Origin of the sequence: Paenibacillus aurantius (assembly GCF_032268605.1) — a bacterium.
Taxonomy (GTDB): domain Bacteria; phylum Bacillota; class Bacilli; order Paenibacillales; family NBRC-103111; genus Paenibacillus_AO; species Paenibacillus_AO aurantius.
The window spans coordinates 1,770,001-1,827,671 of record NZ_CP130318.1 but is presented as its reverse complement, the minus strand read 5'-3'; the positions used below and the strand labels follow the sequence as shown (position 1 = coordinate 1,827,671).

The 57,671-nt window shown below is 54.2% G+C and carries 37 protein-coding genes, 1 tRNA gene, 1 rRNA gene and 1 pseudogene (2 of these 40 only partly in view); 7 read left to right on the top strand and 33 right to left on the bottom strand.

From position 1 onward, the window contains the following. From MJA45_RS08655 to MJA45_RS08575, 17 genes and pseudogenes are all read right to left on the bottom strand, one after another. A pseudogene (locus tag MJA45_RS08655) lies at positions 1-94 on the bottom strand (sigma-70 family RNA polymerase sigma factor); its annotated part reaches 211 nt to the left of the window's first position; the annotation flags it as partial. 88 nt (positions 95-182) lie between these two features. Next, the gene (locus MJA45_RS08650; protein WP_315606860.1) at positions 183-1,295 is read right to left on the bottom strand and encodes a glycoside hydrolase family 31 protein; all 1,113 of its coding nucleotides are present in this window, start codon (positions 1,293-1,295) and stop codon (positions 183-185) included. Beyond that, entirely contained in the window at positions 1,295-1,678 is a 384-nt protein-coding gene (locus tag MJA45_RS08645) for a hypothetical protein (RefSeq protein ID WP_315606859.1), read from the bottom strand. The genes MJA45_RS08650 and MJA45_RS08645 overlap by 1 nt, the downstream gene beginning before the upstream one ends. A 14-nt stretch (positions 1,679-1,692) precedes the next feature. After that, positions 1,693-3,120 (bottom strand): sulfatase family protein, encoded by a 1,428-nt coding sequence (locus MJA45_RS08640; RefSeq protein ID WP_315606858.1) that lies wholly within the window; start codon positions 3,118-3,120, stop codon positions 1,693-1,695. Positions 3,121-3,144: 24 nt separating this feature from the next. Further along, positions 3,145-4,425, bottom strand: a complete 1,281-nt coding sequence (locus MJA45_RS08635) for a sialidase family protein (RefSeq protein ID WP_315606857.1) — start codon at positions 4,423-4,425, stop codon at positions 3,145-3,147. A gap of 248 nt (positions 4,426-4,673) precedes the next feature. Then, positions 4,674-7,241: a transglutaminase-like domain-containing protein gene (locus MJA45_RS08630; RefSeq protein ID WP_315606856.1), complete on the bottom strand. Its 2,568-nt coding sequence runs from the start codon at positions 7,239-7,241 to the stop codon at positions 4,674-4,676. 2 nt (positions 7,242-7,243) lie between these two features. After that, positions 7,244-8,278, bottom strand: coding sequence for a carbohydrate-binding family 9-like protein (locus tag MJA45_RS08625; protein ID WP_315606855.1), 1,035 nt, complete (start codon positions 8,276-8,278; stop codon positions 7,244-7,246). Then, positions 8,275-11,031 (bottom strand): alpha-mannosidase, encoded by a 2,757-nt coding sequence (locus tag MJA45_RS08620; protein WP_315606854.1) that lies wholly within the window; start codon positions 11,029-11,031, stop codon positions 8,275-8,277. Before MJA45_RS08620 ends, MJA45_RS08625 begins: the two co-directional genes overlap by 4 nt. Positions 11,032-11,145: 114 nt before the next feature. Further along, positions 11,146-12,099: a carbohydrate ABC transporter permease gene (locus tag MJA45_RS08615; RefSeq protein WP_315606853.1), complete on the bottom strand. Its 954-nt coding sequence runs from the start codon at positions 12,097-12,099 to the stop codon at positions 11,146-11,148. A 32-nt stretch (positions 12,100-12,131) separates the two neighbouring features. Next, positions 12,132-13,037 carry a carbohydrate ABC transporter permease gene (locus MJA45_RS08610; RefSeq protein WP_315606852.1) on the bottom strand — a complete coding sequence of 302 codons (906 nt, stop codon included), beginning with the start codon at positions 13,035-13,037 and terminating at the stop codon, positions 12,132-12,134. A 2-nt stretch (positions 13,038-13,039) separates the two neighbouring features. Next, on the bottom strand, positions 13,040-15,619 hold the full coding sequence (locus tag MJA45_RS08605) for a DUF5696 domain-containing protein (RefSeq protein WP_315606851.1): 2,580 nt from the start codon (positions 15,617-15,619) through the stop codon (positions 13,040-13,042). Positions 15,620-15,651: 32 nt separating this feature from the next. Further along, positions 15,652-17,691 (bottom strand): YIP1 family protein, encoded by a 2,040-nt coding sequence (locus MJA45_RS08600; RefSeq protein ID WP_315607969.1) that lies wholly within the window; start codon positions 17,689-17,691, stop codon positions 15,652-15,654. A gap of 23 nt (positions 17,692-17,714) precedes the next feature. Further along, positions 17,715-18,584, bottom strand: a complete 870-nt coding sequence (locus MJA45_RS08595) for a carbohydrate ABC transporter permease (protein WP_315606850.1) — start codon at positions 18,582-18,584, stop codon at positions 17,715-17,717. Between the two features lie 4 nt (positions 18,585-18,588). After that, complete coding sequence (locus tag MJA45_RS08590) at positions 18,589-19,509, bottom strand: carbohydrate ABC transporter permease (protein ID WP_315607968.1); 921 nt, start codon at positions 19,507-19,509, stop codon at positions 18,589-18,591. A 65-nt stretch (positions 19,510-19,574) separates the two neighbouring features. Further along, positions 19,575-22,517, bottom strand: a complete 2,943-nt coding sequence (locus tag MJA45_RS08585) for an extracellular solute-binding protein (RefSeq protein WP_315606849.1) — start codon at positions 22,515-22,517, stop codon at positions 19,575-19,577. Positions 22,518-22,620: 103 nt separating this feature from the next. After that, positions 22,621-24,018, bottom strand: a complete 1,398-nt coding sequence (locus MJA45_RS08580) for an ABC transporter substrate-binding protein (protein WP_315606848.1) — start codon at positions 24,016-24,018, stop codon at positions 22,621-22,623. A gap of 351 nt (positions 24,019-24,369) precedes the next feature. Continuing rightward, complete coding sequence (locus tag MJA45_RS08575) at positions 24,370-25,506, bottom strand: GntR family transcriptional regulator (protein ID WP_315606847.1); 1,137 nt, start codon at positions 25,504-25,506, stop codon at positions 24,370-24,372. A gap of 248 nt (positions 25,507-25,754) precedes the next feature. Between MJA45_RS08575 and MJA45_RS08570 the strand changes: the two genes are divergently transcribed. Then, positions 25,755-27,041 carry an alpha-L-fucosidase gene (locus MJA45_RS08570; protein WP_315606846.1) on the top strand — a complete coding sequence of 429 codons (1,287 nt, stop codon included), beginning with the start codon at positions 25,755-25,757 and terminating at the stop codon, positions 27,039-27,041. A gap of 413 nt (positions 27,042-27,454) precedes the next feature. Here MJA45_RS08570 and sigK read toward each other — a convergent pair whose 3' ends face one another. The 8 genes from sigK to MJA45_RS08530 form a co-directional block, all read right to left on the bottom strand. Continuing rightward, positions 27,455-28,156: an RNA polymerase sporulation sigma factor SigK gene (gene sigK / locus MJA45_RS08565; protein WP_315606845.1), complete on the bottom strand. Its 702-nt coding sequence runs from the start codon at positions 28,154-28,156 to the stop codon at positions 27,455-27,457. Between the two features lie 377 nt (positions 28,157-28,533). Continuing rightward, a complete protein-coding gene (locus MJA45_RS08560; RefSeq protein WP_315606844.1) occupies positions 28,534-30,444 on the bottom strand; it encodes a PAS domain S-box protein in 1,911 nt (636 codons plus the stop codon). Positions 30,445-30,676: 232 nt separating this feature from the next. Beyond that, positions 30,677-31,054 (bottom strand): RidA family protein, encoded by a 378-nt coding sequence (locus MJA45_RS08555; RefSeq protein ID WP_315606843.1) that lies wholly within the window; start codon positions 31,052-31,054, stop codon positions 30,677-30,679. Continuing rightward, a complete protein-coding gene (locus tag MJA45_RS08550; RefSeq protein WP_315606842.1) occupies positions 31,044-32,213 on the bottom strand; it encodes a hypothetical protein in 1,170 nt (389 codons plus the stop codon). The genes MJA45_RS08555 and MJA45_RS08550 overlap by 11 nt, the downstream gene beginning before the upstream one ends. Further along, a complete protein-coding gene (locus MJA45_RS08545) occupies positions 32,210-32,992 on the bottom strand; it encodes a creatininase family protein (protein ID WP_315606841.1) in 783 nt (260 codons plus the stop codon). Before MJA45_RS08545 ends, MJA45_RS08550 begins: the two co-directional genes overlap by 4 nt. Then, a complete protein-coding gene (locus tag MJA45_RS08540) occupies positions 32,989-33,741 on the bottom strand; it encodes an SDR family NAD(P)-dependent oxidoreductase (protein ID WP_315606840.1) in 753 nt (250 codons plus the stop codon). Before MJA45_RS08540 ends, MJA45_RS08545 begins: the two co-directional genes overlap by 4 nt. A gap of 170 nt (positions 33,742-33,911) precedes the next feature. After that, positions 33,912-35,132, bottom strand: a complete 1,221-nt coding sequence (locus MJA45_RS08535; protein WP_315606839.1) for a Gfo/Idh/MocA family protein — start codon at positions 35,130-35,132, stop codon at positions 33,912-33,914. A gap of 721 nt (positions 35,133-35,853) precedes the next feature. Continuing rightward, entirely contained in the window at positions 35,854-37,965 is a 2,112-nt protein-coding gene (locus MJA45_RS08530) for a beta-galactosidase trimerization domain-containing protein (protein WP_315606838.1), read from the bottom strand. A 193-nt stretch (positions 37,966-38,158) separates the two neighbouring features. Between MJA45_RS08530 and MJA45_RS08525 the strand changes: the two genes are divergently transcribed. Then, positions 38,159-39,115, top strand: coding sequence for an acetylxylan esterase (locus MJA45_RS08525; protein ID WP_315606837.1), 957 nt, complete (start codon positions 38,159-38,161; stop codon positions 39,113-39,115). A 135-nt stretch (positions 39,116-39,250) separates the two neighbouring features. Here the strand turns inward: MJA45_RS08525 and MJA45_RS08520 are convergent, their stop codons facing one another. From MJA45_RS08520 to MJA45_RS08495, 6 genes are all read right to left on the bottom strand, one after another. After that, positions 39,251-39,694, bottom strand: coding sequence for a PaaI family thioesterase (locus tag MJA45_RS08520; RefSeq protein ID WP_315606836.1), 444 nt, complete (start codon positions 39,692-39,694; stop codon positions 39,251-39,253). A 34-nt stretch (positions 39,695-39,728) separates the two neighbouring features. After that, positions 39,729-41,450 carry a long-chain-fatty-acid--CoA ligase gene (locus MJA45_RS08515; protein ID WP_315606835.1) on the bottom strand — a complete coding sequence of 574 codons (1,722 nt, stop codon included), beginning with the start codon at positions 41,448-41,450 and terminating at the stop codon, positions 39,729-39,731. A 37-nt stretch (positions 41,451-41,487) separates the two neighbouring features. Continuing rightward, complete coding sequence (locus MJA45_RS08510; RefSeq protein ID WP_315606834.1) at positions 41,488-43,257, bottom strand: acyl-CoA dehydrogenase family protein; 1,770 nt, start codon at positions 43,255-43,257, stop codon at positions 41,488-41,490. 30 nt (positions 43,258-43,287) lie between these two features. Next, complete coding sequence (locus tag MJA45_RS08505; RefSeq protein WP_315606833.1) at positions 43,288-44,472, bottom strand: acetyl-CoA C-acyltransferase; 1,185 nt, start codon at positions 44,470-44,472, stop codon at positions 43,288-43,290. Positions 44,473-44,602: 130 nt separating this feature from the next. Then, on the bottom strand, positions 44,603-46,999 hold the full coding sequence (locus tag MJA45_RS08500; RefSeq protein ID WP_315606832.1) for a 3-hydroxyacyl-CoA dehydrogenase/enoyl-CoA hydratase family protein: 2,397 nt from the start codon (positions 46,997-46,999) through the stop codon (positions 44,603-44,605). A gap of 81 nt (positions 47,000-47,080) precedes the next feature. Next, a complete protein-coding gene (locus MJA45_RS08495; RefSeq protein ID WP_315606831.1) occupies positions 47,081-49,234 on the bottom strand; it encodes a heterodisulfide reductase-related iron-sulfur binding cluster in 2,154 nt (717 codons plus the stop codon). A 248-nt stretch (positions 49,235-49,482) separates the two neighbouring features. Between MJA45_RS08495 and MJA45_RS08490 the strand changes: the two genes are divergently transcribed. The 5 genes from MJA45_RS08490 (at position 49,483) to MJA45_RS08470 (ending at position 55,255) form a co-directional block, all read left to right on the top strand. Then, positions 49,483-50,070, top strand: a complete 588-nt coding sequence (locus tag MJA45_RS08490; protein ID WP_315606830.1) for a fatty acid metabolism transcriptional regulator FadR — start codon at positions 49,483-49,485, stop codon at positions 50,068-50,070. A 16-nt stretch (positions 50,071-50,086) separates the two neighbouring features. Then, positions 50,087-50,854: an electron transfer flavoprotein subunit beta/FixA family protein gene (locus tag MJA45_RS08485; RefSeq protein ID WP_315606829.1), complete on the top strand. Its 768-nt coding sequence runs from the start codon at positions 50,087-50,089 to the stop codon at positions 50,852-50,854. Positions 50,855-50,872: 18 nt separating this feature from the next. Continuing rightward, a complete protein-coding gene (locus MJA45_RS08480; RefSeq protein ID WP_315606828.1) occupies positions 50,873-51,847 on the top strand; it encodes an electron transfer flavoprotein subunit alpha/FixB family protein in 975 nt (324 codons plus the stop codon). 473 nt (positions 51,848-52,320) lie between these two features. Next, complete coding sequence (locus MJA45_RS08475) at positions 52,321-53,529, top strand: quaternary amine ABC transporter ATP-binding protein (RefSeq protein ID WP_315606827.1); 1,209 nt, start codon at positions 52,321-52,323, stop codon at positions 53,527-53,529. Continuing rightward, positions 53,522-55,255, top strand: coding sequence for a glycine betaine ABC transporter substrate-binding protein (locus MJA45_RS08470; protein ID WP_315606826.1), 1,734 nt, complete (start codon positions 53,522-53,524; stop codon positions 55,253-55,255). Before MJA45_RS08475 ends, MJA45_RS08470 begins: the two co-directional genes overlap by 8 nt. A 412-nt stretch (positions 55,256-55,667) precedes the next feature. Here the strand turns inward: MJA45_RS08470 and MJA45_RS08465 are convergent. Both MJA45_RS08465 and MJA45_RS08460 read right to left on the bottom strand, forming a co-directional pair. Then, positions 55,668-55,744, bottom strand: a tRNA-Met gene (locus tag MJA45_RS08465). A gap of 149 nt (positions 55,745-55,893) precedes the next feature. Further along, positions 55,894-57,671 (bottom strand): 23S ribosomal RNA (locus MJA45_RS08460); it runs 1,155 nt beyond the window's last position.

Genomic DNA, 57,671 nt, shown 5'->3' with positions numbered 1-57,671 from the left:
ATCTTCAGCTGCACCTTTTCCGCCACATCGTCGTTCTCGGTTCCCAGGATGTCAATCAGTTGAGCTCGTTGCCTTCTTTATCCGTTCCAATCGGGTACGCAAGTACGAAAAGCCAAGCTCCGGATTCGGCAGCTTTCGTTTCTGAAGCAAGGATTCCATCGTCGCGTTGATCAATCCCGTCGTTAACAGGATTTTCTCAACAAGCAGATAAACTCCGGCTCGGGTTGCATCGCTTTGTACCATGGGAGACGCTCCAGCGGGGCATCAACTTCAAGCTCGCACGGTCCCATGACGGCCGAGCCGTCGTCACCAAGCCATTTTCCCGATGGAAAGACAACCTTCCGGCGGGTCGCTCCCTTCTGCACAACGGGAGCAACGAGAACATGATCTCCCAGAAGGAACTGGTCCTTTACCGCCTCATATCCCATGCCGGGATACCTATAGGCCAAGTGACGTATGGTGGGTTCGCCCGTAAGCCCTGCTTGAACGGCAAGCTCCTCGATATGTTCCCCCATTTCTGCATGCAGCAGCGCCGCCTGGATGCATATCGCGGCATGCTTCTGATCCAGCACGCGCCAGGGTGCCGTTGAAAACTGCAGCATAGGAAACAGGGCGGCACATTGGGCGTACCGCACGAACAGCTCCTGGTCCACCTCAAAGTCCGGTCTGATCAAATCCTCATACTGGCCGCCGCCCACCATGTCCGGGCAGCTAAAGGCGAAACCGAGAAGCCCTTGAGCCAGCCCGTTGGGAATCAGGCTTCCGAGGCCGTCCGGTCCCCAGCTGTGATTTTTGTCGCTCAGGCGCTGTACAAGCGGTTGACCACCCATCTTCCAGCAGGCGCGATATTCGTTATAACGGTAATGCACACCCAGGCGGGCCCAGAGTTCACACTGTTCATTCGGTGTGGCCGGTTTATACGTGACGTCATCCGGTGCGTAATAGTCGGGGTCTCCGGCGTCGAACTTAAAGCCGTCTATTCCATACGCCTGCATCAGCTTCTCCAGTTTTCCCTTTATCCACTGTTCCGCCTCCGGATGGGTAAGGTCGAGTATCGCACTGAATCCGTTCCACCATTCACGGATAGCAGGACGGCCCTTGGCATCGCGAATCAGATATCCCATTCGCCTTAGTGCACGAAAGACAGGGCTGTCGGGAGTTATAAAAGGGCATACCCACAGCATTACGGTAAAGCCAAGTCCATGTAAATGCTCTACCATGCTCCGGGGATCCGGGAATCTCCTGCTGTCAAAATCCAGGGTCCCGTAATTCTCGTGCCAGTTGTCGTCGATCATTACATCCAGGTGTTATATTGCGGAACGTTAAAGAATTTTCTGTCCGGCGCGTTTCCGCTTGATGGGAAGAACGTCTGCGATGCATGCAGATACCCTTCTCTCAAACTATCCCCGCAGCGGCCGGACCGGATCAACTCCGCCGTTCCGGTTATCCTCAGCTGCCCGTCCATCAGCACAAAGCGGAACGGCTCTTCCGACCACACATAACCGCCTTTATTGGATAGGAGAAGCGGAGCTCCTTGATTGTACGCCAAATGACCGTTCAAATCCCTTTTCATTTCGCATCCGGGCGGGAAGGGCATCCGGATCCCGTCATTGACGACGCCGCCCCACCATGCTTCTTCAGGCAACAGATCGATTACGATTTCCTGCTGTGGTCTCATGTCCCTTCTTCCTCTCACTCCTGTGTCGCAGGACGGTAGATGAACGGCTGGTCCCCTGCTTCTTGCTGAAGCCGGTCAAGTTCTTTGGTCAATACCTCAGCTACCCGCTCGTAATCCGGGTCGTCATACGCATTAATCATCTCGTACGGATCTTTCTGCAAGTCGAACAACTCCCATTCCGGCGTCCTTGGGTCGTCCTCCGAACCAAGCGTTCCGAGTGCATCCGCATAGTAATAAATAAGCTTATACTGATGGGTCCGGATTCCATAGTGGGCATACACTTTGTGCTCCGACAAGTGCATCCAATAGCGGTAGTACATGGAGGAACGCCAGCCGTCCGGATTTTTACCCCGGGCAATTGGCCTGAAACTCAATCCTTGCATCGAATCCGGAACGGAAACTCCCGCATAGTCCAGAAACAGAGGAGCGAAATCGACATTGAGCACCATCTTCCCGCTCGTACTCCCGGCGGGAATTTCCCTTGGATAACGCATAACGAAAGGCATACGCAGCGATTCCTCGTACATAAACCTTTTGTCGTACCAGCCGTGGTCGCCAAGGAAGAAGCCTTGGTCCGAGGTATAGATGACAATGGTATCCTCCGTTAGGCCTTCCTGATCCAAATGATTCAGCAGCCGGCCGACATTGTCATCAACCGACGCAATACAGCGGAGATAATCTTTAATGTAACGCTGGTATTTCCATTTTTTGAGAGCGACACCCTCCAAATGTTCCGGGTGATCCATCTTTAGATCATTTCGGGTAAGATCACGGTCAATCCGCATTTCGGCTGCGGCTGCCGCGCTTGCGCGATTTGAATAGTCGTCGTTGAACGTCTCGGGTTCCGGGATATCGATGTCTTCGTAAAGATGGGCATGCTTCTCGTCTGGAATCCAGGGCCGGTGCGGCGCTTTGTGATGGCACATGAGGAAGAAGGGCTTCTCCTTGTCGCGGTTATCGATCCATTCGATCGATTTATCCGTTATAATGTCCGTTGCGTAACCCTGGACCTTCACGGACTGCCCCATTTCGATAAAGGAGGGATTGTGATAATCGCCTTGGCCGGGGAGCACGCTCCAATAATCAAAGCCGGTCGGGTCGCTGTTCCCTCCGTGGCCGAGGTGCCATTTGCCGATGATCGCCGTCTGGTATCCCGCCTGCTGCAGAAGCTTGGACACGGTTTGCTGGCGTCCGTCCAGCCGGTCGGAAAGGGTCTTCACTCCATTCACATGATTGTAGGTACCCGTCAGGATCGTGGCTCGGCTCGGCGTGCAAATGGCGTTTGTACAGAAGCAGTTGTCAAAACGTATCCCTTCATTGGCGATACGGTCTATGTTGGGGGTTTCATTGATTTTGCTGCCGTAGCAGCTCATCGCATGGGCGGCATGGTCATCGCTCATGATAAAGACGATACTGGGGCGCTTTGCTTGAGAATTGGTCATCGGCTCTCTCTTCCCTTCCCTTAGTCAGCTCTTGATCCACTCCAGATTAAACGCAGTGAACAGGATATTTCCGCCTTCTCCTTCATACAGCAAGCCGATCCTTTTGTCAGGAAGAACCGTTAAAGACGAATACCAGTAACTTCCCGGAGCAATCGTTCTGGAGTAGCTCCAAGTCTTCCCTCCATCTTCGCTTAAACGCACGGTACCGTTTACCCGGCTGTCGGCGTTTGACGGATTAGCAAACAGGACCCGTTCTTTGCCATCACCGGGATCCGGATAGGTGATGGCAGTCAGTTGGCAGTACGGCTCAAGCAAGGCATCTGCAAAGGCAACGTCATTTTCCCACGTCGTTCCGCCATCAAAGCTCGTTGCAACCGCCACTCTTTTCCGGTCCGACGTATTTCTCATGTAGAGCTGTAAAACTCCGTTTCTCAGCTGAACGACCGCCGCTTCGGTTAACTGGGCCGGCCACACATCCATCGTCATGGAATCAAGCGTCTTGCCTCCCCAATTCCTTCCGTCGTTGGGTGATTCTCCTCTATGCCAGGTCACGCCATGATCATCGCTGTAAATGACCGCCGAAGACTGCATCCCGCACGAATTGGTGAAGTAAACGGGAAAGACCAGCCTGCCGATATACGGTCCTTCGTTGATCACGATTCCGTTGCCCGGGCCCGTTCCCATAAACTTCATCCAGTCGGCTTTGACTTGGAAGTTAAGATCCCTGGGCTCCGACCAAGTCAAACCGTCATCCTGGCTTTCAATGATCTGCAGATAGGAAGTTCCAAGCACATGTAAACTTTCGGGCAGCGTGCCGGCTTTGAAATAGATGTTTCCTGAATACGTCTCTCCGTTGTATACGTCCCCGTTGGGCAACACCTTGTAGGAGGCAAGGGCTCCGGAACTGTCAAATACCTCTCCGTTCGGTCCAAGCATAAACCGATGATTGTCCGCATCGAACAACAACTTATGGCCGTCGGGGGCAAAGCCGGTGCCTTGTTGGGCTTGAGGGTAGCCGTATCCGCCCGGAAAGTGATCGAAAATCAGGAATAGGGTGCCGGTCGCAGGATCCTGCAGCAATGCGGAGTCTATGACGGAGGGGGCATCAGGCCCGGTTCCCGGATAACTTGCCGCCACTTGTATCGGCTCCCATGTTTCACCCCCGTCCAGGCTGCGCCGGATTGCAATTTTGATTTCATTCGGGCTGTCTTCGCTGCCCGGGATGCGTTGGTCGATTCCTGCAAGGATCGTTCCGTTTAAGGCAGTTAACAAGGAAGGAATGCGGTAGCTTTTGGATCCGAACATATGGGGCCCAAAGAGAACCACCGACTTAGTCTTGTAAGGCGTTGTAGTTGGAAGCATGAGGTCCCCCATCCTGTACTCGTTTTGGTTACTCAACTTCTCGGAACTTAGCACGAGGAACTGTTCCGGTAATAGATAGAGGTCACGGATCTGGATTTGCATGGCCGACGTAGCCCCTAATGGCTGGTTCGCCTTAACCGGCAGACCGTTCAAGCCCAAAAAGCGGCGTACGTTCCATACGCCGCTTTTTATTAGAATTGCGAGATGACACGCAGCAGATCTTCGCCCCGGCCGAGTTTGTAGCCGGCAGAGGCATACCGAACGGTGCCGGAAGGATCCACGAGCAGCACAAGGGGAAATTGCATCGGCAGCTGATCTTTGAGCCCGGCGCTGACAGCGTTCCACCCCTCATACACAGCATCGCTGGAGAAAACGGCTAGTTCAGGCATATCCGGCCATGGGTGCTCGCCTAATGGAACATTTACTTTGTCGTCACCGGCGAACAGAGCAATTCGACCGCCCCAACCATCGAAATCGTTTTTGCGTTCGCGTAGTTCCCGGATCAAATGCTTTGACGGTTCGCGGTCCGGCTCAATCCAAGCGAGTACGGCGCCTTTCCCGTTGAGCCATTCTTTTAATGTCTCGTTTCCCGCCAGCCAACGGGTCGCCTCATTCCCGAGATCGCCATACGCGGTGTCCGGTTGTTGCATTTCCTTACGAAGAACGACCTCGACGTTCACGCTTTCTCCTGGACCCACCTTAAACGTGTGCAGCCAGATCAGTACGCTGCCATCCGTCAATCTGCGTCCGGTCGTGAGCCGATAAGTTCCAGGCAGGATATCAAGAGGTTCGCCGATCAGACCATCGTTTCCAGAGCGATAGTGGAGGGTCCGGAACATCCCTTCTTCATGCCGTGCCAAAGTATAATGAAGAAAATATTCGGCCTTTTCCCCTTCCGGAACCGGGCCGGTTAATGTAATGCGGCCGTACGGGGGCTTCGCTCCACAATCGTCGGACTTCATCTCTGGGAAAGCGTCTTGCCAGCGGCCGTCTTCCCGGTATTGCGGCCTTCGGTCACCCGGTTCGAGACGGGAAGGCATGCCCAGGCTGCGAGCGGCGGCTACAAACAGGATATCCCGGGAGACCCGATCAGCCGCTCCCAACTCCAGTGACCCGCGCGGTGTCGCCGAACCTTGATAGTAGGTATATCCTTGCATGATTTTGATGTCATTCCGGATTCTGTCCGCCAATTCGTAAGGGCTTGTAACGTCGTAGAAGGCGTTACGGAAGAAAGTCCGGTAAGGGCGAAGCATTTCAAACAGGACACGCGGGTTCAGCACATAGGACGCAAAAATGGAATCCTCCGTATCCCCTTTGACTTCCATCGCCCCATGAAGATGTTCATTAAGGGTCGGCCGGAAGGTATCCGTAAGATCCTTCTCATTGAGGACTTCAAGCAGACGGAGCGCCCATCCCCCAAATGCCGGTGTTTCCTCGCGCAAAAAGGCTGCGATCTCTTTGCTGTTTCCACGCGCTTTGCGAAGCACATTCCATACGCGGTCACCCGGCAAACCGAGCTCCTCCGCAAGCTGCGAGGCTTCCGGCTCCTGTACGAACGTGGCCTCATAGGCTGCACGCAGCTGATCTTCCTCCTTCAGCCTGCGGTTGTTCTGTTCTCGCTCTGCGGGCGTTGTTTCGACGTCTTCTCCTAAAGCCGCCGCCGGGGGGTGAAAATCAAAATCGGCCGTCCCGGCCGTTGGGCCGTCACCCAGCTTAAGGATAACGGCTGCAGCATCCGAAGCCTGAATAAAACCGAATGCCCAGCGTCCATCCCGTGCGGCTTCAACAAAGAGATCCCCGAATCCTGTCGTAAGCATGGCGATCCCGTCCTCGCCGGTTCTCAGCTTGGCAAGTGGAGACAATTCCGCATAATTATAGACCTGCAGGTGGACGCCCGCACCCGCGACAGGACGGCCTTCCGCATCTTCAACCCGCACGGACACGCTGCGAGTGGGGGCATAATTCGCGAGCAAGTTAATCTCTGTATGCCAGGTATCGGCGAAGGTGATTTCCTCCGGTCCTGAATAATTGGCCGGAATCCGTGTGTTCATCAGCATGCCTCGCCGGGCCGGATCCACAAACCATCCTTGGTTCATGCGAGGTTCAGGCTCGCACGCCCCAAAGAACCCCCATTCCCCATCCACCCATGCCTCGACCCAAGCATGGTTGCTGTCACAATGAGCCCACCGTGGGGTATAGACCTGGCGCGCCGGAATGCACAGGCTGCGGAGCGCAGCTACAGCCAGCGTCGACTGTTCCCCGCAGCGCCCAAGCGCCGTGCGGATTAATGTCCGCGGTGATACCGTACGCAGATCGTTGCCGGTATAGGTTGCTTTTTCGTGGCACCAATGGTTCACTTCAAGTACGGTCTCTTCCATCGAAAGCGAGCGGACGCGCTCATAAATTTCTTTGAAGAACCAATCACGGTGATCTTCCACATTCTCATTGTTTACACGATACGGAAGAACGAAGTAAAGAAAATGTTCATCCGGAATCTTGCTGCCCCACGGAACCGTGCGGCGGATGCGCAGCGTATCCCGCACATGCTTCAAAAACAGCTCTCCGTCATAATCAGCCAGGTCGTTCAAAGGCATGTAAGCATAAAGAAACATCATGGCAAAGCGTTCTTCTTCTGTAAGCGGGCCGTCAAAGACACGGAACAAATTACGATGACGTTTCCATGCGATGGCGCGCTTTTCTTCAAACTTGCCTGCGACCGATTGCGACAGGTTGCCGTCCGCCGATACAAGTCCAGTCATGTTTAGCTTCCTCCCTCTCTCCATAGCTTGCCGTCTTCCCGGATATGCAGTCGGCTTAGGCCGTCCGAAGCGGTTGCCGAAATATCGAAAAACCAGGTCCCCGCTTCGATCCGGGGCTCCATCGACCAGCTCGTTTCTCCTTTTAGGATCTCCCAATCGCTGCAGAAGGCTCCCTTCTCCGCATGATACTTGCGTTCCAAATAATACAGCTGCCGAAGCTCCCACTTGGTTTGGGCATCCGGATCCCTACCGGGATCAAAGGGCCCCTCCTCCCCGGCGAACCACAGATATCCCCAGAGCTCGGGATAATGCATATTGATGAGCCCCATTGGCGACCATACCCAGTTTTCTTCAGGCAAGGTGCGGCCTGTTTCGGGGTTGGCCCTCTTCACGTACTTGCCGTCTTTCACCTCTACATGCCACTCTACACGGGAGAAATTGATTCTCCAGGAATCGCCCGGCACGGGAGCTCTTCCTCCGGCAGCGCACTCCTTAAGCGATTTCCAGGGAAGAGCGATCTCCACGCTCCACCCCCGGTTTACGGCCGAGGGATTGTTCAGCTCCCCGTCGATATGTACGGCCGTCTTCAGTCCCTGGATGTCCCAACCGTTTACCGGAGGGCCGCCGTCGCGGTAAGGCTTCGGCAAAAGCAAATCCCAGACCGTTCCAAGGGCGTTGATTTCAAGTTCATAATACAGATGGGTATCGCCGTCGGGATCCAGAAATATTTCAAAATCGTTATCATGAAAAATAACGGCATCGCGCTCGCGAACGTTCCCCCAGATTTCATCTTCTTCCATGAGCGCCCCGACGTAGAGGTACTCGTCGTCCCACAGCATCTTGACCCGCGTCCGCTTCCAGGGCTTCGGCTTGAGGTCGCCTTCAATATCAACAAAGTCGGATGTCCACGGCGCCTTCTCCCAGAAAGGGGAATCCAGCTTGCCGTTCATAGCTGGCTTTCCTTGCGCTCTCCGGCATACATAATGAAGCGGCGCATAAGGATCGAACCGGGGAATCGGTACAGGGCCCAAATTCACTCGGAACCCTCCTTCCGACGGAAGCCGTAGGTTACGATTTTCGCCTTCCCAACGGATTCCTTCAGGGTGCCTTTAGCATCCGCCGCAAATGCCTCACCGACGGTCTCAAGCAAGTCGCTTCGATAGAACGTGCAGTTGTCAAGATCGGGGCGAACTGACAGCTCTGTAATCCGCTCTGCCAAATTCACCCATCGCGCTACAAAATCGCCGGTTTCGGCCGACGCCTTCAATGATGAAAACGCCAGGTGAGGCCCCTCCCATTCGAGGAAAGAATGTCGCGGTCCCACTGTGCCCGGATGCACATCCGTCTGAACCGATAGCAAGGGAATTCCAAATTGATACGCATCCCGATAAGACGCCTCCCAAGGGGTCTCCCCGACCTCGTGGGGCATAATGCTGAATTCAACTGTATGCTTACCGATGCACTGTGCACCCGGAGTAGGGAAATACCCCCAATCTCCAAGCTCGCCTACCGCACGAAGCAGCGTTACGGCAATGGTATTTTCCTGATCCGGCAGGATCTCGTATTCTTGAAGCCCGCGATTCGCGACGGTTATGCCGGCATCCGCGGAAGCCACGGTAACGAACGCGTTCTGATGCTGGCAGTTGCTTGGATTTGTCCACCCGGAAGCCGGCCTGTTGTCCCGTTCCACAACCTCAAAGATGGAATCCGCATAATGTTTGCCGGTTTGGAGCCCCGTTGGAATGAAGACGCGGAGTCGGTGCTGCTTCGCCTGATTGTCGAATTCGGTTTTTATCCCTACCGCTCTCCCGCTCTTCTCTAAGGAGACCAGCGTGCGAATCATCAACGGTACCGTTTTGCGGGAACGACCGGACTTCCTGGAGGTGAACCACACCATCTCCGTCATTTCTCTCTGGAGCTGTTCATCCGCATCTTCAGGAATGTCCAGTTGATGGATAATCTCGAAAGCAGCCCGGTACGGAGTGTTTTCTACGAGACGGATATCGGCGGTGAGCTCACGCGTCGTTATGGGAACATCCGTGTCCGGCTGCCGATACATATATTCGTTCCCGATGTCACCGGTGTCCTCGTAAACCCCAATCCCCCGATAGATACGTCCTGTAGCCTTGTGGGAGATTGTAAGCGACCCATTGTCCGCTATGGCCACGACAAGGTACTCGTTCTCCATCACGTGATCTGCGGTAATCAGACTGGTTGGCGAAGCCGGCATCGAATCCTTCTTCCGCACCAATGCGTAGGAAGCCAGACCCAGGGCAGGAACCTCCGTTGCTTCAAAGGTTACACGTACACGTCGCGTAAGGTAAGGCTGACGGAAGCGGTCGTCGGGCAGATCATAACCAAAACCCGTTCCCTGGTCCTCAAGGGTAAACGGAACGTCGGCTCCCGACTCAGCGACCAACGTTAAGCCGCCAAGAGAAACATTTTTGACAAGGCGCCGCATTTCCTCGATTTCGATGCCTTCTCGGAAATAAACCCGTTTCACGTCAAGCTCGATCGAAACCGTTCCACTCCGAGCCCAGCCCGAACTGTTGATGACAATGAACGATGTCGCCCCCTCACCCATTCCTTCAAATAGGGACGTATCCACTTGTTCGGCAATGGTTTTCAGGCTGTCTTCGAGTATCGCTTCCGCCACGTGACGGCTCTTGCGAAACCGCGTCACCATCTCATCGTGCACCTCATCGATACTGCAGCCGCAGATGCTGTCGTGCGGATGATTCTGCATGAGTGTTTTCCAGGCGTAGGTGAATAGATGGTGGGGGTAAGGTGTCCCGAGCATCGCAGCAAATGCTGCTGTGGGCTCGGCCGCTTTTTCCAATAAGGTCTGGCCGAGATGGTTCATCTGTTTGAGATAGATGCGCGACGAAGCCGTGTTAACCAAAGTTCCCCATCCATCGGTACGCTGGCTGCGCAGTTCGCCCCGGATTACGGACAGGCTGTCGGGCAATGCGCGTTTAACCTCGTCGATGTAATCATCAAAGTTCGAATGGACATAGTCGACAGCGGGATAGAGCTCCCGAGCCGTTTGAAGTGCGGAAGATAGGTCCGTTTGGATCGGCTGATGATCGCATCCATTCATAAATAATAGATGAGGTGTCGAGGCGAATCGCTTTGCATCCGCAAGCTTGCGGTCCCAATATTCCATCGCCTGTTGGCGGTCGGTCGGGATTTCATTTCCGTTGCTGTACCAGTTGGCGAAAAGAATGCCGAGCACCTGCGAGCCGTCCTTGGACTCCCAGAGCATTTCCGAGTAAGGTGACTTAAACTCCTCCTCGTGCTGCACAGTGTTATTGAAACCGGTCGGCGTTACGCCTCGTCCGAATACGGCCGTGTCTATTCCCGCCTGCTTCAGCATCTGCGGTGCTTGGCCCATGTTCCCGAAGGAGTCGGGAAAGTATCCCAGCTTGGAAACGGCCCCGAATGCCAACGCATCCTGGTGTCCAATCTGCAGGTTCCGCACGTTGGCTTCACTGCTCGTCAGGAACTCATCCTGAAGGACATACCAAGGTCCAATCTGGATACGCCCGGAGCGGATAAGGGATGCCAGCTGCTCCTTGCGTTCAGGGTGCACTTGGAGAAAATCCTCCAGAATGATCGTCTGGCCGTCCAGATGAAAATAGCGGTAATCGGGGTCGGATTCCATGACGTTCAGGAGTGTATTCATCAGCTTCACCAAGCGAACATGGTGTTTCTCATACGGTAAATACCACTCACGATCCCAATGGGTATGCGAGATGATATGGGCAGTCGTGCGTTTATGATCGGTCATTCTTCCTACCCTCTCTTTACGGTGCCGCGAGCTGAAACACCGGGCGGTTCTCACCAACCACTTTATTGTTGTCATTTCGAATTAAGGCTGACATAAGCCGGCACAATCGATTTATTATCCTATAATCCCCGTCCGCTCTACACTCTCCACAAAATAACGCTGGGCAAACAAATACATAATGACTAACGGTCCGGTCACAAGCAGCACACCGGTACTCAGTAACATCGACTGGTAGACGGGGTCGGGTTCCTTGCCGACCGCAGCACCCATATCCATAATCGAGGTGGATAAAACCTTCAGTTGGCTTAAGTACAAACTGACCGTGTAGCTGTCATTCCACTGCCAGACGAAGGAAAACAGCAGGACTGTCACGATTGCCGGAATCGTGTTGGGGATAATAATGCGCCGGAATGTCATGAAGATGCCTGCGCCATCGACATAAGCGGCTTCCTCCAATTCCTTGGGGATCCCTCGGAAGAATTGACGGAAGATAAAGATGTACAATCCGTTTTTCAATCCCATACCGGTAAAGGAGGAAATAAGAAACGGCCAGAAAGTATCGATCAAATTCAGGCTGTGCTTGCCGGTCAAGAGCGGAATCAAGCCGAACAAATCGAAGTACCGAAAAGTCATATACACCGGGATCATGATCGTCTGCGGCGGCACGATGATCGTGAAGATCACCAGCATGAACAAGACGTTACTGCCCCAGAATCGCAGTCGGGCAAAAGCGTAAGCAACCAGTGAGCAGGTGAAGAGTTGAATAATCGTCGTTCCTGATGAGATCCACAAGGTATTCCATAATGCTGAGACATAATGCGTTGCCTCTATGGCGAATTTGATATTGTCCAGAGTAAAGTGGCGAGGGACCCAAAGCACGGTAGGATCATAGATGTCCAGTTTGCTTCGGAAAGCGACGGAGATGCGCTGAAACAGCGGGAACAGAATAATGAAACAAAACCCCGTGATCAGTATGCCGCGAATGAGCTTCCAGCTCCATGTTTTAAGCTTTTTGCCGGGATTATGGCGTTCAATCAACCGTTCTTTGAGCAATGCGGTGCCGCGCACGGGCACTCGCCTCCTTTCTATTGGGCCATGCCTCAAACGTAATAGAACACCTTTCGGGAAATCAATCCCACTGATATCCCAAGCACGATCGCGACGACGGCGAAGTAGATCCATGCCATGGCCGCACTCGCCCCAAAGTTGAACGTTTGGAAGGCGGTTTGTGAAATCAACTGGTTCAATTTGTTGGTATTGAATGAATCAATAATCGAGTACACGGTGTTCGTCAGGATGAGAGGCGTTACCATCGGAAAAGTCACTTTCCAGAAAATTTCGTAACCGGTAGCCCCCTCCAGCTTCGACGCCTCGTACAATGACGGCGAAATGGATTGAAGGCCTGCGAGAAAGATGAGAATTTGCACGCCAGATGAGCTTATAATCTCATAGATCCGGTCGACTGCTCCCGTGATGTATTGAACGAGGAAGGGGGCCAGACCTGAATCGATCATCATTTTTTTTAGCTCGAAGCTTTGCAGCAAGGATGAGCTTCCGTCTGTGCCGCCATCACTGGTTCCGAGCACAGAGGAGCCGACAAAGCTGCTGATGTCTAGATTGGCTACCGCGCTTGCCGCCAGAATGACGGGAAGGAAGAAGATCGCCCGCGCCAGCGCACGTCCAGCAAACTTCTGGTTGAGCAGAACGGCGGCGAATAGACTGAAAATAATAATGATCGGCACATTAACCACCATATCGATGACCGAATCGGCAAGTTTCCGGTTGAACTCCGGATTCTTCACAAACAGATCCGTGTAGTGCCCGAATCCTCTGTAATCAATCTGGAAGCCTTCCGGAACCAGATTGATGTCGCTTAGGCTGTAACGAAAGGATTGAATAAGAGGCAGAATAAACAACAAGATCATGCCGAAGAGGAGTGGCGAAGCAAAAAGCACGCCGTACCAAGCTTTTCTTTGTTCCAACGACCATCCGAATTTCTTTTTCATATTCAACGCTCCTTGGCTGCGTAACTCCGTGCTTCGATCCGGCTGCCGTTTACGAGGACCGGGTACGGGTTCGTATTGACGGTAATTTGCATGCCATTTGAGAAAGTTGTTTCCGTTACCCCGTTTGCTAACCGGCGGTGTCCGGTGATCGTTTCGCCGCGGACTTTCTTTAACACAGGATTTGCTTGCTGGTACATCGCAACCGCGCTATCGATCCAGTCCGCCGCATGCAATGCGTACAGATCATCAAAATCTGTGTTTTTCACGAGCGAGGAGTCCCGGTAAAACCATTGATAATAAAAGCTCGCGCCCGTCTCCAAAGCCTGAAGCATGCGAAGCTCCGGATCCTGCCCGCCGCTCATGTTGAATGGTTGGCCGGCAATGTCAAAATAACCATGGAGCGCGATTTGGTAAACAGGTACATCTTGATCCGTTAGATTAAAGCCGCTGCTTCGGGTCGGAGCTTCTACAATAATATTCGCATAAGGCAACAGATAAGCATTGCCGCCAGTCACCATTAGACTTTCATTCTTTTCGGTGAGCTGCTCCACTGCTTTCTTAGCGAGGTCCACGGCCGCCTGTCGGTTTATCGAAGCCTCAGGGGTGAAATCTGAATTCGCTTCATCACCTAAATCTCTGAGCGACAAGCCCGGTACTCCGAGTTTCCGATAGTGTTCGGAAAACTTCGACACGACGGTTTGCAGCGCAGCGGGGGAGAGCAGATAATGCGTGCGCCCCCTCTCGTTCTGATAGCCGGTGACTCGATCGTACTCGTAAACCTTCGCTTTCGTGCCATCGAGAAACAGGGAGGTCTGCTTCCTTTTTTTATACATTTCCAGTAATGCGACATCCGGGTAAAATCCCACACCGTTAGTCTTTGCGTAGCTAACCAGACTGTCGAACGCTTGGCGGCCGCCAAGTTCGCCTTCCAGCTTGATGTCCGTAGGGCTCGTGTGGCGAATGCCGTCGTTAAACCAGCCGACATATCGCAGAGCCAGGCTGTTGACCCCCTGTGTCTTCAATTGCTTCAACAGTTCCTCTGCTTCCTTGTAAGTCGTTAAGGCTTCCGTGGAGGTGTACGGAAGGCCGATGAATGACTTCTGTTTGCGGAAGGCACCTTGCAGTTCAACGATGAACGGCGAGTCACCCGTATTGGTCAGTTTCTTCAGCTCCGCCTTGCGAACAAGCTCATCGCGGTATATCGCCGCCATACCAATGTAATCGGCTTGAGCGTCGTTCAGGAACCGGTAGCTGATCGTGTAATCGCCTTTATAAGGTTTCTTCTCGAACCTCGACACCGAGCTTTGCTTTGTTCCCGACGTTAACGTGTAAAAGTCCATGGACACGATGCGAAAGCTGGTCCCGATATAATTGTACGAGTGGTTCCGGCCGGCGATATCAGCCGTTACAGAGGCCATCGCTTCTCCATCCTCAATCAAGCCGATGAAGGCCCGGTTGCCTCTCTTCATACCGAAAAGGGGGAGGCGGCTGGTTTCATTCACCTGCAGCTGTTCTTTCGTATCGAAGGCGCCGTCTGGACCGTAGATCGGCTGGTTGAAGGGCTCTGCAGTCAACTTGCCGCTATTAAGGTTAATCAAGGCACCGGAGCCATCTGGAACCAGCATATAACCTTGATCGGAAGGACCGGCAGCGCCAAAATAACCGAGCAGCCGAATCGATGCGATAGGATAGGAAGCGGGGTATACCAACTCACTCCCCGGCATCTTGACGGTTAATCCCTCTTGATTCAGTGTGTAATGAAGGACGACGGTAAAGTGGATCGTATCCTCTGCCTTCTGCATGCTCACCCCGTTCGCTTCGTTATCTTTTTCCGCTTCCTCTTGGGTATAGCCGATTTCCTCCAGCGTTTTCGATAAGTCGGCGGCAACATAATCCTGAAGTTTGTACGGTGTGTAGATACCCTTCGCTTGATCCAGCTTGAACTTGAAGGCGATGTCGTCGCGTTTTGCCTGCTCTGTGATTTTGTTAAGAATTTGTTCTTCGAATCTTTTTTTGCTGATCGCCTGCGGGATGTTGTTGAACGATTTGGTGATCTTGCCAAGTTGGTAGGTTACTTTAATCCCGTTCTCTTCCTTCTCGATTTGAAACTGTTTTTTGCTGACACTGTCGTCAAAGCTGTTGAAATTGTTAGTCTGGCCTTTGTCGTTGTAATACGTCAATACAAACTGAGAGGCCATGTCAGCTTTATACTGAGGAGATGCTTTCGGATCCCGCTCCCGACCCGGTGGGTTGGAAAACCAGACAAAACCACTCCGCTTGTCTTTGAGTGCGATATCCCCTTTTGTCTTGTTCACGTATAGCGCAAACGTTTCGTTCTCTGCAGCCAACTCCATCCCCGTTAACGCTTGAAGCTCTTCCGCCGTATTCCCTATAGGCTCAGATACGGTCGCCTTGTCCTCAATCACGCGAACGGACCCCGGTTCACTTGCCGGCGCAGCTTGAACGGTCTTCGTCCGACTCACAGAAGTGTCCTTTCCCGTATCCCCGAACGCTGTTGCACTGGTAAGTGCCAGCATGCCGGCCAGAATACCTAGCGCCATTGTTTTTTTCCTTGCCGCCACGTTCTTTCCTCCTTAGACCCCGGATCCATCCGTCAGTATCGGAATGACAATTCCCGAAAGATGGAAATGGCGAAGCTGATCATTTGCTGCAGCATGCTGAAGAACAGAACACCAAGGAACAGCATGATGCCGATGACAACAAGGGTTAGCAGCATCGTTGCGACGGTTTTGCTCGGTGTATACTGATGAACCGTCATGGTTCCGACAAATAGCAGCCAGATAAACCATACCAAAGCCAACCCGTCCAACAGGTAATAGAACGATGCTTCGTTCTGGGTAATCACGTTGCTGTACAAGGTCTGCGGCAGATAGATCACGAGGAACGGCATGAGCGCATAAGCGGTGGCCATGACGATCTCGCGGAACTTGCCTTCCCCATCCATCAGCGTAGTGAGCGACCAGTTGGCGACGCACCAAAGAACGAAGGGAAGGACGACAAACTTCAGCGTATCCATGCTGTTCCATTCGGCCGGATTGCTGAAATTAACGACAAATCCGCTGTACTGCTGCTTGATGATCAGGAAAACCACCAGGGCGAACAAGATGGCGAGCGCTATCTTGATACGGCCTTTGTGTTCGTACTTCATCTCCCAAAACCCGTTGAACGGATGAATCATCGTATAAAACGGGTTTCGCAGCATGCCGACTTCCTCGTAATATTGTCCGGCGAGACGGCGTCCGCCCCATTTCACCGCAAAGGCAATGAAGGCGATGACGATGGCTGCGATGAGAACGATCGTCCCGAAATGACTTTGGACCACTTCCTTGCGGTAACGCTTAAACGCCTCCGAATACCACTCCCGGTTGTTGCCGAGCTTGAAGTAGGTGATCGCTTCCCGGTTCTCGCCTTTCTTTAAGAGCGACTTCCCGATGCCGCTATAGGCAATATCGTAGTTGGCGTTTAACTGAAGCACTTTGCTCCATGCGGCCGTCGAAGCTTCGACCTTCCCGTTGCTGAGATTAACGACGGCTTCGCGAATGAGCGAACCATATCGGGTCGGCGCTAAGGTCGTAATGCGCCCGATGTCCCGATCCAGCACAAGAACCTGTTCTCCCTGCATGGCGATGGCGACGGGCGTTCGGAAATTGGATTGCTGGGAACCCAGTCCGCCGAATTCGTACAGCATATTCCCGTCCTTGTCATAGGTAAAAATACGGCCGCGCTTGGAATCCAAACCGCTGTACATGCCGCTTACGTCTCCGGTGACATCGACAAAAATGGAGCTGCCCCGCCGGCTTCCAAGCATCAGGTTGCCGGTATCCCCCTTGGGAGGAAAGTAACCCTTGCTCCGTAGGATATCGGCCCCGGAAGGATTCAGCTTTTTGATGGGCTGATCCGAATCTTCCTCCGAAGTGGTTGTAAAGATAAAGCCGTCCTGCCCGATATCCAGATTGTTGAACTCCAGCGGAATGAACTGCTCCATCTGGCTGCGCTGCGTCTTGGTTGAAATCCGCTTCCAAAGCAGGTCGATGGGGTTGAATTTCACCTTGTTGGTTCCAACGAACCCGTCGAACCTGCCGTCCGATTCAAATTCAAGAATGCCCTCGTACGATCCCTTGCTGACGACATAGATTCGGTCGGCCCGATCGACGGCTAGCTTCACCGGAGTGTATTGGAACGTATTGCGCAGGAGGGGTGATTTCGGCTCCCCGATCGTTCGGACAAAAGTGCCGTCCTCTTTCACGACGACAATTCGCCTGTTCCCCGTGTCGGCGACATAGATCTGCCCCTTGCCGTCGTGAAAGACGCCTTCCGGTCCGTTAAAGGTATCGTTGGTATGAAAGCGATCGATCACGCGAGTCACTTTCATCTCTTTATTCATAACGAGAACCCGGTTGTTTCCCGTATCCGCCAGGACTATCGTTCCATTCGCCGCCACATGCAGATCATTCGGCGTCTTCAGTGCTCCGACACCCAAGTCGATTCCGTTCGCCACACCGGCGACGGCATACGGTTCAGGTGCGGGAACGGGTTTTCCCCAGAATGAATACGTATAGGTTTCGGCTGGCGAAGCGAAAGCGGGGATGGACCAACCGATCAACAGGAAGGCCGTGAACATGGCCGTTAACATTCGTCTCAAGCGAATCCCCCCGTCTATTCCTTCAACCCCGATGTTGACATCGTCTGGATGATGTTGCTTTGCGAAACGATAAATACGGTAATCGGCACGATCATCATGAGCAGCGTAATCGCGGCGACAGGCCCCGTCCGCACAAGACCGCCGCTCGCAACCTGGCCAAACACATAGTCGACCGTCTTTAACTGCTCGCTGTAAATAAATTTGTGGCTTACGGCACCCGACGTCCACAGCCCCTGGATGGAGAAAATAATCAGCGTCAGCCAGGCCGGCCTGACGATCGGCATGACGGTCTGCCAGAAGGTGCGATACTCGCTGGCTCCATCGATTCGGGCCGCTTCCAGAAGCGAATCCGGAATCTGTTCCATAAATTGCTTCATGAGGTATAAGCCGAGCGTCATGCCGAAGGCCGGCAGGATCACGGCCCAATAGGTATTGATCAACCCGAGCCAGGTGATCGTCATATAGTTCGGCACCTGCGTGACGTAAGCCGTAAACATCAGGGAGAGCACGACGATATGGAACAGGATTTTATGTCCCGGAAATTTGATTTTGGCCAACGGGTATGCCGCCGCCGAAGCGATGATCACATGCCCGACGGTCCCGATGATGGCAATAAAGAATGTATTGAACACATACCGGGAGAACGGAACCCATGAATCGGCAAAAATATCCTTCAATGCAAAGAAATTATTCCATGTCGGATGATGAACCAACAGTCTCGGCGGGAACAGAAAAATCTCGTCAATCGGCTTGAATGCGTTGCTGATGGTGAACACGAGCGGCAATCCCATAAAGCATGCCACTCCGCATAACAAGAAGAACAGCAGCATATCGACCAACCAAGAACGATTGATCCGTTTGCGAATATGGAAAATGGCTTTCATCCCCTTACTCCCCCACCTTCCGTAGCAGCCGCTGCGTGATCAGGTTCGTCAGTAGCATGATGGCGAACAGAACGGTAGCAATGGCAGAGGAGTAACCCATCTCAAAACGGATGGTGCCGTAATCGATCAAATGGGTAACAATGGTATTCGCCGCGTAATCCACACTCGGGAATCCGACCAGGTTCATCGATATTTCCGCTACGGCGAACGAACTGGCGATCTGGATGACGGCTCCGAACAATAACTGCGGGCGCATGGCCGGAAGCGTAATAAACCATAACTCCTGCCAACGGTTTCGTACTCCATCGATGGCGCCTGCTTCATAAAGCGTCGGATCAACGTTTTGCAAACCGGCGATGAACGCAAGAAATGCCGTTCCCAAACTGAGCCACAGCTGCACAATCATCAAGATGACAAGCATGTACTTCGTATCCTGCAGCCACTGAATCGGCTCCAGGCTAAACCCCCAGTTCATCAGGAAGGAATTGGCGAACCCATAGGAGTCTCCTGAAAAAATAAGCTGCCAGATCAAGTAGGTGTTTCCGGATATCGAGGGTGCGTACAAGATCAAAGTCATAATGGCACGAATCTTTGGAGGCAGTTCATTCACCAGCCATGCAAAAAGGAAGCAAGCCATGTAGCTGATCGGTCCGGTGATGGCGGCAAACAACAGCGTATTCTTCAGTGATATGAGGAATATGTCGTCATTCACGAATAATTTCGCATAATTGCTCCAGCCGACCCATTCGGGGGATTGGAGCATATTGAAATTGGTGAAGCTGAGTGCCACCGACATTAAAACCGGGAATGCGGTAAAAGTCAAAAAGATTATGAAATAAGGGGCTAGCAGTACGTAAGCGTGCTTATACTTTTTCATATCACGCCATACCAGGCGAACACGTTCTTTAAGATGAGAGGCGGACATCGAGAGCATCCTGCCCCCCCACAGTACGGCTGATTTACTGGCTTGCGGTTTCATCTCGGGTCCCCTCATTTCCGGTAGGGAAGTTTGAATTCCTTGCGTTTCGCCGTAATTTCGTCATTGATGTACTGCACGTAGTAATCCAGAGATTCACGGGGATCTTCGCCCTGATTAACAACGCGCCGGAAGGCGTTGTCGATATGCCGTCCCGTCAGGTATCCGCCCGGCACTTCGGGAATTCCGCGGACCCATTTCGACTGAACATCCAATTCCTTCAACTCCCGGACCGGCCATGGCAACAGGTGAAACGCTTCGATATTGGCGGTCGGGTATCGGGCCGATTGGCCGAGTCGAATTTCCATTTGCCGTCCAAAATCCAACTGTGTCTGTTTGCTGGTCCACCATTTCAAAAACTCCCATGCCGATTCTTTATCCTTGGCTGCTTCGAACATGACGGACGAGGTGCCGCCGCTGCCGGTTTCTCGATGAATGGTGCCGTCAGGGCCCGTCGTGCCGGGTACAGGACCAAATTCCCACAGTCCCTTCAATTCCGGAGCGAATACACTTAGTTTGTTGTACATCGTATAGTCCATAATGCCGATTGGCATTTCCCCTGTACGGAAGCGGTTGGCAAAATCAACGGTGAGAGGCAGTTTATAATTGACATACAAATCGGTAAGTTGTTTGAATGCCAACATGGATTTTTCGGTGTCAAGCGCACTCGCCTGTTGATCCTCGGTGTAGAATTCACCGTTTTGCTGGGAAAGCATCATCGCAAAAGCAGGATTCGGGGGGAGCGCATTGCTGGTGACGACTTCGTTGCCCATCATATCCAACGGCTTTTGCTCCAGCCCGAATTCGAGATGGTGCTTTTGCAGCTCCGGTATCAAGGTATAAACTTCCTCCCAGGTTTGAGGAACCTTCAAATGCAGTTCATCCAGGATATCTTTACGGTAGAATAGCATCGGGAAGGTCTGTTGCTCGGGCATTCCATAGACTCCACCGCCATATTCGTAAGGCACAATCGCGCTTGGCAGGAACCGTTGCTTCACCTGACCAAAATCGGCGAACTTGGACAAATCGACCAGGGCGCCGCGGCTTGCGAAGTTGACCGGCGTATCGTTACCCATCTGCAGGGCGATATCCGGGCCTTTTCCCGCCAGCGTTGCGGGAAGGACAACATCGGCCCCAATCAGCCTCAATTTAACGTTGATTCCCGTCTTTGGCGTGAATTCGTTTTCGATCAACCGTTTCATGACCTGTACCTGATCCCGGGCAGATGTCATCCATACGGTAATGCTTTTGCCCCCGTCATCTTCTCCGGAAAATTGATCATATTTTTCATAAAAAGAAGCAAAGAACGATTGGGTGCTGCTCCGGAAGTGTCCCCAGCCCGAAGCTGTTGGTGAGGGGAGCTTCGCTCCGGGAGTACTTACGATCAGATAGTCAATCGCCAGAGGCTGTTCGGGTAACGTCAACAGCCAGCTGCCCAGCGCTCCGACATTTCCCTTGAACGATTCAAGCCGTAAAGGAACCGTCTCAGGCTTGGCGGCCATATCTTTCAATTGATAGGCGAGCGTATGAAGCAATGCTGAGTTTTCATTGCTCTTGCCGGACGAGCCTTCAATAATACTTGCGATCTTATCCAACAAGCTGCTTTGTTCGCGAAACAAAGGCACCATATGGGGAATGCGCTCTTCCAGTTGATAATCCCGGAACTGATCCGGAGTTGTACTGGTGTAACTGATAATTTGCCGGTACATATTGTTCAGCTGAAGAATACTGGCTTGTGTTGCCCTCAGAATAGGTGCCAAGTCATCCAACGTCACTTCGAGGCGAATCTTGTGTTTGCCCTTTGCCAGATACACGGAATAAGGGTTATCTGATCCCTCGCCAATAATCTTGAACTGCCAGTCACTGGAATACGGAAAACCGATCCGGTTGGCCTCGGCGAACGGAAGCCTGCCGTCAATGTACAACCGCCGGAGTGACGACATCCCCCGCAAATAATTTTGATGATTTTTGAATGCTATTTGATAGAGGCCGTCCTTGGGGACGTCCACTTCCCATTCGATCCATTGTCCGGGCATTCTCCACGAATACCCGCCGCCCGCATTGTTGCGGAGCTTGGATACGCTGAATGGTTCATTGGCCGGATCCGACCTGTCGTTATAGGCCACGAGCGTCTGGGAAGACTTGTATGCAGCGTGCTCACCTTGTATTTTGATCAGCACCTGATCCGCGGGTTGATAGCCTTGATCTATGTACGTTTTCATCAAATCTTTGTAGGATGGCGGGCCAGGCGGGTTTGTTAATTTGATAGAATCAATGGCCATCGATTCTTTCGCCGATGTGAGCTTGAGCCTATGGGTACCTTTAGAGAAGTAAAACAGGTAGGGTTCCGAATAATAGCCGTTGGAGTCACGAAGCAATTGGCTTTGCCACATAGGCTCTTCCGCTTGATCGGGGATAATATCGTTTCCGTTATCATCTTGTACGATTTTTTGTGTTGCATCCTTCCACACACGGGAGAATACAAAACTTCGGGCTTCCGCGAAAGGCAGCTCACCATCGATGGCAAGTTCGCGTTCCATATCGGAATCTTTTCCCTTCACGTTGTAATAGCTGATTTCGATATTATAAAGCCCAGTTTCCGGGACCTGAAATGTCCATTCGATCGATCCGGTTTCTCCGGTCAGAGCGGCTCTTCGCGTACCGTCGCCAAGATCGTCAGTGATGGTTGGGGATATGCCCTCTGCCTTATCGAAGTCTTCGCCTTGAATTACGATGTCCTTTTCCGGCCGGGAGTCTTTTGAGTATCGAGCGATATAGGCATCGTAGCTTCCCGGATTGACGGAGCCTTTCATATTTTGGAGTCCTGATACATCGAGCGGTCGATCAACAGGTTCTGCCCTTGCGGCAGAACCTCCGCCAGCCAACAGGGTCGATGAATAGATAATGATGGATATAACAACAAGGATGGCGATCGCTTTGACGATTGGCCGCCGCATGGCTTCTCCCCCTTCTCTTAAGCAGTGACCCCCAATCTCCTTCACCGCAGAACGGCTTCGAGATCAGGGGCACTGTTTTCAAGAGAACTAATAAGATCGAGAATTACTGCTTCGATTCAGCAAGTAATTTGTCAATGGCCGCATTGAATTGGGGTTTTACCTTTTCAACGGCACTGGACGGGGATTGCTTGCCTTTGGTGATGTCTTCGACGATCTGTCCAAAATACTTTTGGCCGTCGGGAACCGAGAAATAGGATATGTAATCAATGTTTTCGGACATTAGTTTGCGGGTTTCAACCAGCTCAGGAGTCGGGTAAGCCGATTGCCAGCCTTGCAGGGAATACTGCTTGCCTTCCGGTCCAAGGTTGATTTCATCATAGATCTTCATGGCAACTTCCGCATTCTTGGAATACTTCGGAGCGAAGTACATGTTACCGAACTGGGTGTAGGACTGGTATTTGTCCGACTTCGGGCCTTTAGGGAAGAACACATATCCAAGCGTCGTATCTTTCATGTTGTCGCGAAGTCCATTAAATTCCCAGCTGAAACCGGGATAGAGGACGTCTTTGCCGGCAATGAAATCCTTGCTCGGATCGTTCGTAGACGGATCGAATGTCTTGTCGCTATTGTACAAATCAGACACAAATTGCAGAGCTTGCATCGAATTTTCGTTGTCAAGGCTGAATTTGAATTGGCCGCTCGCATCCTTCTCAACGCTTCCTTTGTTCACATAAACCAGTTGCTGCGCAAGATCGAAGACCCTGCCGCCCGGAAAGCCATATACATCCGGCTTGCCGTCCCCATTGGTGTCTTGCGTTGCTTTCTTCATAAAGTCGCGGAATTTATCCCAAGTCCATTCACCCTTCTTCTGCAATTCGAAAGGATCTTCAAGACCAAGCTTCTGTACCATTGTCTTGTTGTAGAAGATACCGTACGGGGAAGGCGTGCCGTCATAGTAGCCATATTGCTTGCCGTTAAAGCTGCCGCCTTTGCGCATCCAATCGTTGTATCTCGAGCTCTTCATATCAATCCAGCCGTCGATCGGTTGGATAAGTCCTTTGTTGGCCAGAGTCGGGAAGGACCAGAACAGCTCAAGGACCACAACATCCGCAAACGGTTGGCCGGCGAGCGAAGTCGTCGTGAAGTTCTCCACATATTTGCCGTAGTCACCGAATTTAACGAATTCAATTTTGCAGTTGTATTTCTTCTCAGCCGCATTTATTAAGTCAGTCTGTTTTTGAGTGGCCGCATCGATTTTGTCCGCAGGAACTTTGCGGGGGTCTGCGTCATCCCACCATTGACCTATCTTGATGGTTTGCCCGCCCAAGTCCGGAACTTTGGGCGGTGAAGCTGTCGCGGCTGAGGTGCTGCTTTCGGGACTTTTGCTCGGCGAACCCGTCTCGCCTGCCGTACTGCTTCCGCCACCGGTACCGGAACAAGCAGCAAGTGTTAAAACGAGCGGGAGAACGACAGACTTCGAAACCCATTTAAGCGCTTTCATTTACTCCATACCCCCTTCGATCGGATTTGAGGAAGCAAGGTCTTCTGCAAAATATTCGTATACGGGTGGGCTCCTATTGCAAGGAAAAACAGGGGAGTCCACCTTCATACGAAGTGGTTTCGCAGTTATTCGACATCAACGCTCCCAATAAAAACAGGAAAAATAAATTCTATCTAGAAACACTTCAGCTAGTTGTTTGCATCAAACGAGCATGTAAGGGCATTCAAGATAGATATAATATTTCCCCTGATTTATATCCGTATTATATATTCACTTTTATGGTTTGTAAATAGTAGGTATATCAATATAGGAACGAAAAGAATATTTCTATATCTTTTCAGGTACTTTGACCTAGTTTTCTGAGTCGTCGTCTATTCCTTTTGGCTGTTTGCGGGTAGATTGTCTTTCAATGAAGTTCACAGGCACCACATTGCGGGTTTCGATGCTTTTATCTTGATATATCATTCGCACCACTAATTCAGCAGCCTTGTATCCAATTTCATAGTAATTCTGCTCAACGGTCGAAAGCGGAACTTCTAAATGCTGGGACATCTCTTCGTTATCGAACCCAACAATGGCCACCTTCTCCGGTACCGGGATCCCCATTTCCAAAGCACACTTCAATAATTCAACACCAACATAATCATTCTCCGTTAGTATGGCAGTTACACCTTTGTGCATCAGATCATGGAGAAGCGCACTATAGAAAGCTCGAGCATTTTGATCGTTCACTTGCCGGTAGTAATCCGTAATGACGATTTCGGGATCAATCGTCAGACCGTTCTCGCGGTGTGCCTGGCAATACCCGAAGTAGCGGTCGCGAACCGTGCTCCGGTAGGTGATGCTGATGCTCGATACGTAGGCAATTCGGGTATGGCCTTCTCGGATGAGCCGTGTGGCGGTCTCATAGCCGCCGGCATAGTTGTCCGACGTCACGCTCGTAATTCCCAAACCGTCAATATACTGGTCGATGGTGACGATCGGATAGCCGTTGCTATGCAATGCACTGAGTATTTCGATATTGCCGGAAGAGCTGACCGGGTACAATATGATAGCACGGCTGCCGCTCTTAGGCAGTTTTGTCAGGAGTTCTCGTTCTTTCTTTAGGCTCCAATCGCTGTTGTGTATGCTTAGAAAGTAACCGTGCGCATCCAAATAATCCGACGCGCCCTTCAGGTTGTTCGGCATACTGTATGAGGCCATGAAGGGCACGATCATCGATATGATAGGGCTAACCAATTCACCGCTGTCTTCGCGTTCCCCAAGCTGCTTAACGAAGCTTCCGCTTCCGCGCTTCCGGTAGATCAAACCTTCTCGTTCCAGCTCCACCAATGCACGCTTTGATGTAATGCGGCTGACCCCGTAAAGCTCAGCCAACTCCGCCTCCGTGGGGACTTGCGCCTCTGGGCTGTACTCACCCATGGTGATTTTCATCTTCAAATCATCTTTTATGACCATATACAAAGGTTTGTTCTCATTATTAATCACAGAATCACATCCATTTTTCTTCCTTAGAGTTTTAGAGGGTAAACCATGCTTATACCAAACTTATTTCCTTCGCAACAATATGATATATTTTTTCGACGTAAAAAGTCAAATAAACGCTTTATTCTCCCCTTGTCTTTCTGTATACGGATGCTACCATATCCAAGAAAAAAAGGGTGTGGCCCCGTCTTGCAGCTAAAAGAGTTAGTGATATAATTGATATATCTTTTTCGCAAGGGAGGTTATGGGCTGTGCAGAAGTGGTTCGAGGAAGCGAAGCTTGGAATATTCATTCATTACGGGATCTATGCGGTTAACGGAATTGCCGAGTCTTGGTCCTTCTATAACGGGAGGATCTCACACGAAGATTATATGAAGCAATTGGAAGGCTTTACGGCCAAAAACTTCGATGCGGATAAGTGGGCGGATCTCATCGCAAAATCCGGGGCTCGATATGCCGTATTGACGACGAAGCATCATGATGGGGTTGCGCTATGGGATACACAGTACTCCGATTTGAACGTTGTGAAGAAGACCCCGGCCAAACGCGACCTCCTCAAAGAGTATGCCGAAGCCATCACCAAAGAAGGAATCCGGCTCGGGATGTATTTTTCTCTCATCGATTGGTCCCATCCGGATTACCCCAGTGTATTCGAAGGTGACCGAGTACCGGATGACCTGAGTACAGTCAACCGTTTCTCTAACCCGAAAGACGGCATCCAGGATGAGAGCAGATGGCAAAAGTTTCTCGAATTCAATAACAACCAGCTGCAAGAACTGTTAACGAACTACGGTAAAGTCGACCTTTTGTGGTTTGACGGAGACTGGGAACGCAGTGCCGAGCAATGGAATCTTCCTGCCTTTAAGCAGTACCTCAAGTCCTTTAATCCTGAGTTGATCATCAACTCTAGGCTGCAGGGCCATGGCGATTATAGAACGCCCGAACAAGGTCTGCCGATCACCAGGCCGGAGGGACCCTGGGAATTTTGCACCACCATCAACAGCTCTTGGGGATACCAGCCGCGGGATAATCACTACAAAACGCTGAAACAAATCATCCGGATGTTCTGTGACTGTATTACCCTGGGCGGTAATATGCTTCTCGATATTGGACCAATGGAAGATGGAACGATTGATCCCAGACAGGAAAATATTTTACTGGGTCTTGGCGATTGGATACGAACCCATGAAGAAGCTGTCTACGAGACGGATGAAGGAATACATACCCGGTATTTTTTGGGCGGCAGCACGGTATCCAAAGATCGGAAAACCCTCTATCTATTCGTTTATGACGATCCGAAAGAAAGTGTTTGCCTTAAAGGGTTATCGAATATGATCAATCGAATTACCGTTCTTCATTCGGGCAAAGAGCTCAAGCATGCTATCCACGGGGGAGTGCCTTGGTTCAACATCCCGGGAACAACCTGGATTCACATGACACCCGAAGATGCACACGAACATGTTTCCGTTTTGAAGCTGGAGCTTGACGGGGAGTTAGATATGTACGGCGGCTCGGGTGCCGTAGTAACGCATAATTAATAACAGAAGCCGAAAGGTCAGTTTGACTTTCGGCTATTTTTATAGTGAAGATTATTTATGATTACAGGTTATACAAGCGGAGTGTTAAGTCTCTGGTCATTCTGGTGTGGAATTTCTGCTGCCCTGCTGTGAAAGCAAAAGTCGCAAGGGGCAACATATAGAGACGTGACGAGTTGGAACCAATCGGGCGACCTGCGAATTCAGAAGCCTTGTTGAGACCCTGCTTTGCAAAAGAAAAACGAGCCTAGAATCACTTCTAAGGCTCGTTTCGTCTTTAGGGTTTTAGCGAATACGAAAAGACAAGCTCTGAAATCGGCAGCTTCCCAACATTCCATCGCGGCGATTCGTTAACAGGATTTTCTTAACAAGCAGATTAACTCCCTAGGTCACCGGTTACTTCTTCAATTGAACCTTCACCGTTTCACCTTATAAAACTCATGGTAAAGCTTCATCAGCGCCCGCTTCTCGATCCGCGATACATAGGAGCGGCTGATGCCAAGCTCCTTCGCTATCTCCCGCTGCGTCCGTTCATCCCCGCCCGTATCCAGTCCGAACCGGCCGCGGATGACCTCCTGCTCCCGCTCATCCAATATATCCAAATGTCCATAGATTTTGGACTTCTCAATCTTCAGCTGTACTTTCTCCGCGACATCGTCGCTCTCGGTCCCCAGGATGTCAATCAGCGTGATCTCGTTGCCTTCTTTATCCGTTCCGATCGGATCATGCAGCGACACGTCTTTCTTCGTTTTTTTTAGCGACCGAAGGTGCATCAGGATCTCATTCTCAATACAGCGTGCCGCGAATGTTGCGAGCTTCGTCCCTTTGTCCGGGGAGTAGGATTCTATGGCCTTTATCAAGCCTATGGTCCCTATACTAATTAAATCTTCCAAATCTTCCCCGGTATTATCGAATTTTTTGACGATATGGGCCACGAGCCGCAGATTATGTTCGATCAGTAGATTGCGAGAAACCTGGTCTCCTTCCTGCATTCTTTTCAGATGCTTCATTTCGTCGGCTTCCGCCAGCGGCTGGGGAAATGCGTTGTTCTTTACATACGAAACGAGGAGCATTAATTCTTTAATGAAAAGCGCGATTGCCGCAAAAAAACCAGGCACTTGCCGCCACCCCCAAGATGAGAATGGTTTAGTTTATGTGGGCTAGGGCCTACAAGTGCCTGTACAGGGGAAAAATATCGACAATTGGCAAGGGGGACGCCGCCTGCACTTGCTTGCGATAAGTGGATAAACATGCACGAAATCAAAGACGCCGATTATATGGGTCAAACGTTGGGGCTATACGTCAAACCAATGGATGGATAGGGGCCATTTAGATGACGTTAGTAAACCAGACCCGAATATGAACCTAAATTAACAGGAAACGTCCGTCGCCGTCCGGGGCGTCCCTTTTCCCGTCAGAAATGACTTTGTTAGGGAAATTGCAAAAACTCCGTGCACGGTACGGAGTTTTTGGCAGGTTAGCTACTTTGAATGATCTAATTTACCAGCTTTGTAGTACGTGCCTTTGGAGCATGCTGCTTCAAAATTTCCTTTAAGACTTCAAGTTTAACTGGCTTACTGATATAATCATCCATTCCCGCGTCCAGGCATTTTTCCCGATCGCCTTTTAACGCATTTGCGGTCACCGCCACGATACGAGGCTTCTTCTCGGATGCCAGTTTTTTTTTGATCACCCGCGTCGCTTCTAAGCCATTTAAAACAGGCATGTGGATATCCATAAAAATGATATCAAATGATTTCTTAGTTGCAGCCTCAATCACTTCTTCGCCGTTCAAGACCACGGATACTCGGTGCCCCATTCTCTCCAGCATTTTCTTCAGCACCAGGGTATTGATCGCGTTATCCTCAGCAATCAATATATTCGCCGAGTCTATTGATGATGAAACGTGTTCATCTTCTTTGATGTCCTCAACCGTTTTTTCGTTTAATCTGATCGTGAAGTGAAAGGTGGAACCGCTCTTCCCGTCACTTTCCGCATAGATAGTTCCTCCCATCAGTCCGACAATTTTTCTGCTAATTGCCAGTCCCAGACCAGTTCCATCGTGCCTGCGGCTCATGAAACTGTCGATTTGGGAGAAAGGTTCAAAAATGTCTTCCAGCCGGTTGGGCGGTATCCCTATTCCCGTATCCGTCACGATAAATTCCAAAAGCTGATTTCCCTTTGCCTTTTGGACCTCAATGGATATCTTTCCGCTTGGCGTAAATTTGACCGCGTTTCCGAGCAGGTTCATGAGCACTTGTTTGAGACGTTCCGCGTCCCCGTATATATAATCGGGCACATCATGATTAATCGTGTAGGCCATTCCCACACTCTTTTCGTCCGCCTTCTTGGATACAACAGACAGACTGTCCTTGATGATCTTCCGCAGCTCAAACGTCTCCTCTTGCAATTCGCTTCTTCCCGATTCGATTTTCGAAATGTCCAGGATGTCGTTAATGATAGAAAGGAGTGTTTCCCCGCTGTTGCGGATAACTTCAATGTAATCCCTTTGTTCCTCGCTGAGTTGGCCATCGAGCAAGAGCTCGGTCATCCCGATCACGCCGTTCATCGGTGTACGGATTTCATGACTCATCATAGCTAGAAATTCGCTCTTGGCTTTGTTGGTGGCTTCCGCCGCTTCCTTTGCTACCACCAGTCTTCTCTGCTCAGAAATGTCCTTGCAAATGAGATAGAAACCGATGTTTTGACTATTTACAAAAATGGGAGCAATACTTGTGAGCACTTCAATGACCTGGGCGTCTTTGCCGACAAGCGTATCGATTTCCCTCTCGACCGTATTGTCATGAAGCGCGTCAGCGAGAATACGCTCCACATTCGGACGACCGATCAGATCGGCAAGTTTTTTGCCCCTAAGCTCGGTTTCAATTTTATAACCCGTAAGTTTCTCGGCCATGGCGTTTCCGTTTATGATCTTCCCTTTCAGATCAAATGACAAAATGGCGTCATGGTTATACTTTTTCAGAGAAGTGTACCGTTCCACGGTTTCCTGAAGCCGAATTTCCGTCTCTTTCTGCTTCGAAATATCGATCACTTGGGCGATGTAATGATGCGGCGATCCATCCGTGTTGCGGAATACACGAACGGAGAGGAGCGCCCAAACGGTTTCACCGTCTTTTCTTACGTAGCGCTTCTCCAGCTGCACTTCTGTTTCGTTTTCCTTCATTATTCGCTTCAAATCATCTATGTTTTTAACCGTTTCATCGGGATGGAAGAAGCATCCGAACCGCTCGCCCTTGATCTCTTCTTCCGAATAACCTAGGATCCGTTCCACGGCAGGGTTAACGGCCAGAATCAAACCGTCAGGAGCAACAAGACCAATACCGAAAGAAGCAAAGAGAAATACCTGGCTGTTAAAGGTATCTTGGTCCAAGTTTACGCGATGCATGATTTGACCTCCAATTTATAAAGCAATGAATGTTGTTCATTCGATTAAAAAGACATTATTCCATAGTATATTACCCAAAGTTCCTATTTTGAAACTTTATTCTAACGGGATCGGACACTCCAACCCTTCCCCGAAACGCGCCAAAGCCCTCTAAACGGAAAGCAAGCTTCCACTAGAGGGCTTTCTTTAATAGGCTTGGTGCCGTATCTCCTTATCGGGTCTTCCGATCCGGTTAACCGTTCCTTACGGCAGCAATGGCATCAATCTCTACGAGCAGATCGTAGTTCAATTCACAATAGACCAAGGTTCGTGCCGGATAAGGCTCCTGGAAAAACCGGGCGTAAATTTCATTAAATTCGCCATAGAGGCTCCTATCGCTCAAGTAGACGTTCACTTTTACGATATCCGATAAATCCAGTTTAAAGGAGGCCAGCACCTCGCGAATGTTTTCCATCGTTTTGACGGTCTGGGCTTCCAGATCGGGTCCGACGATTTCCCCCGTTCCCAGATCAAGGCCGCCTTGGCCCGATACGTATACATACCTGTCAGTCTCTACCCCCATGGAGAAAGGCATCTTCTTCTTGGGAGACGATAACGCTTTATCGTCCATCTTTCCCCTCCTCCCTTCCTGCCTGACACGTATCCCTGCCATTCCCCTTTCCATAATGGATGCTGAGCTCCGGGGTTTCCAACCGCTTGCCGAGATATAAGGATTCCATGGCCAAATCGATCATCCCCGTCGTCATAAGTGTTCTTTCCATAGGAAACGGCGGCTTACGGGTAAGAATGAACTCCTCAATGAGCCGGGTGAAGGTTTCGAAATGACCGAACGGTCGTTCCAATTCGCTGTTGCAGCGAGCCGCTGCCGTGGTCCCCTCCACCGTGCGGAAGGCGAAGCCCCATTGCTGAACCAGCTCCAGAAAGTGCACCACATACCCTTTGGTGCCGTCCTCGTAGTCGATCTCGAACAGCACCGGAGCCGGCTCCTTCTCCCGCAGCTTCTCCAAAGAAACGTCCGGGTAAGTGCGTAGGGCTTCAAGCATCAGGTCCTCCGGCCATTCCTGCCGGTCAGCCGCCTCCCACACCGATTCTCCCATTCTTGCGTTGATCGAACGGACTCCGGTCTCATCCGATTCCCTTTGCTCCGCGAGTGACTGAAGAACCTCCAACCCGTGATACCCGTAGGCTTCGATTCCAATCGAGAAGCTGACCACGAGAATTTCCTTCACCTGGCGGAGAAGGCCGGGGTCGTAAGAAGGAACCTGCTCGACGAACGGAATGGACGATCCCCCCATGAAGGGAATCTCCTGCTGCTTAAGCCGTTCATACAGGAGGACGGCTTCCCGGAAGTCGTAGGACAAATGCTTGTCGGAGAAAACCGGTACGTTTCTCTGCAGATCGGACAGCGTTTGAAGCACCTCGTTCAGTAACCGGAAGCGGGGATACTGCTTCTGCTTCTTCTCGTTCACGGGGTAATCGCCGTGCTCGCCGATGATGATTACCCCGTCTATTCCATCCTTGTTATGAGGTTCCGTTATGGCCTCCGCAATGGTCGGGTAAATGGGTATGCCCTTCTTCCGGGCCTCCTCCCGGCTCATGTCGTTATCCGGTACCTGGTCCGTATAAAGGGAAACCACTTCGATTCTGGGTGAATACCCATAGTGGCCAAGGAGCCGGCCCAGGATAACATCCGCATGGGAATTAAACCGGTACTCGGTTACAATCACCGCGACTTTAGGTTTCTTCCCGGCTGTATTCGTCGAGGTCATAGGCTATTCTCCCCCTGCTCCATCGATCGGTACACCTGCACCAGCCAATCCGCCACGCTGCCGGAAATGGCCTCCAAATAAAGCTTTCCTTTCTCGGCGGTGGCTTTATGAGGAGCGTCCGTGAAGCCGTCAGCTCCGGTCAGCTCCCCGTGACGGCCGATAAAAGCACCCGGCGGCCCCGAGTTGATCCAAGGCCGTTCTGTATGAGAACCCGTGATCCGTTCGGTACGGACCAGTTCCTCCCGAAGGGCGAGGATGGCGGCGGTTTCGAAGCCTCCCGCATGTCCCGGGACCATCCCGACCTCGCCCGCATTTCTCTCCTGAAGGGCCTCACGGGACACACTCCAGTAGGAAGCCGATGCCGTCCAGATCGGATGCTTGACGGCCAGGTCGTTCGCGGTCTGGTGCATGATCGGATCGTTCCCGCCATGTCCGTTAAGAAAGACGATCTTGCGGAATCCGTTGGAGACGAGGCTTTCTCCCATATCCCGAAGGATCGACAGGTACGTAGCCGAAGAAAACGAAAGCGTTCCTCCGAAAGAAAGATGATGCTGGGAGCAGCCGATGGGAAGCATCGGACACAAGAGCACCGGGATGGAATCGGCGGCCTGGCGGACCGCCTCCTGTGCCAGGTGCCCGCATATAATGCTGTCCGTAAAGACCGGCAGATGGGGGCCATGCTGCTCCGTCGCAGCCAGCGGAACGACAGCCATCCAGCCGTTTGCCGCTTTCTCGGAAATTTCCTCCCGGGTATGGTCCTGATACAGCCACTGCTTCATAGCCGGAACCCTCCATCGGCCGAGTACAGAGAAGCGGTTACGTAAGAGGAAGCGTCCGATAATAGGAAGGAAGCCACCTCGTTGATTTCATCGGCCCTTGCGCTGCGGCCTAGCAGGGTGATGTTCCCCATCATCTCCCGGAACGAATCCGGCGGGGACTCCAGGAACTCATCAGACTTGAAATCCCCCGGAACGAGCACATTGGCCCGGATCCCCTGGGAAGCATAGTCCTTCGCCACCAGTCGGGTGAATTGGTTCATTCCGGCTTTCGCCGTTCCGTAAGCCAAATAGTTATTGAGCGGAACCTGGCCGATGATGGAAGACGTATTCACGATGGAACCGCCGCCGGAGCGAATCATCAGGGGCAGCATGTACTTGCAAACGAGGAACGCGCTGGTCAAGGAACCGCGCATTGAATCCTCCCACTGCTCCAGGGTTAGCTCCAGCAGCGGCTTGGCCACGTTCACATATACATTATGGTAGAGCCCGTGCAGCGCGCCAAACCGTCGGCCGATTTCTTCGGCCAGTTCCTGGACCTGCGCTTCATCGGTTACATCCGCCTGAAAGTATTGGAACCGCTCCTTTCCATAGGGCTCCACTGCCGCTTCCACAGCAGGATGCTCCTGCAGCGCCTTCCGGTCGCTGGCCGCGATCGTCGCTCCCTGCTTTAGAAAAAGCCGGATGGCGGAGCTGCCCAATGTCCCCAGCCCGCCCGTGATCAGTATGATTTTTCCTTCCAGTGAACTCACCTGAGACCGCCGCCCTTCGAGTAGAAATCAGTTGGATGGTTTCCAAAAATATCCTTACCGGACCATCCTACTACAAAACCAATTTCCTATCAATGAATACTTTTTATATACACAAAATCACATGTTCTTGCAAAATAACTTTTAAGAGGGGTCCCCGTGATTCCCAATGCTCACCCTTTTCCTTTCAGAAGCTCCTTGACAGCAATCGGCCTGCCTTCCCGAATCGACCGATTGGCCGCCGCTCCTATTAGAAGGGACATGGCCCCTGCCCACGCCCCCGCTAATTGCCCTAGAGGGTCTGAGCTTCCGCCTTCGAACAGCATAGCTCTCAGACGCGAGTCCCCTCCTCCATGAGCGCCGGGAGACCGGGGACTTTCATAAAGGATCCGTTCATTCCTCCGGTTATACAGCTTGATGGCTGGAGGGGGTTCCGCTGCATGGGGCCCGCTATAATACTCCTCCGCCTCCAGCTTCCCCTTCGTCCCTTGAATCGCCACTTTCCATCCCTCATATGGGCTGTTTGTGGACAAGGAGTAGGTCAGCAGCGTCCCTCCCGAGTATTTTACGTTAACCGAGAAGGTGTCTAAGATATCGATCTCTTCAACGAAAACACAGGCATCCCGAAGATACCCGTCCTCCTCTTCCGCTTCCCGGTAATACCGTTTGGCGAACTCGTCTTTCGTGATATCGTAGTAGAACTCACAGGAGGTTGTATGGGTACACGTGAGGCACCGTTCTCCATGCGGTCTTCTGCCCTCTCCAAACACATTCCGAAGCCCATAGGCATAAAGCTCCTCAGGTTCGTCCTCCAACCACCAGTTGATGAGATCAAAATGATGGGTCGACTTATGAACGAGCAATCCGCCGCTGTTCTCCATCCTCCTGTGCCACCGCCGGAAATAATCCGCTCCGTGAACCCCGTCGAGGCTCCATTCCATATGGATGCTCCGGATTGTTCCGATTGCTCCATCCTTCAGCAGCTGTTTAATCCTGGCCATATGAGGCATGAACCGGCAGTTAAACGTAACCTTCACGCTTCTGCCCGTTCTGCGCTCCGCCTCCAGAATGGCTTGGCATTTCTCCGCATCGATCGTCATCGGCTTCTCGGTAATGACATCACACCCGGCTTCCAGAGCGCTCACGACATAAACATGATGAAGGTGGTCGGGAACCGCTACGATAATGATTTCGGCCCCGCTTTCGGTCAGCATCCGGTCAAATTCGGTGTAGACGGGAACCTTTCCGCAGTCTTCGCTTAATCGTTCCGCCCGAATGGGATTGACGTCGCAGACGCCAACCAACCGGGCCTTTTCTTGAAATTCCTCCGTTAGGGGCTTGGCAAACATATGCAGGGCCCTGGCCCCTGCCCCAACGAGCGCATACTTCTTCACCTTCTCCCCCTCCTATCCGCTTAAGAGGACCGGGGAACGAACAAGAAAACCTAATGGGATTCTTGAGCATTCCCCGCCTTGCAGCTCATCCTTACGGCGAGATCAACCCAAACGGTTTAATCGTCGGAGCCCAGTAGGAAAACCGAAGCCCCGCTTAATGCCACGGAATAAAGTTTATCCACCTGCACGGTATTTCCGGACACATAGAGCACCTTGCCGACCGAATTGGTCCCGGCTACCAGGATGTAGTCGCCTACCTTAATGTTGGCCGAATTATTAACCGTTATCGTGCTGCTGCCCGAGGTGGTATTGGCCGTTACCCCGCTTAACTCCGCGTTGTCCCGTACGAAGTCACCCGATAACCGGTATAGCTGCTTCCCGGGGTCAACGGGCCCGTATTGATAATGGTGCCGCCGCTGTTAAAGGACATTTTGGTTATGATCGGGAACGTATCGCTGTAATCGGTCGCGCGATGAACGACTGGTACCCGCCGAACACCGCATTGGTGTATGTATTGGAATTGTTCTCGATGAACATGTTGTCCCTTATAGGTTTGGAACCTATTTCCTATTTGAATCTTAGCACAGCTGTTTTTTCTTAACAATGAATATTTTTCATATTTATAAAAAATAACGACGTTGGACCGCGTCCTGGCGTCCCCCGCCTTTCTTCCGTGCACAAAAAACCGGCCAAGAGCTTCCTCTTGACCGGTTTTGCTTTCTTAGACCTGAACCGGGGAGAACACGATGACTTCATACTCGTCCAATTCCGGCAGCCGGACCGCTAACCCGCCGTCCCGGCGGGTGACCGGCAAGGCTTCTCCGGTGCGCAGAGCGGATGCGGCCCACTCACCCTCAGGAATATCCTTGATCCGAATGGCGACATCGCGCTGCTTCAAGATGCCGGTAAGGGGCCGGGTCATCGACCCGGTATAGTTGATCAGATGCAGCACGAGCGACTCGTCCTTGCGCCTCAGGGAAAGATGAACGGATTCAAGCTCCGCCTCGAACTCCACTTCCACCTGCGGGGCGGACATGGCGGCCGCCGCCTCCCCGAGCATCGTGCGGTATTCGGGTAGTGAGTAGTCCGCGTACATCGTGTCCGCGTTCCCCGTCACATAGAGGCACGTTCCTTTCCCGTACCCGTTTCGAATGGCAAAAGGATGCTCCGTCGCCGGAGGCAGCTCGCAGTAGCGGGAGACTTGAGGCTCCCGATAAAACCCGATGGGGAGGGCATCCGCAGCCGCCTGCCCTTCTACGACCAGCCCGGGAGCGGGAACAAGGGTCTGGTCAACGGAACGGAACAGCTCTTCTCCTTCGGGAACCGGAACATGATCATATTGGCAGACCCTAACGGCGGCATCCCCTTCCAGCCCGAAAACATCCGACAAGGCCGACATTTCAAGGGGCCTGCCGTATTCGTCATAGAAGCCGGTATCGAAGGTCGCGATCAGCTTGCCCCCTTCCGACACATACCGGCGGACGGCCTCCGCTTCAGCGGCGGATAGGCAGCTTACGCCCGGCAGGATGACGGCTTCGTATTTCTCCAGACTGCCGTCGGTGAGGGACGTATCGTCCAGAAGGTCGAACGGAATGCGGCTGCGCGACAGGAGGTCGAACCATCCGTGGAAGGCTTTGCGGGAATCGTTCTTGCGCCGGTCCCCGACCGAAGTCTTGGCATCGGTAAAGTCGGTTTCCGCCGCCGTCGTCTGGTAATAGTTGGCGGTCGCATAGGACCATACGAGGCCGATTCTGGCGGCGGACGAGGTTCCGGTGTACCATTCCTCGTGCTCCTTCAGGAAGGCGTTGATCTCCCCGACCGTCTGCATACGGGTGTCCCGGTTGTTGTCGTTATACACCCCGTACCACGTCCAAGCCCCGTGAGCCACGGCCATTGCATGGGCCAGCCACGTTTCGGCCGGGGTCAGCAGATAGCGGGACCACGGCGACTGCCGGCCGGCGATAGCCACGCAGTACGGCTTGCCTCCGGCCTGGGCCTCCAGCAGAAGAGCCGTCGCGGCCGGCTTCCAAACCGGGAGGGTCCGCAGGTCCCCGCCCAGGAAGCCCCCTTCGGCCAACAGCATGTCCTGGTAGGGAACCGTCATACGGTTGTCGCGGCTGCACAGCCGGTTCGGGGCCAGCTGCGGGTTGTTCATATAGATGATGGCCTCCGGCCGGTGCTTTTTGAGAACCAAGGACGAATCCTCCATGAACCGCGCGATCGAGCTTCTTCGGAAGGCAGCCCACTCGATGTCCTCCCGGCTCCCCGGCCGGGGAGCCGCGGGAGCTTCATGGCCATATTCGGCCTGGAACCGCTCCCGGCAGGCCGGGCAGTAGCACCCGTCCTCGCGGAAGATCGGGCCATCCAGGAAGATCCCGCCAATTGCATAACGGGCCAGCGCGCGGATCGTCCCGAAGGCATATTCGCGGAAAGACGAGTTCACGCAGGAGTAGCCCCCGGCTCCATACGCGCTCGGGAGCATCCGCCCGTCTTCCCCGAGCTGCAGCCATTCGGGATGCCGTTCCGACAGAGACGGGGCTAGCCAGTGAACATTAAAATACACTAACGGACGCAGCGCCTCCGCATCATAAGTCTCGACGATTTCCTTCAAAACATCCTTCCGGACCTCCAGCGCCACCTCCGACGGGTAAAAGGTAATCCCGGACTCCCCCAGGGAAACATCGTTTACCTCGACGTGCTCGGCATTAAACCCCAGTCCCAAGCGGATCCGGTACTGCTGCTCCACGTTTAAGTTCTCGAACCGGTCCGGCTCGGGGGGGATAAAGTCAATGATCCGCATAGGCTTCTCGTGCCATCTTCTTGGTATGGTCATAGGCCTCTCCTGTCTTTTGGTTTTCTTTCTTCCCCAGGATAATCCACCCGTCCCTCTGACGGCGGACAATGGTTGCATAACGGGTGCCAACGTTTGCGGATTCCGGCTTTACCTTGATTTGAAGGTTCCAAAACCCGGAAAATTATAATATGATAGAAACCGATATTATCCAATACATAGGAGAGGTGTCATCATGCCGTTGGTCGATATGTCCTTGGATAAGCTTCATGCTTATCAAGGCCGAAACCCCCGTCCCGAAGATTTCGATGCTTACTGGGAGCGCGCACTGGAAGAAATGAAAGCAGTGGATCCGCAGGTCGAGCTGGTGCCTTCCGCATTTCAGGTTCCGTTCGCGGAATGTTTTGACCTGTATTTTACGGGAGTTCGCGGAGCGCGCATTCATGCCAAATACGTGCGTCCCAAGAAAGAAGGAAAGCATCCGGCCGTCGTTCAATTCCACGGCTACACCGGACATGCCGGGGACTGGAGCGACAAGCTCGTCTACGCGGCCCTGGGCTACTCGGTCCTGTCCATGGACTGCCGCGGCCAAGGCGGCTCGTCGGAGGACACCGGCGGAGTGAAGGGCAACACCCATCACGGGCACATTATTCGCGGGCTGAACGATCACGAGGATAACCTGCTCTTCCGTCACATTTTCCTCGACACGGCCCAGCTTGCGGGCATTGCCATGGGTCTGCCGGAAGTGGACCCTGAACGGGTTGGCGCCTACGGCGGCTCTCAGGGCGGAGCCTTGACGATCGCCTGTGCGGCTCTTGAACCGCGGATCAAGCGGCTCGCCCCGATTTACCCCTTCCTGAGCGACTACCGCCGGGTATGGGAAATGGATCTCGCCGCCAACGCCTACGCGGAGCTCAAAACGTTCTTCCGCCATTTCGATCCGCAGCATAAGCGCGAGGATGAAATTTTCACCCGTCTCGGCTATATCGACATTCAATACTTGGCCGAGCGCATCCGCGGCGAAGTGATGATGGGCGTAGGCTTGATGGATGTTACCTGCCCTCCTTCCACCCAATTCGCGGCCTATAACAAGATTACCGCTCCGAAGAGCCTGGAGATCTATCCGGACTTCGGCCATGAAGGGCTTCCCGGCTTCGGGGACAAAACGGTTCAGTTCATGCTCGGCCTGTAAGCCGGCAGGAGAACCCGGCTGCTCCCAGGTGCCAAGCCTGGCACCACGGCCGCCCAGCACGAAAAGAACGGTTCGCTTAGGCGGACCGTTCTTTTCGTGTTGGACGCGGGTTTCCCGCTCCGCGGGAAGCCCTGATCAGGCGGGACCCCCGCCCGGGGACTTCTCGATGACGCGGAACGTCCCCGTTCCGAAGGCGAGCAGCTCCCCGCCGTCATTGCACGCGCGGGCCTCGGCGTGAATCATCCTTCGGGAACTGTGGACGATCTCCGCCGTCACCGTCACGGTTCCCTGACGGACGGGGGCCACATAGTGAAGGTGGAGATTCGTCGTCACCACCGTCTCTTGGGGCCTCGACGCCATGGCCGCTATGCCCATGGCGGAATCAATCATGGCGGCATGGACCCCGCCATGAAGAATCCCGATCAGGTTGAGATGATGAGGTTGAATGCCGAGCGTCACGACCACCTTCTCCCGATGGCATTCCCCGATCTGACAGCCAATGAAATCCCAGAAGGTTCCTTCGGCGGCGCGGCTCAATTCCTTCAGGTAGGCTTCCAGCTTTTCGGAACCGGCCTCCATGCTCTCCTCCTCCTTTTTATTTAACTAGCCCCTCTTATCCTGCACCGTTTCCCTCTTCCGATTCACTAGACTGCCGGCGAATTCGTTCCGCGTCCTCCTCAATGAGCTTGCGGCGGAGCACTTTGCCCACCAGTGTTTTCGGCAGGCTGTCGCGAAACTCGTATACCTTCGGCACCTTGTAGACGGCAAGCCGTTCCTTGCAAAAGGCGTGGAGCTCCTGCTCGTTCTTCTCGGCTCCCGGCCTCAGCACGACATAGGCTTTGACCGTCTCTCCGCGATAAGGATCGACGATTCCCGCCACAATGGCTTCCTCCACATCGGGATGCTCGAACAGCACCTCCTCTACCTCGCGCGGGTAGATGTTATAGCCTCCGGCAATAATGAGGTCCTTACGCCGGTCCAGAATGTAGAAATACCCGTCCTCGTCCATCCGCGCCATATCCCCGGTATAGAGCCAGCCGCCCCGCAGCGTCTTGGCCGTTTCCTCGGGCCGGTTCCAGTAGCCCTTCATGACCTGCGGCCCCCGGATGGTCAGCTCCCCGATCTCGCCCGGCGCCACCTCCTCATCCGTTTCGGGATGAACGATCCTCGCCTCCGTATCGGGAAACGGGATGCCGATGGACCCGACCTTGCGCTTCTCCCAGATCGGGTTGGCGTGGGTGACCGGAGAGGATTCGGTCAGCCCGTACCCTTCAATGAGCCGCCCGCCGGTCAAGCTCTCGAACCGTTCCTGCACCTCAAGCGGAAGGGGGGCTGCCCCGCTTATGCAGATGCGGATGGAGGAGAGATCATACCGGGCGACCGAGGGATGATTGATAATCGATATATACATGGTCGGGGCCCCGGGGAAGACCGAGGGCTTCTGCCGGTCCATGATCGCAAGCAGCTGATTGATCTCGAACCGGGGCACGAGGATAAGCTTGCCCGCGAGATAGACAGCCTGGTTGAGAAGCACGGTCAGCCCGAACACATGAAAGAAGGGCAGAGCCGCGAGAAAGGTTTCCTTTGCCTTCTTAGCCCGGTAAAACCACAGCTGGGTTTGGATCGTATTCGCAATCAGGTTGGCGTGGGTAAGCATCACTCCTTTGGCAATACCGGTCGTTCCTCCGGTGTACTGAAGGAGGGCCAGGTCTTGACCGGCCTCTACTTTCTCCTCGATCGGGACCGAGGACGCGCGTTCCAACAGCTTAACGAAGGAATAAACCCCATTTCCGTACGCGATTTTGCGGTGAGTCCCCTCCCTTTTGGCTTTGATGGGGTAGAGCAGGTTTTTGGGAAAAGGCAGATAATCCCGGATCGACGTGACAAGGACCGGTCCGGTTCCTTCGGCGCCGGCGGCTTTCTGCACCCGGGAGAGCAGGAGGTCCAGCGTGACGACTGCCTTTACCCCGGCATCCTTCAGCTGATGCTCCAGCTCCCTCGGCGTATAGAGCGGATTCGTCATCACGACGACTCCTCCCAGGAGCAGCGTGCCGTAATAGGCGATGACGGTCTGCGGGCAGTTCGGCAGCATGACCGCAACCCGGTCGCCTTTCTTCAGGCCGAGTCCGGTCAAAACATGAGCAAAACGGTAAGCGGAATCGAGCAGCTTGCGGTAAGTCATCTGGAAGCCCAGGAAATCGAGTGCGGGATGCTCCGGATAATCACGGGCGGCCTCCAGGAGAAACCGGGCCGCATTCTGCTTCGGGTAATCATAAGTCGGCGGCACTTCGGCGGGATAATGGGCTAACCATGGACGGTTGGACGTGTCGACCACCCCTCTTCCCCCTTTTCAGCAAGCAAGGATGTACGGCCTACAGAACATACCTCTCGGCTTGAACGACTCTTGCTCCGACCTGACGCTTCAGCTCTATCGCATTCACCGGAATGCTGCGGGTCAGCTTCTTCAGGACGGAGAGCTGCGTTCGCAGCATATCCCCCTCCTCCATGGCGGCGAGCACTTCCTTCGCCTTTTCTTCTATCCGGCCGAAGGCTTCGTGTATGAATAGCGTGGTCATGTTAACCGCAAGACCGGCTTTCGCTTCCCCATTCCGGTCGAGGAGCTTTCGAGTACGGGCGAGAGCACTTTCGGCCGCGTAGACGTCGATCATCATATCGGCGAGACGGCTCAGCACCTCCTGCTCCTGCTCCAGCTTCATCTGGTATTTCTGCACAGCCTGGGCGCCCGCCAGGAGGAAGATTTTCTTCGCCATTGCGATCAGGTGGGCTTCCTGCTCCAAGGTCCCTTCGAACACTTGAGCGGGCATCGGCTGCAGAAGCTCCGCCTGCAAGCCCATCGCTTTTTGCAGGAGAGGCAGCTCTCCCTTCATTGCCCTTTTGATCAAGGTTCCGGGAATCAATAAGCGGTTGATCTCATTCGTCCCTTCAAAAATACGGTTGATCCGCGAATCGCGGTATATCCGCTCTACTTTGTATTCCTGGATATAGCCGTAGCCCCCGTGAATCTGCACCGCTTCGTCCGCAATATCATCGAGGGTTTCCGAGCCGAACACTTTGTTGATTGAGCATTCGATCGCATACTCCGCGATCGCCTTGGCGGATTGGCTTCCCGCGTTCTTGCTGTCCGAATCCACCTCGCTTAACGCATGATCCAGGAGACCGGCCGTGCGGTAAACCATGCTCTCGAGCACATAGGCCCGGGTATTCATGTCCGCGAGCTTCGCGGCGATTAAGGGAAAGGAGGAGATCTTCCTTCCGAACTGGGTGCGTTCGTTGGCGTATTTGGCCGACAGCCCGATGGCGTCCTTGGAAGCCCCGAGGCAGCCCGCCGCCAGCTTGAAGCGGCCGATGTTCAGGATATTGAAGGCGATGAGATGCCCTTTTCCCGCCTCCCACAGCAGGTTTTCCGCCGGCACCCGCACGTCCTCCAGAATGAGCGGACAAGTGGACGAGCCCTTGATCCCCATCTTCTTCTCCTCGGGGCCGATGCTTACCCCCGGCATGGTCCGCTCGACGATGAAGGTGCTGAACTCGGCTCCGTTTATTTTGGCATAGACGATGAACACATCCGCGAAGCCGGCATTCGTAATAAACTGCTTCGTTCCGTTCAGCACATAGTGGCTGCCGTCCTCCGACCTGACGGCCGTGGTTTTGGCCCCGAGCGCATCCGAGCCCGAGGAGGGCTCCGTCAGGCAGTAGGCCGCAATCTTCGCCCCGGTCGCCAGCTCCGGCAAATAGCGCTTCTTCTGCTCCTCCGTTCCGAAGTAGACGATGGGCAGGGTTCCGATCCCGACATGGGCCCCTACCGACAGGGCGAAGGAGCCCGCCTTCGTCAGCTTCTCATTGATCAAGGTCGAGCTTACTTTATCCAGGCCTAGTCCGCCGTACGCCTCCGGCACCTCCGCACCGAGAAGTCCCAGCTCGCCCGCCTTGCGCAGCATTTCCACCGTCAGCTCGTAATCGAGCTTCTCGATTTCCTCATCCCGCGGGACCAGCTCGCCTTCCACAAAATCCTCCGTCGTCTGGGCGATCATCCGGTGCTCCTCTGTAAAATCCTCCGGACTCACCGTGCTCTTGTAGTCGATTTCGTCGATAATAAAGCTTCCTCCGACCGTTCTGCCCATGCTCTCACTCCTTTGGCCGCTTAGTGAATTCTATTCCGCATGAACCTCAAATACGCCGGCGGCTCCCATCCCCCCGCCTATGCACATCGAGACGACCCCAAGCCCCCCGCCCCGCCGCCGCAGCTCATGAATAAGCGTTGCGGTCAGCTTCGTTCCGGTACAGCCAAGCGGGTGCCCCAGCGCAATCCCCCCACCGTTGACATTGACCTTGCTTTCCTCGAGTCCCAGCTCCCGGATGACATGCAGGCATTGGGAAGCGAAGGCCTCATTAATTTCAAAAAGGGAAATGTCGTCCTGTGCCACCCCCGCCTGCTTGAGGGCCTTCGGGATGGCCTTCACCGGGCCGACTCCCATTATCTCCGGCTCTACCCCGGCGAGGGCAAAGGACCGAAAGGTCGCAAGCGGCTTCAGTCCGAGCGCCTCCGCCCTCTCCCGGCTCATCACCACGGCAGCGGCGGCCCCGTCGCTCATCTGCGACGTGTTGCCCGCCGTGACGCTGCCGCCGAGCCGGAACGCCGGCTTCAAGCCGGCCAGCACGCCGACCGTCGTATCCGGCCGGACGCCCTCGTCCGTGTCGAAGACGAAGGCATTCGTCTTCACCCTCCCCTGCTCGTCGACCTGCGTCCGCTCAACGGCTAGAGGCACGATTTCCTCACGGAACCGGCCCTCGGCCAACGCCTGCGCCGCCTTCGCGTGAGAGGCCGCGGCGAACCGGTCCTGGTCCTCGCGGCTGACACCGAAACGGTCGGCTACGAGCTCCGCCGTGTGCCCCATGCCCATGTACACCTCCGGCATCCGGTCCACTATCCCCGGATGCGGGGACGGTTTGAAGCCGGTCATGGGCACATGGCTCATGCTCTCGACTCCTCCGGCGATGATGACATCGGCATGACCGAGCATGATGCGCTCGGCAGCAAAGGCTACCGACTGCAGACCCGAGGAGCAGAACCGGTTGACCGTCAGCGCCGGCACCGTCACCGGAAAGCCGGCGTAGAGGGAGAGAATCCGGGCGAAGTTAAGCCCCTGCTCTCCCTCCGGCATGGCGCAGCCGATGATGACGTCCTCCACCTCCTCCTTCTTCAGCCCGGGAGCCCGGTCCATCACGGCTTCGAGCACCGCCTTCCCCATATCCTCCGCCCGCGTGTCGGCCAAGCTGCCTTTCTTGGCCCGGCCCACGGCGGTGCGGGCTATCGAAACAATAACGGCTTCCCTCATGGTCCATCCCCTCTTTCCTTTGGACTTGCTTCCGATCGAAGCTCCCCTAACGGCGAGATCGCGGGAGCGTAACGGCTTCTCCTTCCCGCAGCTTGGGTAAGCCAGCCGCGTTAGAGCACCCGCCTTCCTCTTAGTTGCGAAGCGCTTTGCCCTTGGCCAGCATGTGCTGCATCCTGGCTTGGGTCTTTGGCTCCCCGCACAGGCTCAGAAACGCCTCCCGCTCCAGGTCCAGCATATACGGCTCGGTCAGCAGTGACCCGGCGGGCACGTCTCCTCCCGCGAGCACATGAGCGAGCTTGTTGGCGATGAGCAGGTCGTGATCGCTGATATAGCCTCCCTGTCTCATCCCCAGCGCCCCCAGCTTCAGCACAGCCTTGCCGTCCGAGCCCGCCGCCCGGATCTTCTCCTCCGGGGCCGGCTCGTATCCCGCCTGGGCTAACCCGAGAACGGTCTTCTTCGCTTCGTAGAGGAGATGATCCGGATGAAGCACGATCCGGTCCTCCGGCCGGAAGAGCCCGAGCCTCTTCGCATCGTGGCCGCTCGTGGACACCTTCGCCATGCCGATCGTCTCGAACGCCTGGTTAAGGTGCGGCTGAAGATCGGCGTCCGGCAGGCGGGCGGCACGGCTCGCCCGCAGTGCCAGCTCCTTGCAGCCGCCTCCCGCCGGGATGAGCCCGACGCCGACCTCCACCAGGCCGAAATACGTTTCGGCCGACGCCACAATCCGGTCGGCGGGCAGACAGGCCTCCACTCCGCCGCCCAAGGTCATCCGGTGGGGAGCGGCGACAACGGGCTTTACCGACCGCTTCAGCTTCATCATCGTGTTCTGGAACAGCCGGATGATGCCGTCGATCTCCTCCCATTCCTCTTCCTGGGCTTCCATCAGAAGAAGCATGAGATTCGCTCCAACGCAGAAGTTCCGTCCCTGGTTGGCCACCACAAGCCCTTCAAAATTCTTCTCCACCTCCTCCACGCTCTGCTGAATCATCAGGAGAATGTCCGCCCCGATCGCATTGTTCGGCGAATGAAACTCCAGGCAGGCCACCCCGTCCCCCAGATCAATCAAGCTGGCGCCGCTATTGGAACGCACAGTCCGGTTCCGCTCCTTCAGATCCTTAAGGGAGATTCGTTCGGGACGCTCCTCGAGCTGCCGGTACTCTCCCTTGAAGACCCCGAACCGCTTGCCGCCCTCCGACCGGTAGAAGCTGGTCTTTCCTGCCGCGATGCATTCCCTAACCCAGGCGGGTACGGACTCCCCTTCCTTCTCCATCCGTTCCACCGATTTCACCAGCCCGATCGCGTCCCATGTCTCGAAGGGGCCCAGCTCCCAGTTGAAGCCCTTTCTCATCGCCTCGTCGATGGCCTCCACCGAATCGGCTATTTCTCCTACCTTGTCCGCCGCATAGAGCAGCACCTTTTTGAGGATCGTCCACGCCAGCTCCGCGTACCGGTCCCCTCCGGCCAGCAGCGCTTTTGTCTTTTCGCGGGCTCCTTTGGCCATTTTGGCCGCCTCCAGGGAAGCGGAGGTCACCTTCCTCTGCGGTGCGTATTCGAGCGTGGACAGATTCAAGGACAGAATCTCACTTCCGTCCGGTCCTTTCCGTTTCAGGTAAAAGCCCCGGCCCCCTTTCTCTCCGAGCCATCCGTTAGCTACCATCCGCTTCATGACGTCTGGGGCGGCAAAAGCCTCTTTCTCGTTTGCGTCCGTGACCTTGCCGTGCACATTGTCGGCAACATGGAGAAACGTATCGAGCCCGACCAAATCGAGTGTCCGGAAAGTCGCGCTCTTGGGCCGTCCCATGGCGGGACCGGTGACCGCATCCGCCTCCTCCACGGTGAACCCTTTATCCAGCAGCTCCCGCAGGGTTACCAGCAGGCCGTACGTGCCGATCCGGTTGGCGATGAAGTTAGGGGTATCCTTGGCGATTACGACGTCCTTGCCGAGCTTCTTTTCTCCGAACTCCTTAATCCGCTCCACCAAAGCCGGGTCCGTCTTATCCCCCGGGATGATCTCCAGCAGCCGCATGTAGCGGGGCGGGTTGAAGAAATGCGTACCGAGGAAATGCTTCCGGAACTCCTCGGAGCAGCCCGCCGCCATTTCGTTAATGGAAATCCCGGAGGTGTTGGAGCTGACCACGGTCCCCGGTGTCCAATTCTTCTCGATCCGGGCCAGAAGCTCTTTCTTCACCGAAAGATTCTCCACCACCACTTCGAGGATCCAGTCCACACCGGACAGCTGGCCCAGGTGATCCTCGAGATTCCCGGGCCGGATGCGTTCGGCAAACGACTCGTCGTATAAAGGCGAAGGCTTCGTCTTCTTCAGCCTGGCAATCGCCTGAACGGCGAGCCGGCTTCGTACGGCGGGATGCTCCAGCGTCAAGCCCTTCGCCTTCTCCTCCTCCGTCAGCTGTCCCGGTACCACATCCAGCAGCAAGCAGGCTATTCCCGCGTTCGCCAGGTGGGCGGCGATGGCCGCCCCCATGACCCCCGAGCCGATGACCGCCGCTTTGCGAATCGATTGGTTCATATGGACTTCCCTCCGTTTGGTCAATGGTATACTCCATAAGCTCTAAAGCTCCCTCTCGGGTGAAAAAGCGCGCTCTGCCCATCATTCAGGCCGGGGGGCGCTCCCAAAAACCGACTGCTCCAGCAGCTCCGCCACGTCCCTTGCCTTCACCCGGTCCTCGGCCTCCTTCATCTTCGTCCCGTCCTCGAGCATCGTGAGGCAGTAGGGGCACGCGCTGCTGATCACCGTCGGCTTCACCTCCAGCGCTTGCTCGGTGCGGGCCACGTTCACCCGTTTGCCGGCCGTCTCCTCCATCCACATCATTCCGCCGCCGGCGCCGCAGCACATCCCGTTCTCCCGGGAACGCTCCATCTCGGCCAGCTCGACTCCGGGAATAGCCTTCAGCACCCCGCGCGGCTGTTCATAGATCCCGTTGTATCTTCCCAGGTAGCAGGAATCGTGATAGGTGATCCGCTCCCTCACTTCATGCCGGGGGACCAGCCGGCCCTGGCGAAGGAGATCGTCCAGGAGCTCCGTATGATGAAACACCTCCACGTCCTCCAATCCGAATTCGGGGTATTCATTCTTCAAGGTATTGTACGTATGAGGACAGGCGGTTACGATCCGGCGGACGCCGTACTTCCGGAGAATCGCGATGTTCTCCTGGCACAGCTGCTGAAAAAGAAACTCGTTGCCCATCCGCCGGGGGGTATCCCCCGAATTCTTCTCCTCGCTGCCCAGAATGGCGAAGGAGACGCCGGCTTCATTCAGGAGCCGGACGAACGCTTTCGAAATCTTGCGGCTGCGGAGATCATACGACCCCATGGAGCCGACGAAGAACAGGTATTCGAAGCCGGGATTCTCCTTTACCGTCGGGACGTAAATCCCGCCTATTTCCCCCGTCCATTTCGGACGGTCGTTGCGGTTCAGCCCCCAAGGGTTGCCCTGCCGCTCGATGTTCTGCATCGCCCGCTGGCCTTCCACGGGGACGCTCCCCTGCATGAGCACTAGATGCCGCCTCAGGTCGATGATTTTGTCCACATGCTCGTTGCCCACCGGGCATTGATCCTCACAGTTGCGGCAGGTAGTGCACGACCACAGCTCTTCCTCCGTCATCACATCACCGATGAGCTCCAGCTCCTCCGGCTTCTTCTCCTGGGCCGCCCAAGCCGACCGGTGCCAGTTCAGCGTTGGCCGGATATCCGTGACATCCTCCGAGTCCCAGCCGGTCCGGCCCTCCTGCTTTTCCTCAACCGCATGGGTCGGCACGGAGGAGGAGAAGGCAAACGCAGGCACCCAGGGAGACTTGGCGGTAACGGCGGCTCCTTTTTCCTGGAGATGGTCCCTCAGCTTGGTGATCAGGTGCATGGGGGACAGCACTTTGCCGGTGTTGGAGGCCGGGCATACGTTCGTACAGCGCCCGCATTCCACGCAGGAATAGAAGTCGAGCATCTGCTTCTGTGTAAACTCCTCGATCTTCCCTACCCCGAACGATTCCGCCTCCTCGTTCTCGAGGTCGAGCTTCTTCAGCCGGCCCGCCGGCCCCTTTCGCCGGAACCAGACGTTGACCGGAGCGGTAAGGATGTGAAAATGCTTCGACTGAGGCACGTATACGAGGAAAGCGAGCAAGATCAGCAGATGAGCCCACCAGGAGGCATAAAAGGCTGTTTTCGCCGCTGCCGGTGTCAGGCCGGAGAAGAGACCCGCAACAGCCGAGGAGAGCGGGGCGTAGCCCGAAGCCTCCATCCCGAGCCAAACCCGCTCGAAGCCAAGCGATAGAAGTACCGACATCATCAGGAAGAAGATGAAGAACACGACGATGCTGGGCTTCCAGCCTTTTTTCAGCCGGGGGAGCTTCTCCCCGTACCGCCGGTAAGCGGCATAGGCCATCGCGGCCAGGACGAGGAAGACGGTCGCTTCCTGGATAAAGCCGAACGCTTCGTACCCCGGCAGCGGAAGATGGCCCCCCTCCGTCAGCCCTTTGACGATCAGGTCGAGCGCACCGAACTGCAGCACGATAAATCCATAGAAGATGACGATATGCATGAGGCCGCTCTTCGGGTCCTTCAACAGCTTCTTCTGGCCGAACACCTGAGAGAAATAACCTCGAAGGCGAGCCTGCCCTGTTTGCCGAAAATCGGCTGGCTGGCCGAGCCTAATATAGAGGTACCGGTGATACACGGCCTTGCCGAACCAGTAGAACCCTAAGCCGACGACCGCCAGGAAGAGAAGAATGCGGATGGTCTCTGCCGCCATAATCGCCCGTCCTTTCCAACTCTTTATTGCCAACCATGTTGAAAGCGATTACATAACCTCAACAACAAAAATCTTATAAGAAAGCAGAGGGCGCGACGTTTCCACGATAATGCCGGGGCTGATCAACCACACATAAACGGCAAAACCTTCCAGAAGAGCGTTGACAATCCGTTCCGATTCCCATAAGATTAAGAAAAATGAATGAGTATTCATTCACTACACCTGAATTCTAACACCGAGGTGAGCCGATGGCAAGCAGGAAAAAGGAAAAATACTCTCAGATTTTGGAGGCCGCCCTAAAAGTCATCGCCGAAAACGGCTTTCACGGGTCCCAGGTCGCCAAAATCGCCAAGGAAGCGGGCGTCGCGGACGGCACGATTTATTTATATTTTAAGAACAAGGAAGATATCCTTATTTCTCTCTTCCGCGAACGTCTCGGGGATCTTGTCGACATGTTCAACTCCCGAATCGAGGAGACCGATTCCGCCAAGACGGCCCTCCGCAAAATTTGCGAAATCCACTACAACGAGCTCGAAAGCAACGTTAACCTCGCCTATGTCACCCAGATCGAGCTGCGCCAGAGCTCCCTCGAGCTCCGCCAAGAGATAGGACTTGCCGTCAAGCCATATATTGAATTAATCGGGCAAGTGCTGAGGAAAGGCATGGACGAAGGGGATTTCCGTTCGGATCTTGACGTCAAGCTGACCCGTCATCTGATTTTCGGGGCCATGGATGAGGTGGTCACCTCCTGGCTGATTTCCGGTCGTAAGTACAGCCTATCCGCCCAAGTGGACAAAACGGTCGAATTTTTCCTGCGGGGGTTGGAGCAGGGATAAAGAGGAGGATTCATTCATGAACATTTATGTTTTGATGAAGCAGACCTTCGATACAGAGGAACGAATCGTGATCCAGGACGGCCAAGTGTCCGAGGATGGCGTCAAATTCGTGATTAACCCCTATGACGAGTACGCCGTCGAGGAAGCCATCCGGCTGAAAGAGAAGGAAGGCGGAACGGTTGTGGTTCTGTCGGCGGGACCCGAACGGGCGGCTGAGGCCCTCCGGACAGCGCTTGCCATGGGAGCGGATGAAGCCGTCCTGCTGTCGGACGACCGGCTTCCGCAGGATGAATACAGCGTCTCCAAAGCACTGGCCGCTTATTTGGCTGCCGAGAGCTATGATCTCCTGTTGGGCGGAAATTTCTCCGTCGACCACGGGGCCGGTCAGGTCGCCATCCGCCTCGCCCAGCTGCTGGACCTCCCCCATGCCTCCTCGGTCACCAAGCTGACCGTCTCCGGTGGCAAGGCGGTGGCCGAACGGGATGCGGAGGGAGATGCCGAGACGGTGGAGTTGACCTTGCCGGCGCTTGTCACGGCCCAGCAGGGATTGAACGAGCCCCGTTACCCTTCCCTTCCGGGCATCATGAAGGCCAAGAAGAAGCCGTTTCGCCGGCTGACCCTGGAGGATGTAGGCTTAACCGAGGATGATGTCGCCCCCCGTACGGAGAGGCTTTCGCTAAGCCTGCCGCCGGAACGGCAAGCCGGCCGTCTTCTTAAAGGAGATCCCGCTCAACAGGCGGCAGAGCTCGTTTCGCTGCTGCGCACGGAAGCCAAAGTCATCTAACCGAAGGAGGTTATCCCCATGAGCCGAATGTTAGTCGTCGTAGCGGAGCTTCGCGGCGGTAAGCTGCGTCAGGTTTCTTATGAAGCCCTTCAAGCCGCGAAGACGGTACAAGAAGACGGAGACCGGATAACAGCGGTCCTCATCGGCAGCGGCTTGGAATCGGAAGCCCAGGAGCTGGCCAGTTACGGCGCCGATGAGATCCAAGTCGTGGATCATGCCGATCTGGCCTCCTATAATCCTGAAACCTACGCTGCCGCCCTGCTTCCTATCCTGAAAGCGGTTCAGCCTCATGCCATCTTCTTCGGGCACACGGCCCTTGGACGGGATCTGGCTCCGGTGACGGCGGCCCGCCTGCAGGCCGGGCAGATCTCGGATGTGGTCGCCATCCATCGCTCGGACGCCGGCCCGGTCTTTAACCGGCCCCTTTACGCCGGTAAGGCCTTCGAGGAGAAACGGTTTACGGGAGGACCCATGATCGTCACGGTCCGTCCGAACAACCTTCCTCCCGCCGAGCCTTCCGGGACGACCGCCGGGATCATTCGAACGGCCTATTCCCCTCCCTCCTCCCTGCGCACCGTTATCCGGGAGGTTGTCCGCCAAATGACCGGCCAGGTCGACCTGACGGAAGCCAAGATTATCGTCTCCGGCGGCCGAGGCGTGAAGAGCCGGGAGGGCTTTCAGCCTCTCGAGCAGCTAGCGGCCGTTCTAGGCGCTGCCGTAGGGGCTTCCCGCGGCGCTTGTGATGCCGGCTACTGCGAGTATGCCCGACAGATCGGGCAGACCGGCAAAGTCGTCACGCCCGAGATCTACATTGCCTGCGGCATCAGCGGCGCCATTCAGCATCTGGCCGGCATGAGCCAGTCCCGCATCATTGTGGCCATTAACAAGGATGCCGAAGCACCGATTTTTCAAGTAGCCGATTACGGCATCGTCGGGGATCTCTTTGAAGTCGTTCCGCTTCTAACCGAGGAATTTCGCAAGGCGCTGGCCTAACGTGAGGTGCTTGCTTCTCTTTCGGGGTGACAGCAGGCCTCCCTATTAGCGGCCCGGAAATGTTCCGGGTCTTTTTGCCTTCCACTCCCTCCCCTGAACATCATCTCTTGATTTACCTCTGCCTACTGAACATCAACTCTGACCACCCTATGCCGTTTCTGGAGCGGCCTTCTTTTAATGCCCTAATTAGCGACTCTGAACTCCTATCCTTCCACCTCCCGGCGGCCATCCCCCTTCCTATCCCGGCTCTCTCCTGCCCTCCAAATATTCCCATGTTTCATAAGCCTGCCAAAGGGTTAAGGTTACCAAGTGTCTGCACGAACGATCCGGTCAAGAATCAGGAAAAACGGCCATCCGGATTCTTGGGCCGGCTTTCTTTCGTTTATTTTTCGTATAACCCGCCACAGGATGCGCAAAGTAATGCTAATCAGCCTGATTACAGAGCGGGGAGAATCTAGCTCAGGGAGGTCCACATGTCCATAGTCGAAGTAAAAGAACTTACTAAAATTTTCGGCTCCGAACCGGAAAGAGCCCTCTCCTTATTGGCGCAGGGCCAGAGCAAAAAGAGCATTCTAGAGAAAACTAAGCAAACCGTGGGCGTTAATCGGGTCAGCTTCGAAATTGAAGAGGGGGAAATCTTCGTCATCATGGGATTGTCGGGGAGTGGCAAATCCACCCTCGTTCGCCTGCTGAATCGGTTGATCGAACCAACGAGCGGAAGCGTCCTTTTGAAGGGCCGCAACATCGTAGAACTCGATGCCTCTGAACTAAGGGAAGTACGGAGGAATCATATCGCCATGGTCTTTCAGAAATTCGCTCTCTTCCCCCATCGGACCATTGTGGAGAATATCGAGTACGGGCTTGAAATCAAAGGGGAATCTCCGGATACCCGGAGAGCGAAAGCAATGGAAACCTTGGAGCTCGTCGGCTTAAAGGGCTACGAGGACAGCTACCCCAACCAGTTAAGCGGGGGGATGCAGCAAAGGGTAGGGCTGGCCCGCGCTCTTGCGACCGGCCCCGATATCTTGCTGATGGACGAAGCTTTTAGCGCTCTTGACCCGCTTATCCGAAAAGATATGCAGGACGAGCTTCTGGATCTACAACAAAGAATGAAGAAGACCATCGTTTTCATTACGCATGACCTGGACGAGGCTCTGCGAATCGGTGACCGGATCGCGCTTATGAAGGATGGGGCCGTCGTTCAGATCGGCACTCCGGAAGACATTATGATTTCGCCGGCGAACTCTTATGTCGAACGTTTCGTGGAGGATGTGGATCTATCCAAGGTGTTGACCGCCTCTCACGTCATGCGCCGTCCCGAAACGATTACGCTGGACAGAGGTCCGCGGGTTGCGCTGGAACTAATGAGGGAAAGCGGGATTTCCAATCTCTACGTGGTGGACCGCTCCAAAAAGCTGATCGGCGCCATTAACGCCGAAGATGCTTCGGAAGCCATCCGAAAAGGCCAGAAGCTGGAGGATATCGTGATTCGGGATGTTCCGGTGGTTAGACCCGACCAACTTCTGAATGAGCTATTCGATATCGTCGGCAACACTCGCATTCCGGTGGCCGTCGTTGGAGAGAACGGCCGGCTGCAAGGAATTATCGTCCGTGGGGCGGTCCTGGCTGCCTTAACGGGAAGCGCGGATATTCTGAAACGGGAGGAAGATAACCATGCCTAAACTCCCGTTGGACCAAATCATCGAGGCCATTGTGGCCTGGCTCGGGACCAATGTCAAGTTCTTGTTTGATTTCATTTCGGGGATGATCACCGGCATCGTGAATGCCTTCGCGCTAATCTTTCATTCCCTGCCGATTGTGGTCGTTATCCTCCTTTTCACGGCTTTGGCCTATTGGCTCGGCCGTTGGGGACTAGCGGCCTTTGCGGCTATCGGCCTGCTGCTGATCTGGAATTTGGGCTTCTGGGACCCCACGATGGACACGCTCGCCCTGGTGTTAACCGCCGCTTTGGTCTCCATCATTTTCGGTCTCCCTCTCGGGATCTGGTGTACGCGAAACCGGACGGTGGACCGGGTTCTAACCCCCATACTGGACTTCATGCAGACGATGCCTGCCTTCGTTTACCTGATTCCAGCCGTAACCTTCTTCGGATTGGGGGTCGTTCCGGGTGTTATCGCCTCGGTCATTTTCTCGATTCCTCCGACCATCCGCTTGACCAAGCTGGGTATTCATCAAGTGCCGGCCGAACTGGTGGAAGCAGCCGACGCGTTTGGTTCGACCTCTTCCCAAAAGCTGTATAAAGTCCAGCTCCCGCTGGCTCTGTCAACCATTATGGCAGGGATCAACCAAACCATCATGCTGTCCCTTTCCATGGTGGTCATTGCCTCCATGATTGGAGCACAAGGGGTAGGGGCGGATGTATACCGATCGGTTACCCAGCTCAAAATCGGAAAAGGCTTTGAGGCGGGGCTTGCCGTTGTTATTCTGGCCATACTGCTCGACCGGATCACCCAAAGATTTGTGGGCAATCCGAAGCGCGGCCGATCCGCCCTTATGGGCAAAGCTCCTTGGATTCTCGGCGCGCTGGTTGTTTTTTGCTTGGGGGCCGGTTTGTATCAGGTGCTGGGAACGGGCGCTAAGAAAGGGGATACGGTAGGAAGCCAAGTCAACTATACCATCGTAGGCATTGACCCTGGAGCCGGCTTGATGAAGGCCACTAATAAAGCGATTCAGGACTACCAGCTGAACGACTGGAACCTGCTCGAGGGCTCCGGAACCGCCATGACGGCGGCACTGGACAAAGCCTATAAGGCCAACCAGCCTATTATTGTTACCGGCTGGACGCCTCATTGGATGTTCACCAAGTACGATCTCAAGTATCTGGACGACCCTAAAAATTCATTTGGGGGATCCGAGGAGATTCATACCATGACGCGACTTGGCCTTAAGTCCGATCAGCCTTCGGCTTATCAGTTCCTGGATAAATTTAATTGGACCCCTACGGATATGGAGCAAGTAATGGCAGGGATCCAGGAAGGCAAAAAACCGGAGGAAGCCGCAGCCGCTTGGGTGAATGATAACCCGGATAAGGTCAACGCTTGGATTGAAGGAGTGCCGAAAGCTCCAGCGGGCCAAAAACTGAAGCTCGCTTATGTGGCCTGGGATTCCGAAATCGCCAGCACCAATGTTGTTCGTGCCGTACTCACAAGCAAGCTTGGGTACCAAGTGGATATGCTGCAGGTAGAAATCGGACCCATGTGGGCCGGAATCGCAGGCGGTGACGTAGACGCCATGGTAGCGGCCTGGCTGCCTACCACTTCAAAGGACTTCTACGACAAGTACAAAGGGAAATTCGACGATTTGGGGGCTAACCTATCCGGCACTAAGCTGGGCTTGGTCGTACCGAAATACATGAACATCAACAGCATAGAAGATCTGAAGAAATAAGGCCTTTGCCCATAATAAAAAGCGGGCCGGATGTAGAATCCTCTACTCCGGCCCGCTTTTTTATGAATTGGGTATCTTCCTCTGTACGTTAACAGCTCGCTTCCGACGAGCACTGGGACGAATAAGCCCGGTTAGCCCCTTCAATCCCCCTGGTAATAAACCAAGGCCTCGTTTGCCCTTATAGGACCAGGAAGAACCGTCGGGATCAAACTTATCCAAGCGGAAGCCGGTAGGGTGTCCTAATCTTCCCTGACTTCCATGCTTTTTAGATTCTTGGCATCCTGGGATCTTTGAGACCTTTCGTTCCTTAGAATTTCAAGACTGCCCCTATTCTTTCGACGATACTTTACTCTTATTCTAGTCCTCTACAAAAGAAAAAGAGCCGATTTCTCGACTCTGTCATTGGCTTTATTGGTTGCGGGGGCAGGATTTGAACCTGCGGCCTTCGGGTTATGAGCCCGACGAGCTACCGAGCTGCTCCACCCCGCGTCAATCATAGTCAGGTTTACAGCGTCGCCAAACGCTGTGAACAAGAGAGGACTCCCTAATCAGACTCGCTGATCAAGGCCTATCCCTTGTTCCCTGAAAACTGGAATCGAAGCTTACGTTGTTTCATCCTTTGCTCCCCTAGTGGGGTCATGAATAAGCCCTCGACCGATTAGTATTCGTCCGCTGCATGCCTTACGGCACTTCCACGCCGAACCTATCTACCTCGTCGTCTACAAGGGGTCTTACTAATTGGGAAATCTCATCTTGAGGGGGGCTTCACGCTTAGATGCTTTCAGCGCTTATCCCGTCCGTACTTGGCTACCCAGCGGTGCTCCTGGCGGAACAACTGGTACACCAGCGGTACGTCCATCCCGGTCCTCTCGTACTAAGGACAGCTCCTCTCAAATTTCCTGCGCCCGCGACAGATAGGGACCGAACTGTCTCACGACGTTCTGAACCCAGCTCGCGTACCGCTTTAATGGGCGAACAGCCCAACCCTTGGGACCTACTTCAGCCCCAGGATGCGATGAGCCGACATCGAGGTGCCAAACCTCCCCGTCGATGTGGACTCTTGGGGGAGATAAGCCTGTTATCCCCAGGGTAGCTTTTATCCGTTGAGCGATGGCCCTTCCATTCGGTACCACCGGATCACTAAGCCCGACTTTCGTCCCTGCTCGACCTGTACGTCTTGCAGTCAAGCTCCCTTCTGCCTTTGCACTCTGCGAATGATTTCCAACCATTCTGAGGGAACCTTGGGGCGCCTCCGTTACGCTTTAGGAGGCGACCGCCCCAGTCAAACTGCCCGCCTGACACGGTCCCTCTCCCGGATTCACGGGAGGAGGTTAGAACCTAGATACGATCAGGGTGGTATCCCAACGTCGCCTCCTCACAAGCTGGCGCTCATGACTCTCTGGCTCCCACCTATCCTGTACAGATCGTACCCAAGTCCAATATCAAGCTGCAGTAAAGCTCCATGGGGTCTTTCCGTCTTGTCGCGGGTAACCTGCATCTTCACAGGTATTAAAATTTCACCGGATCTCTCGTTGAGACAGCGCCCAAGTCGTTACGCCATTCGTGCGGGTCAGAATTTACCTGACAAGGAATTTCGCTACCTTAGGACCGTTATAGTTACGGCCGCCGTTTACTGGGGCTTCGGTTCACAGCTTCGCTTGCGCTAACCGCTCCCCTTAACCTTCCAGCACCGGGCAGGCGTCAGCCCGTATACTTCGCCTTGCGGCTTCGCACAGACCTGTGTTTTTGCTAAACAGTCGCTTGGGCCTTTTCACTGCGGCCCCCTCGGGCTATTCACCCTACCGAGGCACCCCTTCTCCCGAAGTTACGGGGTCATTTTGCCGAGTTCCTTAACGAGAGTTCTTCCGCGCGCCTTAGAATTCTCTTCTTACCTACCTGTGTCGGTTTGCGGTACGGGCACCTTCACCTGGCTAGAGGCTTTTCTTGGCAGCATGAGTACAAGACCTTCGGTACTGTAATTTTCCCTCCCCGTCACAGCTCAGCCTTACAGTGTGCGGATTTGCCTACACACCAGCCTCGCTGCTTGGACAGACTCTTCCATCCGTCTGCGTCTCTTCCCTTCTGCGTCACCCCATCGCTCGTAGCGGTTTACGGTGGTACAGGAATGTCAACCTGTTGTCCTTCGACTACGCCTTTCGGCCTCGCCTTAGGTCCCGACTTACCCTGAGCGGACGAGCCTTCCTCAGGAACCCTTAGGTTTTCGGCGGACAAGATTCTCACTTGTCTTTTCGTTACTTATACCGGCATTCTCACTTGTCTACTCTCCAGCACTCCTTACGGTATACCTTCAACGTGTAGACAACGCTCCCCTACCCCAAGACATCTTTAGATGTCGTAGCCATAGCTTCGGTGGCGTGTTTAGCCCCGTTACATTTTCGGCGCAGAGTCACTCGAC

Bases quoted from the DNA above. Each gene is read 5' to 3' on its own strand.
- MJA45_RS08650 (WP_315606860.1), bottom strand. From the start codon at position 1,295: ATGATCGACGACAACTGGCACGAGAATTACGGGACCCTGGATTTTGAC.
- MJA45_RS08645 (WP_315606859.1), bottom strand. From the start codon at position 1,678: ATGAGACCACAGCAGGAAATCGTAATCGATCTGTTGCCTGAAGAAGCA.
- MJA45_RS08640 (WP_315606858.1), bottom strand. From the start codon at position 3,120: ATGACCAATTCTCAAGCAAAGCGCCCCAGTATCGTCTTTATCATGAGC.
- MJA45_RS08635 (WP_315606857.1), bottom strand. From the start codon at position 4,425: ATGTTCGGATCCAAAAGCTACCGCATTCCTTCCTTGTTAACTGCCTTA.
- MJA45_RS08630 (WP_315606856.1), bottom strand. From the start codon at position 7,241: ATGACTGGACTTGTATCGGCGGACGGCAACCTGTCGCAATCGGTCGCA.
- MJA45_RS08620 (WP_315606854.1), bottom strand. From the start codon at position 11,031: ATGACCGATCATAAACGCACGACTGCCCATATCATCTCGCATACCCAT.
- MJA45_RS08610 (WP_315606852.1), bottom strand. From the start codon at position 13,037: ATGAAAAAGAAATTCGGATGGTCGTTGGAACAAAGAAAAGCTTGGTAC.
- MJA45_RS08600 (WP_315607969.1), bottom strand. From the start codon at position 17,691: ATGTTAACGGCCATGTTCACGGCCTTCCTGTTGATCGGTTGGTCCATC.
- MJA45_RS08595 (WP_315606850.1), bottom strand. From the start codon at position 18,584: ATGAAAGCCATTTTCCATATTCGCAAACGGATCAATCGTTCTTGGTTG.
- MJA45_RS08590 (WP_315607968.1), bottom strand. From the start codon at position 19,509: ATGTCCGCCTCTCATCTTAAAGAACGTGTTCGCCTGGTATGGCGTGAT.
- MJA45_RS08585 (WP_315606849.1), bottom strand. From the start codon at position 22,517: ATGCGGCGGCCAATCGTCAAAGCGATCGCCATCCTTGTTGTTATATCC.
- MJA45_RS08580 (WP_315606848.1), bottom strand. From the start codon at position 24,018: ATGAAAGCGCTTAAATGGGTTTCGAAGTCTGTCGTTCTCCCGCTCGTT.
- MJA45_RS08560 (WP_315606844.1), bottom strand. From the start codon at position 30,444: ATGCATCGCGTAAACTTGGACCAAGATACCTTTAACAGCCAGGTATTT.
- MJA45_RS08555 (WP_315606843.1), bottom strand. From the start codon at position 31,054: ATGGACGATAAAGCGTTATCGTCTCCCAAGAAGAAGATGCCTTTCTCC.
- MJA45_RS08550 (WP_315606842.1), bottom strand. From the start codon at position 32,213: ATGACCTCGACGAATACAGCCGGGAAGAAACCTAAAGTCGCGGTGATT.
- MJA45_RS08545 (WP_315606841.1), bottom strand. From the start codon at position 32,992: ATGAAGCAGTGGCTGTATCAGGACCATACCCGGGAGGAAATTTCCGAG.
- MJA45_RS08530 (WP_315606838.1), bottom strand. From the start codon at position 37,965: ATGACCATACCAAGAAGATGGCACGAGAAGCCTATGCGGATCATTGAC.
- MJA45_RS08525 (WP_315606837.1), top strand. From the start codon at position 38,159: ATGCCGTTGGTCGATATGTCCTTGGATAAGCTTCATGCTTATCAAGGC.
- MJA45_RS08520 (WP_315606836.1), bottom strand. From the start codon at position 39,694: ATGGAGGCCGGTTCCGAAAAGCTGGAAGCCTACCTGAAGGAATTGAGC.
- MJA45_RS08510 (WP_315606834.1), bottom strand. From the start codon at position 43,257: ATGGGCAGAACGGTCGGAGGAAGCTTTATTATCGACGAAATCGACTAC.
- MJA45_RS08505 (WP_315606833.1), bottom strand. From the start codon at position 44,472: ATGAGGGAAGCCGTTATTGTTTCGATAGCCCGCACCGCCGTGGGCCGG.
- MJA45_RS08500 (WP_315606832.1), bottom strand. From the start codon at position 46,999: ATGAACCAATCGATTCGCAAAGCGGCGGTCATCGGCTCGGGGGTCATG.
- MJA45_RS08495 (WP_315606831.1), bottom strand. From the start codon at position 49,234: ATGGCGGCAGAGACCATCCGCATTCTTCTCTTCCTGGCGGTCGTCGGC.
- MJA45_RS08490 (WP_315606830.1), top strand. From the start codon at position 49,483: ATGGCAAGCAGGAAAAAGGAAAAATACTCTCAGATTTTGGAGGCCGCC.
- MJA45_RS08485 (WP_315606829.1), top strand. From the start codon at position 50,087: ATGAACATTTATGTTTTGATGAAGCAGACCTTCGATACAGAGGAACGA.
- MJA45_RS08480 (WP_315606828.1), top strand. From the start codon at position 50,873: ATGAGCCGAATGTTAGTCGTCGTAGCGGAGCTTCGCGGCGGTAAGCTG.
- MJA45_RS08475 (WP_315606827.1), top strand. From the start codon at position 52,321: ATGTCCATAGTCGAAGTAAAAGAACTTACTAAAATTTTCGGCTCCGAA.
- MJA45_RS08470 (WP_315606826.1), top strand. From the start codon at position 53,522: ATGCCTAAACTCCCGTTGGACCAAATCATCGAGGCCATTGTGGCCTGG.